Raw genomic sequence first — 55,802 nt, forward strand, 5'->3', positions numbered from 1 at the left:
CGTGCCTTCGGCACGCCCTCAGCAGACATCCTCCTGATCAGCGCCCAGTCCTCCAATGTGATCACACTCCGATCGTCGTGAGTGTTCACTTTTCGAGCGTCGTAACTGACCAGTTTTCAAGCGTCGTCGACAGGTGGGCGCAACGCGTGGTGATCACTCTGCTGGCCTGAACCCTGCTGCGTCGCGCGTACCTGCCCCTGTGGTCACGCGACATCGCGTTATCTTGGCCGAACTGGCGAAACACGACCGGATAAGGCGATCTCGAGCAAAGGCAACGCGGGACATTGCGATGCCCGATACGCAGTGCCAGACGATCATTGACGAGACCCAAATCGCGATATATCGTGTCTTGCACAAACACGATACATCGCGAAACTTGAAGGAGTCGAAGATGTCAGAGAAATGGGAGATCACCGGTCCGCGTGTGCTGGACATCGGGGATGACGGTGAGCGGGTCCGCAAGTTCGCGGTCGGGCTCGTAGGGGGCCACATCGACGTCGTCACACACGATGACTCCCCCACTGCACGAGTCGAGGTCCACGAGGTGGTCGGGCGGCCATTGAAGGTCACCTGGAACGGCAGCAAGCTGAAGATCAGCCAGGTCAAGGACGACGGTGACAGCCTCTGGGACACGATCAAGCAGGTCACCGGCAACCGGCGCGATGCCGCACGAATCTCTGTGTCCATTCCCGAGGACGCCACAGCGAGTGTGTCCACCGTCAGTGCCACCTCGGTCATCAGCGGCACCCGCGCGACGACCCGCGCCAACACGGTGAGCGGTGACATGACGGTCGACGACATCGAGGGAACGATCGACCTCAACGCCGTGTCCGGCTCGATCGAGGCGCACGCTCTGAGCGGCACCCTGCGGGCGAATGCGGTGAGCGGCGAGATCACCGTCCACCGCAGTCGGCTCGACCCGATCAAGCTCAACACCGTCAGCGGCGATGTCACCCTTGACCTGCTCGGGGGACGATCGGTGATCTCGTCCAGCTCGGTGTCCGGTGACGTCACGCTTCGCATACCCCAGGGTGGCGGCTATTCCGTGCAGGTGCACAGCATCAGCGGACACGCCATCGTCGACGGAATGGAGCTCGGCGGCAAGCCGGGCGCGCGTGGCGGTCAGGTCGAGGACGGCGACGGCGCGCTCAAGGTGACGGCAAACTCCGTGTCGGGAGACGTCGTCATCCTGCGCGCCGTGGCCCCCGACCTGCAGAAGGCGGAGTCATGACACCCGGGACGTCCATCGGCCCACTGAGCATGTGGCTCGTCGCGGTTCAGCTGAAGGCGCTGTCGCCCACCACCACACCAACGGGCCGACCGGTGCCGAAACCCGCTCTCGCGCAGAGGAAGCACGCATGAGTCCCGTGTTCGCGCACGGTCAGCTGCGCCTCTACCTCCTCGCATTGCTGGCGGACGGCCCGCGCCACGGCTACGAGGTGATGCGGGACCTGGAGGAGCGGTTCCACGGGCTGTACACGCCAAGTGCCGGCACCATCTACCCACGACTGGCGAAGCTCGAGGAGGAAGGTCTGGTCGAGCGCAGTATGCAGGGGCGCAAGGGCACGTACGCACTCACCGAGCAGGGCCGGGAGGAAGTCGCCTCTCGCAGGGCCGACCTCGGCGACCTGGAGCAGGATCTCGACCAGTCGGTGCACGACCTTGCCGCGGAGGTGCGCTCCAGAGTGCACGGCCAGTCCTCGGACCTGCGCAACGAGCTCAAGGCCGCCGCCAAGGCGGCCCGCCGCACGGCGGTCCCGATCGGGGCGGACACTGGCCCCATCTCCGGGGGTCGCACCGATGCACTCGTCGAGGAGGCGTTGCAGCAGCTTCGTCGTGCCGCACGCCGAGTCACCCGGGCCAGATCCACCACTGAGCAGACCCGGCAGGAGGCACTGGCGGTGATCACCGAGGCGGTCCGGCGGATGCAGGAGCTCGCCGATCGCTGACCGATCCTGCGGCCCTGCTTCAGTCGCCCATGGTCAGCACCAGCTTGCCGAAGACGTCACCGCCCACCATCTTGGCGAAGGCGTCCTTGGCCTCGGCAAGCGGGCGCACGGAGTCGATCATCGGCTCGATGCGCTGCTCGGTCATGAAGGCCAGCAGCTGACCGAGCTCCTGGCGGGTGCCCATCGTCGAGCCCTGAATGCGCATCTGCTGGAAGAAGATCCGCGTCAGCTCCGCCTTCTCCGGAGCATCACCGGAGGTCGCGCCGACAATCACGACAGTCCCACCGGGGCGCAGCGACTTGATCGAGTGCGACCAGGTAGCGGCGCCGACGGTCTCCAGGACCGCGTCCACCCGTGCGGGCAACCGCTCCCCCGACGCGAACGCCTGATCGGCGCCCAGCTCCACCGCCCGCCGACCCTTGGTCTCATCGCGACTGGTCACCCACATGCGCAACCCTGCTGCCGAACCGAGCTGCACTGCGGCAGTCGCCACGCCACCGCCCGCCCCCTGCACGAGCACCGTGTCACCGGGTCGCACCCGCGCCTGAACGAACAGCATCCGGTAGGCCGTGAGCCAGGCGGTCGACACGCAGGCCGCATGCGAGGCGGTCATCCCCGATGGCTTGGGCACCAGATTGGCCGAAGGCACCCACACCTCCTCCGCGAGCGTGCCCGGGTAGCGCTCGGACAGCAGGCTGCGCTTGGGGTCCAGCGTCTCGTCGCCGGCCCAGCCCGGGCTGGGGATCACCGTGTGCAGGACGACCTGGTCGCCGTCATCGGTCGTCCCGACCCCATCGCAACCGAGCACCATCGGCACGCGGTCCTGCGGCAGGCCTACGCCGCGCAGCGAGAACACGTCATGGTGGTTGAGGCTGCCGGCCACCATGGTGACCTTCACCCAACCGGGCGGGGCCGGTGGCAGGTCGAACGCCCCGACCTCAAGGGCGCTCAGGGGGTCGTCGGGGCTGATGCGGGCGGCGTAGGCGGCGATCATCCCCGCAGTCTAGGTCGCGGCCCTTACCTCAAGAGTTAGCATCGGCTAACATTTGAGGTAGGAGGTGCTGATGGCTTCGACGCGGGTGGCCGAACCTCGGCGTCGCCTGCGCCCCGAGAATCGACTGATCGGCCTGCTCGGGCCGGCCTTTGTCGCCGCGATCGCCTACGTCGACCCGGGGAACGTTGCGGCCAACCTGTCCGCCGGAGCGCAGTTCGGCTACCTGCTGGTGTGGGTGCTGGTCGTGGCCAACGTCATGGCCGTCATCGTGCAGTATCTGTCGGCCAAGCTCGGTCTGGTCACGGGACGAAGCCTCGCCGAGCTGATCGGGGAGCGCACCTCCCGCACCGGCCGGCTGCTCTTCTGGGCCCAGGCGGAGGTGATCGCCGCCGCGACCGACCTGGCCGAGGTGATCGGCGGTGCGATCGCGCTCAACATTCTCTTCAACCTTCCACTGGTGACCGGCGGTCTCATCGTCAGCGTCGTCTCGATGGCCATCCTTTCCGTGCAGTCGCGCGGTGGGCAGCGCCGGTTCGAGCTGCTCGTGATCGGTCTGCTGGCTATCATCACCATCGGTTTCGTGTCCGGACTGGCGACCAGCGGAGTGTCATGGTCGGGCACCTTCAGCGGTCTTGCGCCGCGATTCGACGGATCGCGCTCCGTGCTGCTGGCGGCCAGCATGCTGGGTGCCACGGTGATGCCGCACGCGATCTACCTGCATTCGAATCTGGCCCGCGACAGGCACGGCAGCGCCCACGACGATGGCCGGTTGCGCAAGCTGCTGCGCGCCAACCGACTGGACGTCATGCTCGCACTGGCCATAGCCGGCTCGGTCAACATCGCCATGCTGCTGCTGGCCGCGTCGAGCCTGCCGGGCGTAGCCGACACCGACACGATCGCCGGCGCCCACCATGCCATTGAGCACGCGCTCGGACCGGCGATCGGCACGATCTTCGCCATCGGCCTGCTCGCCTCCGGCCTGGCCTCCACCTCAGTGGGTTGCTACGCGGGCGCGGCCGTCATGGAGGGCCTGCTGCACGTGCGGGTCCCGCTGCTCGCCCGCCGCGTGGTCACCGTGATTCCGGCCCTGATCGTGCTGGGCCTGCCGGTCGACCCGACGTGGGCGTTGGTGCTGAGCCAAGTGGTGCTGTCGGTCGGCATTCCCTTTGCACTCGTCCCGCTCGCCCGGTTCACCGGAAACCGGCAGATCATGGGCCGGTTCGTCAACGCCCCGGCGCTGCGAGCCGGCGCCGTTCTCGTGGCTGCGGCCATCATCGTGCTGAACGTCCTGCTGATCTACCTCACCATCGCCGGGTGAGCCGATGAAGGAATGCCCATGAGCAAACCCGCGAAAAGTGACCTGAGCAGCACTGCCGAGGACTACGTCAAAGCGATCTGGTCCGCGCGTGAGTGGGGCGGCGAACCCACGTCGATCACGGCGCTCGCGGAGCGCTTCGGCACGACGCGAGCGACCGTCTCCGAAACGATCAAGCGGCTGACCGCACGAGGCCTCGTCACTCATGAGCCCTACAAGGAGATTGCGCTCACGCCAACCGGCGAGCTCGAAGCACTGCTCATGGTGCGACGGCATCGACTGCTGGAGACCTTCCTGGTCACCACCCTCGGATACGGCTGGGATGAGGTGCACGATGAGGCCGAGTCGTTGGAGCACGCCGCGTCCACCCGCATGATCGACCGAATCGACGACGTGCTCGGCCACCCGGACCACGACCCGCACGGAGACCCGATTCCTTCACGTGACGGTGTGATTCGGCATCCAGCGAGCGCCGTGTCGCTTGCCGAAGCCGCGCCGGGCGACTATTGCATCGTGCGCATCTCCGACTCCGACTCCGATCGGCTCGTCTATTTCGACGAGCAGGGGCTGCTGCCCAGAAGCCCCATCAACGTGCAGTCTCAGGACGATCGCGCCGGCACCACGACCGTCGTCACCGCACACGGAAACCTGGTCGCTCTTGCCGGAGACGCCACCCGCGCCATCATGCTCGTCCCGACGCCGCACTGACCAACCGCCGGCTGCCTCGATCACGACTCATCGTGAGATGGCCAAAATGGATGAGTCCAGTAGCCCACCACGATGGGCCCGACGACGATAGCGTTTTCCCGTTCCCTGGCCACAAGCCCAAATGCACCTGTCCCCTGGGAGGTCCGCTGTGTCACAGCACCCAAGTCCCGACGAAGCGCCACCCGCCAGAACCGGCCTTCTCTGGCTGACCGGCATTTTGCTCGTTATCCCGATGCTCGCGCTGATTCCCGTCGGTTGGTACTCCAAGCAGGATCCCAAGCTCGGGGCGTTCCCGTTCTTCGTCTGGTACCAGATGCTTTGGGTATTCCTCACGGCCGGCTTTACCTGGGCCGCCTACCTCGTCGTCCAAAAAGCCCGACCGCACCGTCCGATGGAACCCGTCGGACGGCACGCCACCAAGGAGGGTGACGCGTGAACACCCTGATTCACCAGACGGCGAACCCGTCACACCCCAACTCCGGCGTCAACGGCGTCGCCCTGACCGTGCTCATCGTGTTGTTCCTGCTGGTCACCGTCATGGGGTTCCTCGCCACCCGTTGGCGCAAGGGCGGATCCCTGGACACTCTCGACGAGTGGGGACTGGGCGGCCGGTCCTTCGGGACCTGGATCACCTGGTTCCTGCTAGGAGGCGACCTCTACACGGCATACACCTTCGTGGCGGTCCCGGCTGCGATGTTCTCACTCGGTGCCGTATCCGGTTTCTTCGCAGTGCCATACACGATCGTGGCCTACCCGATCATCTTCTTCTTCATGTCACGGCTATGGTCGGTCAGCCACCGGCACGGGTATGTCACGGGCGCAGACTTCGTGCGTGGACGCTACGGCTCCCGTGGCCTGTCGCTCGCGATCGCCGTCACCGGCATCCTCGCCACCCTGCCCTACATCGCCCTGCAACTGGTCGGCATTCAGGCGGTCCTCGAAGTGGCCGGAGTGGGTGGCAGCGGCAACTGGTTCGTCAAGGACCTCCCGCTGATCCTGGCGTTCGCCGTACTCGCGGCCTACACCTACACCAGCGGTCTGCGCGCGCCGGCCATCATCGCGTTCGTGAAGGATGGGCTGATCTACCTGGTCATCATCGTCGCGATCATCTACCTGCCGACCAAGGTCGGCGGCTGGGGTCACATCTTCGACGCGGTCGACGCCAAGAGCGCGGCCGCCGCCAAGACTCCGACCGGCCCGCAGTTCCCGGTCAACGTGCCCAAGCCGGCGCAGTGGACCTACATCACGCTGGCGTTCGGCTCGGCAATGGCGCTGTTCATGTATCCGCACTCGATCACCGCGGTGCTTTCCTCCAAGAGCCGCAAGACCATTCGCCGCAACGCGGCGATCCTGCCGGCCTACTCCTTCGTGCTCGCCCTGCTTGCGCTGCTGGGCTGGATCGCCATCGCGGCGGGCACCAAGCCGTTGGGCTTCGGCAACAAGCCCAACGCCCAGCTCGTGGTGCCGCAGCTCTTCGAGGACCAGTTCCCCAGTTGGTTCGCTGGAATTGCGTTCGCAGCCATCGCTATCGGCGCACTCGTGCCGGCGGCCATCATGTCGATCGCAGCATCCAACACCTTCACTCGCAACATCTACAAGGAGTGGATCAAGCCGAACGCCACCGTCGCAGAGGAGGCGAAGGTCTCCAAGCTCGTGTCGCTGGTCGTGAAGATCTTTGCGGTGGTGTTCGTGCTGTCGCTGGACAAGCAGAACGCCATCAACATGCAGCTGCTCGGTGGAATCTGGATCCTGCAGACCTTCCCGGCCATCGTCGTCGGGCTATATACCCGCTGGCTGCACCGATGGGCGCTGCTGATCGGGTGGGCGATCGCCATGATCTACGGGACGTGGAAGGCCTACGGCATCGCCAGCCCGAATACGTCGCACTTCGGCGGATCCGCCGCAATCATCCCCGGCATCGACAAGATGGGCTACATCGCGGTCACCGCACTGGTCCTCAACGTCATCGTGGCCGTCGTCCTGACCTTCGTCTTCCGCGCCTTCAAGACGCCCTACGGCAAGGATGAGACCGTCACGGTCGACTACTTCGCCGACCAGGACGACCCCAAGGTCGCTGCCTACAACCCCGACCCGCTGGCTGAGGCAACCACTGGGGCGCCCGGCCGTCACCAGGCCGGTCCCGGCTGACGCGCCCTCAGTCGGGGCGCCCCGAGATGCCCTCGACAACGCCGACCAGCGCCTCCAGCACCTCGGGGTCGTACTCGTAGCCGAGACCCAGGTACAGCCGTTCGATGGCCTCACTCCGTCGGGCCGAGTCCCCGCGGGTGAGGTCGTCGTAGGCGTTGCACACCTTGATGATCCGGCTGGCGAGCGGCACCTGGTCGCCGTGCTCGCGCACCAGCCGGAACTGCGTCGCCTGAGCCTCCATCACGGCCGCGACGTCATCGAGAGCCTTCGTGCGCCGCACGATATCGGCTCCCTCACTCGCGATGCTGTCCTGGTCCCTGGGCGCGGCCTCAACCGTCGCGCCGCCGGGAATCGGCTCTGATAGATAGACCTGGCCGATGTCATGCAGCAACGCGGCATCCTCCAGGACCACCAGGTCTCGCTCAGGCAGCCGCAGACTGCGGCCCACCCGCACGCTGAGCATGGCGACCCGGTGCGAGTGGCCCGGCGGGGTGTATCCAGCGACCTCGGTCAGTCGGGACAGCGCCGCGATGGTCTGCCGGCGGGTCAACCGCACGCTCGCCTCCTGCAGGATGGTGAACCGGAGCAGCACGAGGGGACACACCATCAGCACGATCGAGAGCAGGCCCAGCGGAGCGAGCCCCAGCGCGATGGCGATGCCGGTGGACACCACGGCGAGGGACACCGGACCCGCCGCTACCCCACCCTCGATGAGCGCCTGCTTGAACGACCGTTCCCTTGTGGTCACTGCGGTCGCCAGCACCAGCTCCACAGCGGCCGCGACCAGGCCGATCGCAAACATCACCAGCGTCATCCGCCAGCGGCTGCTGGACCACTCTGGGTACCGCTCGAGCGCCGTCGAACCGTGGAAGATCGGCACTGTGCGATAGAGGACCGCGGCCACGGCCACACTCACCAGTCGCGCCGCGACAAGGGCCGACGGCTGGGACCGGCGGGTCCACGCCGTCAGCAGCAGGGTGCCGACGATGAGCCCGGCCGCGCTGGCGACGATGACGCCTTCGGACCGGTAGCTGAGGCTGCCGACTCCAGCCATCTGCGACCCGAACGCCATGCCGATCGCGATGGCCTGCGCCACCGGGGAGATCAGCTCGCCGGAGGGTAGGCGCACCTGCAGCAGCGAACCGGCAGCCATCGTGATGAGGAAGACGAGCATGGCGCCACCGGCATGATCCAGGACGGAATGGGCGTGCGGCGCTGCGGTGATGACCCCGACGACGATGACGGCGAGCCCCAGCCCGAGGACGGCCCTCGGCATCGTCACGGTCGCCCGGTCGACGGTGCCCGGAATCGGCCGGATGCTCACGCTGTGGCCTCCACAGAGCTCATGCTCGCGCCGCCGAACCGAATGCCATCTGGTCGGAGATCTCCGGCAGATCGTGGTCGAGGCCCGCCACGATCGGGGCATCGGCAGTGCCGAGAAGGTCCTGCGTGACCCGTTGCACCCGCTGCTGCCCCGCCACGAGGGCATCGACACACGCCGGGTCGAACTGGCCTCCGGCCCGTGCCCGAATGGCGGTCAACGTCGCCTGTTGCGACATCGTGTCGCGGTCGAGCCGCGGCGTGATCAGCGCGCAGTAGGCGTCGGCCACCGCAATGATTCGAGCGAGCAACGGGATCTCGTCGCCGGCCAGGCCGCTCGGGAAGCCGTGGCCGTCCCATCGCTCATGGTGATGCCGGATCGCGGCCACGGACTCGGCGAGGAAGTCGATCTCGCGCAGCATCTCCACACCACGGTCGGGATGCTGCCGGATCCGCTGCCGTTCGGCGGTCGACAGGTGGTGCTGACCGGCAGCGGACCGGGGGCGCGGGCCGACCAGGCCGATGTCGTGCAGCAGTGCCGCAAACTGCAGGGCCTCCGCGCGCCGCGGCGACAGGCGCAGCTCGTCACCGATGACTCCGGCCGCGGCCGCCACCCGTGCGCTGTGCCCGTGCATGATCGGGTCGCGCGCCTCGACCGCCGCGATCAGGCTCTCGATGGTGCGCTGGTGCACCTCGCGCTCGGCATTCCGCTGGGCCAACGACGACTGCGCGAGCAGCAGCGGGGCGACCATCACCAGCACGCTGACCACCCCGAGTCTCGCCGGGCCCCAGAGCACGGCGAAGAGAAAGCCGACCAGCCCGTACCAGAGATAGGACAGCCAGACCAGCGAGATCATGCTGCGCAGCGACTGCCCGAGCGATGCTCCGGTGGTGATCGAGAGCATGCCGCCGACGCAGAGCACGTTGAGCAGGAAGATCGCCACTGTGCTCACCACCAGCGGCAGCAGGCAGTGCAGGAACAGTCCGAGCTCGTCCAGCTGGTGATGGGCGAGCACCCTCCCGCCGCATCCCACATAGACCAGGCCACCGGCCAGGCCGAGCAGCCCCGTCATCACGGTGTTGAACGCCCGCGCCACCGGCGCACGCCGCACCGGCACCAGGCCGTGCGCAGCGGCCCCGACGATGGCGGCTCCCAGCGGTCCGGCCAGCGCCACGCTTGCGGCGAGCATCACCGAGGTGAGGGACACGTTGGTCGACCCATGACGCACAACCAGCCGGTTCCACTCGCCCAGCACGGCCAGCACGGCGAGGGGGCCTACGATCTGCCAGCTGGGAAGCCGGGGATCTTGCAGCAGCAGGGCGGCCAGCAGTGCGCCGAGCGCGACGGCGAGGGTTACGACATACGCCCAGGCGCCATCGAAAAACCTCGTGGGGTGACCGAATCGGTCACCCCACGAGGTGTGTCGACGTTGGAGCTCGTCAGGCAACTACTACGCCGAAGGGTCCCAGCTCAGGACATCGGGGGACATACCGCCGGACTGGCCGGCGAACAGGAGGGCGAATAGGGCGGCCACGACGTGGTCCTCTCAGACGGGGGAAGCGGGTCAGGCGGTCACACGGAGACCACCTGGCGCTAGTGTGCCACGATTGTCACCACCACGCCAAGGGACAGCCGAAAATGCCGGCCCGACCTTGACCAATTTTTTACTTCTCCGCCCTGTGAGAGAATGGCGCAGTTCGCCTCGGACCACGAGGACCACGCAGCCCGCAGAGGGAGTCACTATGAGCAAGCGCGCCCGCAAGCGCCGCTCGCGCAAGGGCAAGGCCGCCAACCACGGCAAGAAGCCCAACGCTTGAGCAGTCGCACGACCACGACACAGCCCCTCGGCCCGCGTATGCACGCGAATCGAGGGGCTGTCTTCTTGCTGGTGGTGGGCCTCCGGCTCAACCCTCGCCGAACTCGACGCGGGTGACCGTGACGGTCGTGATCTGCGTCAGGATTTGCGTGCGCAGCATGGCCGGTGCCTGCTCGCACGCGCACGAGCGCCGGATCAGCGTCTTCAGCAGCGCATCCCGCTCGTACTCGTCCAGACAGGGTGGACAGTCCTGCAGATGGGCCTTCAGCGCGGCGCACTCCTGCGCGCTCAGCTCGCCGTCGATGTACTCGTACAAGTGGGCGACATAGTCGTCGCAGCCAGAGTGCTCAGCGTTCGTCACGAGGTCGCCTCCTCACGAATGAATCCGCGCTCGAGGGCATAGTCGGTCAAGAGCTCTCGCAGCTGCCGACGTCCACGGTGCAGCCGGGACATCACGGTGCCGATCGGAGTCTCCATGATCTCGGCGATCTCCTTGTAGGAGAATCCCTCCACATCGGCGAGGTAGACCGCCATGCGGAAGTCCTCAGGGACCTCCTGCAGCGCGCGTTTCACGTCGGTGTCGGGCAGGTGGTCCAGCGCCTGGCTCTCGGCCGAACGCAGACCCTTGGAGGTGTGCGACTCGGCCCGCGCGAGCTGGTAGTCCTCGATGTCCGAACTGTCGGACTGCAGCGGCTGCCGCTGCTTCTTGCGGTAGGAGTTGATGTAGGTGTTGGTCAGGATCCGGTAGAGCCAGGCCTTCAGGTTGGTGCCCGGCTTGTACTGGTGAAATGCGGCGAACGCCTTCGCAAACGTCTCCTGCACCAGGTCTTCGGCGTCCGAAGGGTTGCGCGTGGTGCGCAGCGCCGCGCTGTACAGCTGGTCCAGGTAGGGCATCGCGTCACGCTCGAACCGGGCGGCGCGGGCGGCGCCACTCTCCGAGGCGACGTCCACGCGGCCGTCGTCGAGGGTCTTCGGTGCGGACTCATTGCCGGCATCCGTCACAGGGTCATCGCTCGTCATCACCGATGAGCCTAGCCCTCCTGCGGTGTGAGGCCGCTCCGAACCCGTGGGCATGACGACCCCAGAGGCTGCCGGGACCTGGCCGGTCGGTGCACAAGATGCCAGGAACAAAGAGTCTCCTTCACGAGAAGTAGCAGTCACCTGAGGCAACGTCGCGGGCGCCGCCGGCATTCCCCCGCCCGCCCGTCGGTGCCCGAGATGGGCTGTACGTTCCCAAAGAACGTGTCACTTCCAACTTTCGGGTCACTCGCGTGTCACAGATCGGTTTGCCCACGCGACACCACTACTCGTCGGCTGACGCGTGCGATCGGGTCGCGGAACCAAGCTCACCCGGAGACTGACCGCGCCATCTTCGCCGCGACCTCGGCGACCGCCGCGCGCAACTCCGGACCGCCCTCGACGGTCATCTCGAAGGGCATGCCGGCCAGCCACTCGCCGGCGTACATCATCGGGTTGCTGGTGCTGCCGATGACGAGGCAGCGGTCGTCTCCAAGCGGTTCCAGCCGACCCATCGTGGGCCGGAGGTACGGCGCCACCTCGACCATCGGCGCGTGCAGGATCACCCGCGTGTCGTGCTCCCAGCCGGACGCGAGGTTCTCCTCGAGCATGACCACGGGGTTGAGCCCGTCGGGGGTCGAAAAGGTCCGGGTGCCCTGGCCGACGGCGGTCACCCGGTCGATGCGGTAGGTGCGCACCGCGTCCGCGTGGTGGGCGAAGCAGAGGAGGTACCACCGCCCGTAGCGCACGACCACGGACCACGGGTCCACGTCGAATGAGTGGCTGTGGCCGGCGGCGCTGCGATACTCGATGCGGACCTGGCGCTGCTGGCCCACCGCCTCGACCAGCGCACTGGTGATCTCCGGGTCGGGGCGGGCCCACCGGTCGGGGACGGCGCGGGCGTGCTCGCGCATCGTCGCCGCCTGGCGCCCGACCTGGACCGGGAGGGCGCGGATGATCTTGCCGAGCCCGGACCCGACGGGGTCCTCGTTGTCCGCCGCGGCGTGCCTGCCGTCAAGGACCGCCATCACCAGGCCGACCGCCTCGGCGGCGGTGAACACGAGGGGCGGCAGCCGCACCCCGCGTCCGAGCCGGTAGCCGCCGTAGGGACCCCGCACCGACTCGACCGGGATGCCTGCCTCGCGCAGGATCGCGACGTAGCGTCGCGCGGCGCGGTCGGTGACCCCGAGCCGCTCTGCGAGCTGGTCGGCGGTGCAGCCAGGTCGATTCTGCAGGACTTCCAGGGTCCGCAGGGCCCGTGCGGTCGGGCTCATCTCGTTCATCCGGCCATGCTGACACCGGTCGGCCAGATCAGGAAGTAGAACGTCCTGAACTGCATCTAGGTTGGTGCCATGAACGCATCCACCGCTTCACTGCCCAGGGGCGCGCACCTCGAGCACACGGACCTGCGGGCCATCTCCTTCCACCACGTCCGCTTCGTCGGGCTGGAGCTGGTCGACGTCGAGATGACCGGAGAGATCGAGGGCGTGACGATCAACGGCGTCGACATCGGCCCCCTGGTCGAGGCCGAGCTCGACCGCCGCATGCCCGCCCGCACGAAGATGCACCCCACCACGGTCGAGGCATTCCAGGAGGCCTGGGTGACCCTGGAGCGACTCTGGTCCGAGACCGAGGACCGCGCCCGAGCGCTCCCACCCGAACTCCTGCACGAACGGGTCCGCGACGAGTGGTCGTTCATCGAGACGCTGCGCCACCTCGGGTTCGCCAGTGCAGCCTGGGTGGGCCGGATGGTGCTCGGCGACGCCGTGCCGTGGCATCCGTTCGACCTCCCCTGGGACGAGGCGCCCGGCTGGGACGGCGTCCCGTGGGACCGCGAGGCACGTCCGTCGCTGGAGGAGGTCCTCGCCGTACGCCACCAGCGCCAGGCCATGGTCGGCGACGTGATCACCGCCCTGACCCCTGACCAGCTCGAGGAGACCGTCACCCAGACCGAGCCCGGTTGGCCGCAGCTCGAGGACTTCCCCGTGGCACAGTGCCTGTCCATCGTCGTCAACGAGGAATGGCACCACCGGCTCTACGCCGAACGAGACCTGGACGCACTCACCGCTTCGACGAAGACGAGGGACTGAGATGGACATCGTGCTCATCGCCGGGATGTGGCTTGACGCGACGGCGTGGAAGGACGTGCTGCCCGCTCTGGCGGAGCTCGGTCACCGCCCCGTCGCCCTGACGTTGCCCGGCCAGGGGGACGGCGACACCACCGCGACGTACGCCGACCAGGTCGCCGCCGTCACGGCGGCCGTGGACGCCGCTGCCGGCCCGGCCCTCGTGGTCGGTCACTCGGCCGCGTGCGCCCTCGCCTGGGTCGCCGCCGACGCGCGGCCCACGAAGGTGGCGCGCGTGGCGTTGATCGGCGGCATGCCGAACGCCGACGGCGAGACCTACTTCGGCGCGTTCGAGCCGGTCGACGGCGTCGTGCCGTTCCCGGGCTGGGGGACGTTCGAGGGCCCCGACTCCGACGACATGCCGACCGAGCTGAAGGCGGCGGTGGCGCACGGTGCGATCGCGGTACCGGCCGCGATCACCCACGGTGTCGTGCAGCTGAGTGACGAGCGTCGCTACGACGTACCGGTGACGATGGTCTGCCCGGAGTTCACGCCCGACCAGGCCAAGGAGTGGGTCAAGACCGGCGAGATCCCCGAGCTCGCGAAGGCAAGACGGGTCGACTACGTCGACATCGACTCCGGCCACTGGCCGATGTACACCAAGCCAGTCGAGCTCGCGCGCATCCTCGCGGACTGCACCCGGACCTGATCCCGTTTACGGAGCTGGCTTACGGCGACGCATGAGGGGATCTCCGGCCGGACGGGGCGGATCATCGTGCACGCCGGCCGATGATCCGCAGAGCTGTTCTTATACGGGATGCCCACGACGGTGACGGCACACCGCAAGACCACCCGGATACGGTGCACGGGAGTCGTGGTTCAGCCGGTCTGGGCGTTTTGGTTCAGCGTCGTCTCGTCCAGATCGCGCCCGCCGTTGCGGTCGCTGAATCGGTCGGCACGCTTTCCACGGCGGGTAAACTCGTGAACGATTCCGAGTTCAGCCCGTCGTGGACCGTGCCCAGACCGGCGAGCGACCGCACGCGGTGTGGTGCCGACGTCACTATGTTGGATCGACGAACGCAAGAAGGGGTGGTGGGGTTTCCATGAAGGTTGGTGATTTTGTCACGGCCAGGGTGATTGGAGTTGGGCCGATGCTCGCGCGGATCGTCGCTAAGGAACAGAGCGGAGTCATTCGTGGCTCAGGTGCAAACGGTCTCTCGGTGAGTCAGATAATCAAGGTACGAGTCACCGAGACCCCTGTAGGCCAGCATTTCGAGGCGAAACGCCTACCGACATGACCCGAGATGGCCAGGCCCCTATGCGGCATCGGTCACCTACGGCAAGGCGCGCAGCAGTGGCACCACATCGGCAGCGAACTGCTCCATGAAGCGGTGCTGGTCATGTCCGGGTGCATGCACGACCAGATGGTTGAAGCCGACGTCGAGGTAGGGCTGCAGCTCGTCGATGACCTGCGACGGGTCGGAGGCGACGATCCACCGGGAGGCGATCTGCTCGATCGGCAGGGCGTCGGCCGCGCGCTCCATCTCCACCGGGTCATGCAGGCTGTGCTTTTGCTCCGCGGTCAGCGACAAGGGCGCCCAGAACCGGGTGTTCTCCATCGCCTGGTCACGATCCCGGTCGTAGGAGATCTTCACCTCGAGCAGCTGGTCGACGGACCCCTCGGCCCGCTTCCCGAGCAACATCCCCTCATGCATGGCGGGGACGAGCTTGTCCTCGTAGAGCTCCCTGCCCTTGCCGGAGGTGGCGATCATGCCATTGCCCATCCGCCCGGCATACTTCGCCATCGTCGGGCCGCCGGCCGCGACATAGACCGGGATCGGGTCCTTCGGACGGTCGTAGATCGTGGCGTCCGACGTGCGGTAGTAGTCGCCCTCGAAGGTCACCCGGTCCTCCTTCCAGAGCCTGCGCATCAGGCGGACCGCTTCCCGAAGGCGGGCGAAGCGCTCCTTGAAGTCGGGCCAGTCCTGCCGGCCGACGGCGATCTCGTTGAGCGCCTCCCCGGTGCCGACGCCCAGCACGATGCGCCCTGGGAACAGGCAGCCGAGGGTGGCGAAGTTCTGCGCCAGCACCGCGGGGTTGTAGCGGAAGGTCGGCGTAAGGACCGACGTCCCGAGCGTGATGCGCTCAGTGCGTGCGCCGGCCGCGGCGAGCCAGGTCAGAGCATGCGGCGCGTGACCACCGTTGTCCCGCCACGGCTGGAAGTGATCCGAGACGAAGGCGCTGTCGAAGCCCGAGCGTTCGGCGAGCACCGCCAGGTCGACGAGCTCGCTGGGGCCGAACTGCTCGGCCGATGCCTTGTACCCGATGGTCAGTGACATAGCCCGAACCTACCTGTCCACTCCGCCCGACAACGTGTTGAGCCACGCGAGCACCTCCGACAGGACATCCTCCGGGTCCTTGGTGAAGCTGTGTGTGCCGCGCGCGGAGAATACATGGGCCTGCGGCCCCAGGGCTTCCCGCACGTCGTCCGGGGTGCCGAACGGGTCGCGCTCCCCCTGCACGACCGCGAGGGGAAGGCCCGCGTCGAGCACCCCCAACGCCTCCGACGCCCGTGACTTCTCCGGCTTGCCCGGCGGATGGAGCGGGAATGACAGCGCCAGCACTGCGTCGGCGCCCACCCGGCCGGCCGTCCGGCAGGCCACCCGCGCGCCGGCCGAGCGGCCGCCGACCACGAGAGGCCCGGGCAGTGCCCACCGACCGTGCATCAGACGCCCGATGATCGGCACCCACGCGCGGTCCAGGGTCTTTGGTGGCGCGGCAACCTTCTTGCCGGCCACTCGCCAGGGCTGCTCGACGCGCACGTAGGTCCAGCCCTCACCGACGACGGCACTCAACGCCGTCAGATCCGGCGCGTCGATGCCCCCACCCGCACCATGACTGACCACCAGGGAGCCGCGCGGATTGCTCGCCCGCGCCACGTGCGCCCGAGCGATTCCTACTGGAGTCTCAATCTCGTTGACTGCCAATCGAGTTCACCCACCTATGATCTCACCGGTCATCGGGTCGAGCACTCCGACGAGGTCTTCGCTCGGCGCAGGCTGCAGCAGCCCCGGGCCGTTGTTGCGGCCTGAGCTGACCGCTCCGCTCACCGGCCACGCCTCGAACCGGCCCGCCCTCGGCGAGGCCATCAGATCGTGCACCGCGTCCGCGCCGGTGATCTGGGGATCCAACCAGTGGCTCCAGGCCTCGGTGTCGAGCACGAGCGGCTGACGATCGTGAATACGGTCGAGCCCGGGCTCCGCGGCGGTCGTGATGATCGCAAAGCTGACCAGCCAGGCATCCGGGTCGTCGTCCGCGAGCGCCCGATCCCGCCAGAATTCATAGATCCCCGCGAAGGCCATCGGCGCCCGGTCGCCGCGACGGATGAAGAACGGCTGTCGGCGGGGCTTGCCCTTGGCAGTGGTGGCCACCGTGCTGACCTGCCACTCATACCATCCGTCGGCGGGCACGAGACACCGTCGGGCAACCGCGGCCCTGGCGTACGCGCCCTTGTCCAAAAGTGTCTCGGCGCGCGCGTTGATCATCCGGGCGCCGATCTTGGTGTCCTTGGCCCAGCTCGGCACCAGGCCCCACGTCAGCAGCCGCAGCTGCCGGGGCGCAGCGGCGTCCTTGCTCCCACCACGGGGCGTCCGGCACAAGACCACCGGCGCCGCCTTGGTTGGTGCCACGTTCCAGTCCGGGGTGCCGGCCGGCGGATCCTGCGGGCTCACGAGCACCGATCGCGTCCGCTCGTCGGTTCGATCCTGCTCGACCTCGAAGTCCGTCGCAAGGTCGTCGGGGCTGAAGCTTGCGGCGTATCGACCACACATGGCTTCAGCATACGAAGGTGCGGCCCATGAAGTCACCGCTCGCCGCTACGGTAGGCGGTGATGGAAAGTTCCCCAGCCGCCGACCCTGCCACCCGTTCCCGCACCGACTGGCCGGCACCAGTCGCGAGCGGACCCGTGGACACGACTGTGACCGTGCCCGGAAGCAAGTCGCTGACCAACCGCTACCTGGTGCTGGCCGCACTTGCGTGCGAGCCGTCCAGGCTCCGTCTCCCCCTGCGCTCACGTGACACGACCCTCATGGCTGCCGCGCTGCGCGCCCTGGGCACCGAGATCGAGGATGAGACCGACGAGAGCGGAAACCCGGAGAGCTGGCTCATCGCGCCACGACCGCTGCACGGCCCAGCGCACATCGACTGCGGTCTGGCCGGCACCGTGATGCGCTTCATCCCACCGGTCGCAGCGCTCGCCGACGGCACCGTCGCCCTCGGCGGCGACACGGCCATGCAACGGCGCCCGATCGCGCCCGTGACGCAGGCCCTGCGCTCCCTCGGAGCCGACGTACAAGGCGACTCGTTGCCGTTCACGGTCAGCGGGCACGGCGCCCTGCCCGGCGGCACCGTGCGTCTCGACGCGTCGGCGTCCTCCCAGTTCGTGTCCGGCCTGCTGCTCGCGGGAGCGCGCTTCGACGACGGGCTCACCGTCATCCACGAGGGCAAGCCGGTCCCTTCCCAGCCGCACATCGCCATGACCGTCGAGGTGCTCCGCGACGCCGGAGTCGTCGTCGACGACGGCGAGGCCAACCGCTGGCATGTCGAGCCGTCCGAGATCAGCGCCCTCGAGGTCGACGTCGAGCCCGACCTGTCCAACGCCGCCCCCTTCCTCGCGGCCGCGCTGGTCACCGGTGGCAGCGTGCACATCCCCGGGTGGCCGCACGCCACGACACAGGCCGGTGACGGCATCCGGGACATCCTCGACATGATGGGCGCCTCGGTGCGGCTCGACCGCGAAGGACTGACCGTGACCTCCGACGGCACCATCGGCGGGATCGACGCGGACCTGCACGACGTCGGTGAGCTGACCCCGGTGGTCGCCGCGCTCGCGGCCCTGGCCGACTCCCCGTCATACCTGCGTGGCATCGCGCACCTGCGGCATCACGAGACGGACCGGCTCGCGGCGCTCACCCAGGAGATCAACCGCCTCGGCGGAGACGCGCAGGAGCTCGACGATGGCCTCGCGATCCGGCCAAAACCACTGACCGGTGGATTTTTCCACACGTATGGCGATCACCGCATGGTGATGGCCGCCGCCGTGCTCGGACTGCGGGTGCGCGGTGTCGTCATCGAGGACATCGCGACCGTCGGCAAGACGCTGCCGACCTTCACCCAGCTGTGGACGCAGATGCTCCGACACGACGGCAGGTGAGCGACCAGTGGGCTCGCGGTTGGACTACGACGAGAGCAGCATCCGTGTGCGACCGAGCCCGCGCAGCCGCCCGCGCACCAAGGACCGCCCCGCCCACAAGGACGCGGTGGTCGGCATGGTCATCGGTGTCGACCGAGGACGCTGGACCTGTCTGCTGGACGACCACACCGTGTCCGGGATGCGAGCCCGCGAGCTGCGGCGCACCAGCATCGTCGTCGGTGACCGGGTCGCCCTGGTAGGAGACACCTCCGGCCGGGACGGCACGCTCGCGCGCATCGTGCGCGTCGAGGATCGTGACACGCTGCTTCGGCGCACCGCCGACGACACCGACCCCGTCGAACGCGTGCTGGTGGCCAACGCCGACCAGCTGGCCATCGTCACAGCGCTCGCCGACCCCGAGCCACGCCCACGGATGATCGACCGCTGCCTGGTCGCGGCCTATGACGCCGGCATGGACCCGCTCCTCGTGCTCACGAAGGCCGACCTCGCCGACCCGGAGCCCTTCCTCACGCAGTACGTCTCGCTCGGTGTCAGACACGTCATAACGTCGACGGACGGCGACGTTGCCGGCGCCCCGATCGAGGGACTCCACCGGGTCCACGAGCTGCTCGCGGACCGGATGACCGTGCTCGTGGGCCACTCGGGTGTCGGCAAGTCGACGCTCGTCAACGCGCTGGTGGCGGGTGCCTCCCGGGCCATCGGTCATGTCAACGCCGTGACCGGCCGGGGACGGCATACATCGAGCTCGGCGATCGCCCTCCCACTGCCATCCGGTGGCTGGGTCGTCGACACCCCCGGCGTGCGGTCGTTCGGGCTGGCGCACGTGGACGCCGACAGCATCATTCATCACTTCCCCGAGCTCGAGGACGGCACCAAGGACTGCCCCCGAGGCTGCTCACACGACGAGGCCGAGTGCGGTCTCGACGCGTGGGTCGAAGGCGGGCACGCCGGACCCTCCGGGCGCTCGCGACTGGAGTCACTGCGCCGGCTGCTGCGTTCGCGCGCCGGCGACACGGACGACCACGACAGCTAGCCGTGCGACTCAGCGCCCTGCCCGACACCCTCGTCCGTGAGCTGCTGTCCTTCACCGAGGTGAAGCCGGCGCCGGGTCGATGGCGATTCGCGCTGCATGCCACGACCTGCGTCACCGTGGCGATCATCGTGCTCGCAGTCGTGCTCGGCCCGCGGCTCGGCATCATCGGACTGACCGGCGCGTTCCTGGGCTTCAGCGCGGCGGCCAAGCCGTGGCGCTCACGGCTGCCGGTGCTCGCGGTGACCGCGGCAGCCTATGTCGCCTTTGTCACGCTGGGTGCCCTCGCGGGAAGCAACCCCATCCTGCTCACCGTAGTGCTCGCCACCGTCGGGCTGGTCGGCGTGCTCGGCTACAACACCTTCGTCGGCGACCGGCCCGGGCCGATGTTCTTCATCATCGGCCCGGCCATCGCGTCCTACCTGGCACCGGCCGGCGTCCCCATCGGCGTGATCGTCGAGGCCGGGGCTCTCGGTGTCGGAGTCTCCGCGCTCACCTCCCAGATCCTGCAGGTGCTGGCGCGCAGCCACCCCGAGACCGATGCGGTCGAAGCGGCGCAGAAGGCCGTCGCCGCCTACGTCGACTCACCGCCCGGGGCCCTGGGCGACGCCGAGATCGGCCGGTTGCGCGACCAGGCGTATGCGGCGATCTTCAGCGCGGCGATGGTCGTCGAGTCCGCGGTCGGTCGACAACCGCACAGCAAGCGGTGGCGGCGGCTGAACCGGCGGCTGCGGCATCTGCACGCACAGGTGATCCGCCGCCTGGTGACCGTCCGAATGCCCGGCAGCCCGATCGCCGTCTCCGCTTTGGAGCAGCGGCGATACCTCGGAAGCCCGTCCGCCGCATATCTGCTGCGGTGGACGATCTCGCAGTCGTCCATGGCGTGGTTCTCCGCGCGCCGGCTCGCCGCGACCATCGTGATCACCTGTGCCGTCGTCTACGGGCTCCACATCGGCCACCCCTACTGGGCCGTGATGACCGCGGCGCTTGTCATGACCATCCACGGCGACCGCCTGACGCTGACCCACCGAGCTCTGCACCGGCTGGCCGGCACCGTTCTCGGCGTCGGCCTGTTCTTCGGCATCCACTCGCTGCATCCGCAGGGCAGCTGGGTGCTGGTGGCAGCCCTCCTCCTGGTCTTCATGATCCAACTGACTGCCGTGCGCAACTACGCCATCGGGGTGCTGTTCGTGACACCGATGGCGCTGTTGATCAGCGTCAGCGGAAATCCCGGCGTGCCCCTGCGCAGCATCGTCGGAGAGCGCCTGCTGGAGACCGCCGTCGGCGCCACCATCTCCTTGATCATCATCTGGTTCACCGGCCGCCGCACGCCGATCCGGCTGGTGCGCCGCCAGTTCCGTCGTGGGCTGCGCGCGTTGGAGCGGGTCCTGATCGCTCTGGCCGACGGAGCCGAGGCATCGCCGCAAGGATTCGAAGCGCGCCGTGACCTCGCCTTCGAGCAGCTGCACTGCGCCAAGATCCTGCAGATCGCCGGCCGGGACCTGCCTCCGGAGACCGGCGAGTGGAAGGAGGTCGAAGGGGCACTCGGTGTGCTGACCTACACCGTTCTGGCGGGCTGCTGGACCACCTCGCCGCTGATGCACCTGGATGCCGGCGAGATGGCCAGGCTGCTGCAACGGATGATCAGCAACCTCCCACCGGTCGGCACGACCATCGTCGATGCAGCCGACGTGTCGCGGGACCTGCGGGAGATCCTCGACCAGGGAGTTCATCCCACCAGAACACATCCCACCGAGACGTGACTTACCGCCTGCCGAACCGCGACATACGGCCTACCGAACCGTGGATAACGGCCACCGAGACGTAAAGACTGGGCTCACTCTCCCGTCGTGGGCGGGCGCTTGCTCGTCGTCTTTCGGGTCGCACGCTTCGCCGCCGACTTCGTGGTCCTCTTGGCGCGCGGCTTCGTGGCCGCAGCATCAGTAGGTTTCGCGGCTCCCAGCGCGAGCACCTCGGCCAGGCCGTCCCGCATGCACTCCATCAGCAGCGGCACATCCTTGACCGCGCGGCCATCACAGTTCAGCCCGAAGCATGCCTGCCCGGCAGTCGTGTTCATCGTGGCCATCACGGCCACGCCGGGCAGCGGCCCGAATCCGTAGACCCGCTCCACCAACGCGCCGGCGAGGTAGGTCGGCCGGGAGACGCCCGGCACATTGGACGCCGAGACGTCTGCCGCGGCACCGGCTCGCAGCACTCGCGCACCAACCTCCGACGGCAGCAGGTTGAGTGCCGGGCCGACGAAGGAGAAGCTGTCCACCGCCGGCTCGACCCGTAGCGCGAGCACGGTGCCGCGGACGGCCGCGATGCGTTCTGCCGGATCGACGATCCCGATCGGGGCTGAGAACATCGTTCCGGCGAACTTGTTGCCGCCCATCGGGTCGTCCTCCTTGCGGACACTCACCGGCATCGCCATCGGCATCGCGTCAAGCTTGACCCCGAAGTTCTCGTGATAGCGCCGCAGCCCGCCGAGTAGCACCGCCACGTAGGCGTCGTTCACCGATCCGGCGGCTGCCTTAGCCGCCGCCCGCAGGTCGACGAAGTCGCACTCAAAGGTGCCGAACCGCCAGTCGGTGCCGGCCCGATCCCGCAGCAGCGGCGAGCCGCCTGCGCTCGGGATCAGCGTCCGTCGCATCGACCCCACGTAGCGCAGCGCCGAGACCACCGACTCGGCCGGCCGAGCAAGTGCCCGTAGCTCGGCAGAGGCCAGCCGAGTGGCATACGCGGGCGCGCTCCGCAGACGGTCGCCGACCTCATCCAGCGCGAGCCCCACCCGATCCGACTGCCCCTGCGCCTCCGGCAGCTCTGGCATCGGGCCCTTGGGAGTGTGCGCACGGGTCGGGCTCTGCAGGAGCGAGAGGATCTGGATGACGCCGCGTCCGTCGGTGAGAGAGTGGTGCAGCTTGAGGATGTAAGCCGCCCTGTCGTCCGCGAGGCCCTCGACCAGGGTCGCCTCCCACAACGGCCGCACCCTGTCGAAGGGTGCCAGCGCGGCAGCCTGGGTCAGCGCCAGCAGCTCGGCGTGACCACCGGGCGCGGGCAGGTGGACACGGCGCAGGTGGTAGTCGAGGTTGAACGTCGGGTCGGGCGCCCAGGCCGGCGGCCCGACCGGTAGCACCGGCTCGACGACACGCTTGCGCATCAGCGGCACCAGTCTGCTGCCCCAGTCAAGCGCCGCACGCAACCGCGCCCAATCGGGCGCCCGGTCGAGCAGCATCAGCATTGTGATGGTCGAGGACTGCCGCGGATGACGCTCGCTACGCCACATCAGCGTCTCGAGCTCGTTCATCCGGTCAGCGGCGCCCCACCGGGAGGCGCTCGCCCAACCCTTCCGGTAGGCATCCTGCGGGTTGTCCGGCATCGGCTCGGTGGGGCTACTCATGCGGGTTCGTCTCCTGGCCAGTCCTCGAGGGTGTCGACGTAGAGCTGTCGAATCGTTGCGATGTGGCCGGCGAGGGTTTCACTGGTCCAACCGTCGGTGGGCACCGGGTCCAGGACGCAGACGTCGATGGTGCCGGGATTGACCATCTTCGACGCCCGCCACATCAGCTCGCCGGCGTTGCGGATGACGATCGGCACGACGGGCACGCCCGCCTGTATCGCCATGTGGAACGCGCCCTTCTTGAACGGGCCGAGCACCGGAGTCGGCATGCGGGTGCCCTCGGGCATGATCACCACCGAGGTTCCGCCGCGGATCCGCTTGACCGTCTTGTCCAGCTCGGCGATGGCCTTGGTGCTGTTGCTGCGGTCGATGTACGCCGGGTTGAGCAGGGCGGTGATGAGCATCATCCGGGGGTCTCGCTTGACCTCCTTTTTGGCGACGCCGGTGAAGTCGTGCCGCAGCAGGGCCCCGAGGATGGGCAGGTCCAGCGAGCTCTGATGGTTGGCGATGAAGACGGCCGGCCGGGCCTTCTCCAGGTTTTCCTTGCCGATGACATTGAGCCGGACCCCCGCGAGGCCCAGGCCGAGGTCACACGCGATCGGCACACCGGTATTGAGACCCCCCTGGCGGTCGCGGGTCAGCACGCCGAGGGTCGCGGCGAGGCTCAGCCCGAACTCCATCCCGGCGATCAGCCCGGCCGTGCCGAGGAGGGAGCGCGGCCCCGGTGTCGACGGCTCACGCAGCGTGACGACCGGCCAGCCGTAGTCCTTAGCGGCGTTCTTGAGCACCGGGTGGGGGTTGAGCGCGTGCGGGCGCCCGACGGAGGCGAGGAAGGCGATGTCCTCCTGGCCGTTGGCATACGCATGGCTGGCCGGCAGGTGTATGCCGTGCTGTCGGGCGAACGTTCGCACCGCCTTGGCCTTCGCCTCGCCCCAGAGCATTCCGGTCGAGGACTTGCCGGTGAGGATGCCGTCCTCGACGTCGAGCTCGGTGCACAGCAGGTGGTCGATGCCGAGGTCGCGAGCCACCGGCTCGATCTGTGCGCGCGTCGCCGACGACGCGACGACCACGGTGTGGCCGGCGGCCACGTGCGCTCGCACGATGTCGCGCGCCTCGGAGCGGATCGTGCCGGCGATCTTTTGCACGAACAGCCGCTCCCCCAGCTCGGCGATCTCGTCCTCGCCGCGACCAGCAAATCCCGCCAGGCCCAGCTCGCCGAACCTGGTGATGTCACCGCCGAAGAGCGTGCCATCCAGCGCGGCGATCAGGGTCCTGGTGAACTCGACCGGAGAGACCTCACCGCGCCTGATCCGCTGCGCGTAGAACGTGCCGGCGGTATATCCCTGCACAATTGTCCCGTCGAGGTCGAAGAACGCCCCGATCTTCGGTCCGCTCGGACCGGAGCGCACGGTCGCGATGACCTCGGCAGCGGTCGTCATACGGTCTCCCCGGTGTGGGCGATGGCGGCGACCTCGTTGACCCGGCGGACCGTCTCGCGCAGCTCGATCGCGAAGTCCTCACGCCCCTTGGCTGCCGCCAGTCCCGGCGCCACCAGGCCACGATGGTCGGCCAGCTTGAGGGCCGGTTTGAACAGCTCCAACGACACCGACTCCTCGCTCGCCACCTTGCGCTGCAAGGCCCACTGGCGGCCTACCCGCAAGCATTCGTCGAGGAAGCGCTGCTCCTCAAAGTCTTCGAACTCGCTGTCCTCCCAGTCGGCGAGTCGGTCGGCGACAACGTTGTAGGCATCGAGGAACGGCCGCAGCACCAGGTGGGAGATCAGCGGATTGCCTGCGGCGAGCCAGGCCCGCGCCTGGTCGGCATCGAAGTCTTCCAGCTGTTCGGCGCCGGCCGGATCGAGTAGCTCCAGCTCCGTCCGCATGGACTCGATGAACTCGGCGCGCGAGGGGAAGAAGAAGTCGAACTTCAGCAGATCCCGCAGGCGCAGCGACTCCACTCCCGCGGTCCGCGCGGCATCGCCGGTCGCCTCGGTGGCCGCGAGCAGAGCCAGTTCACCGATGGCCCGGTCCACCAGGATGTGGATCGCGGTGTTGCGATAGAAGGCCGCGATCAGATGCTGCTGCGCTCCGACCCTCCACACCGTCTCCAGTCCACCGTCATAGCTGACGAGCACCGAGGAGTGCACCAGGTCCTGCATCGTCCGCCGAATGGTCGCCCGATCGGTCAGATTGGCCGCGCCTGCGACCGGCCACTTACGACGGGCGATGTATTGCGCCAGCGGGCGGACCGTGTCGAGAACCTCGTCGAGAGTCAGTGCGCGGTCGACGCCAAGCAGCGCGACGCACACAACCGCGGTGGCCGTGACGGGCGTCGCCTGGTTGATCCGATGGCATGCGTCGAGCGCGAGCCGCTCGACGAGATGCTCGCCGCTTGGATCTTCTCCCCGCAGCTCGGCCAGCCGCTGGCGCACCGGCAGCGGCTCGCCGAAGTCGAGATATGCGTGACCAAGCCGGTCTCCCTGTGATCTGGCGAAGTTCACCAGCCAGCGCAGATCCTCGGGTCGCTTCTTCCCGCCCCGCGCCTCTGAGGTCATCGTGCCTACCTCATGCAGCTGCTCGTAGACGAACGACACGGGGATGATCAGTGCTTCCGGACCGTCCTGCGCAGCCTCGATCGCATCGACGACATACCTCAGGATCCCGTATGCCGGAGGGCGCAACTTGCCGGTGCGGCTGCGGCCACCCTCGATGGACCAGGCGATGTTCTTGTGGTTGCGCGTGAGCTGACCGATGTAGGAGCGCAGTATGAGCCGGTAGATCGGCAGGTCGGCGGTGTCGCGCCGGATGAAGACCATGCCGACCTTGCGGGCCATGGCGCCGAACGGGAAGAAGTCGAGGTTCGCCCCGCCCATGACGTATGCCGGGTCGATACCGCTGGAGTGCAACGTCACCGACAGCTCGACGTCGAGGTAGGAGCGGTGTGAGAAGAGGAAGAACAAGGAGTGTTTGCGATCGAGGGCGCGAATCCTCCTGGCAGCCTCCTCGTCATACAGGAAGTCATGGGCACGGGTCATCCAGCTCGCGAAGCCCCGCCAGGCCTCGCCGGCGCGATCAGTCTGCGCTGCGGCCATCGACCGCAGGTATCCCGCAGCCAGTGCTTGCGCCTCGCCCGCCTCCATACCCACCTCGTCGGCGAGCCGTCGCACCTGCTGAGCGAGCCCTGCATCGGCCAGCAGCTCTCGCACTTCTCGGCTGTCCGACGGCAGCGCCTCGGTGGTCTCGCCGATCACGCCCGCCCGCTGCAGCACCTTGCGCATGCGCGTCCGGTCCAGCACCACCGACGCGGTGCTGTGATCAAGTCCATGCCTCATTTTGGGTCCTCTGCCTCGGATGGACGCCATGCTAACCCGTGGCGGTGCAGCCATACTGTGATCTGGCCGCTTGCGCTGGTACGCAGCCTGCGAGCTACCGGTCGAGGACCAGCGGCACGGCTTCGACCGTGCCGGCCGGGGCGGGCATCTCAGCCCAGGATGTATGACGAGTCCGCTGGGTACCTCACCCGGCCTGCCGGCTCTCGAACAACCCGGGATGGCCGGCCGAGCGCCGCATCCGAGGGATACGGGCGGTCGGCGCCCGGTTGGTCGGGTCCGCCGGCCGAGGTCTCCAGGGTGGTTGCCAGGTGGCCGCTCGCCGGGCCGGTGACCGCCGCCCGTGACGGCGTGGCCAGGCCGGCTTGCCGCTGAACCCCTGCCAGGTCGTCCCGGATCTCTTCGAACGGGCTACTACTCATCATTGAGCCTCCACTTCCCTGACACGCTGAAAACCACGATCGCCAGGGTCTGGGGCCACCACGTGAGGTCAGATGTTACCGCCCCGTCGGCCCAACCGAAAGGCTTGGCGCCCACCGAGGTGGAAGGCGCCTTACGCGCTGTGGAAGTACGGGATCATCAGATACAGCCCGTAGACCACGAAGACCCCCGCAAGCGCGAGCGCGGCATACCCGACCGCCCGCAGCCCGGTGGCTCGCTGGCCCGACGCGGCAGCCTCATCCGCCTGCGACATCGCGGTTGCCGCCATCACGAACACGGCCACGACGATGAGCGTTGCGCCGATCGTCGCCACGGTGACCTGTGCGAGTGCGACCCAGTCAATTGTCACGATGCTGCTCCCCTCGTCCTCAGGCGACCGGCGCCGGCTGGGCGGTGACGGTGGCCACCGGTGTCAGTGTGACGTCGGCACTGTCGTTCACGTTGGCTGCCGAGATCGCGTTGCGGCGACTCATCAGCCAGATCCAGGCGGATGCGAGCACCAGTGCGGCAAGGACCAGCATCTCGCCGAGCGTGCCCTGCTGGGCGACGAACGCCGCCGCCGCGCCGACCGATGCGGCGGCCGGCAGGGTCACGATCCACGCGACCGCCATACGCCGTGCCGTGCCCCAGCGCACGATGGCGGCCCGGCGGCCGATCCCGGTGCCCATGATCGAACCGGAGCACACGTGCGTGGTCGACAGGGCGAAGCCCATGTGCGACGACGCGAGGATTGCGGCGGTGGAGGCGGTTTCCGCGGCGAATCCCTGCGGAGGCGTCACGTCGACCACGCCCTTGCCCATCGTGCGCATGATCCGCCAGCCGCCGGAGTAGGTCCCCAGCCCGATGGCGAGGCCGGCGATCACGATGACCCACACCTGCGGGCCGGACCCGGAGGCCTGGTAGCCGGCGGAGATGAGCACCAGCGTGATGACGCCCATCGTCTTTTGCCCATCGGAGGTGCCGTGGGCGAGCGCGACCAGGGAGGAAGTCACCGTCTGACCGTGCTTGAAAAGCCTGCCGTTCGATCCATCCTCCGGCTTCTTGACCAGACGGTAAATCAGAAATGTTGCGGCGCATGCCGCGAAACCGGCGACGACGGGCGCCACCACGGCCGGGATGATCACCTTCGACATGATGGTCGAGAAATGTATGCCGTGCATGCCGGCACCCACCAGCACCGCACCGATCAGGCCGCCGAACAGGGCGTGCGACGAGCTCGAGGGCAGACCGAGCAGCCACGTCGCAAGGTTCCACAGGATCGCGCCGCACAGTCCCGCGAACACCATCCAGGGCGTGATCAGCGAATCCTCGACGATCCCGCCCGAGATCGTCTTGGCGACCTCGGTCGACAAGAACGCGCCCACAATGTTCAAGACCGCGGCGATGAGGACGGCGACCCGGGGCCGCAGCGCCCCGGTGGCAACCGAGGTCGCCATGGCATTGGCCGAGTCGTGGAATCCGTTGGTGAAGTCGAACGCCAACGCGGTGATCACGACCACGATGACCAGGAAGAGTGTCGTCGACATCTTCGCCTTCCATGAGGAACTCGTATGTGCGGGGTCCTGTACGGCGTATGTGCGGGGTCCTGTACGGCTTCGACGCTAACGACGGTCGGTGAACTCCAGGTGAACCTGCGGAGTCCGCACGGTGTGCGTGACGCGTCAGTCTCGGACAGATACGGTCACCTGGTGACGAGCTACCACGATGACCTTCGCCTCGCCCATGTCCTCGCGGACGCGGTCGAGCCCCTCACGACCAGTCGGTTCCGCGCCCAGGACCTGGTCGTCGAGCAGAAGGCCGACCTCACTCCGGTGACCGATGCGGATATCGCGGTCGAGGAGACCCTGCGGTCACAACTCAAGCGCACCCGCCCACGAGATGCCGTACAGGGCGAGGAGCAGGGCCTGGTGGGTCACGGTCCACGACGCTGGGTCGTGGACCCGATCGATGGCACCAAGAACTTCGTGCGTGGAGTCCCCGTGTGGGCCACGCTCATCGCGCTCGTCGACGGCGACGAGCCCGTTGTGGGCATGGTCTCAGCGCCTGCACTGGGTCGTCGCTGGTGGGCGGGCAAGGGCACCGGCGCCTGGACCGGCCGATCGTTGACCGGTGCGCGCCGCATACAGGTCTCCAAGGTGCGCCGCATCGCGGACGCGTCGATGTCCTACGCCAACGTGCGCGACTGGGGATCGATCGGCCGCCGCGAGGAGATGCTCGCCCTGATGGACGACTGCTGGCGCAGCCGAGCATACGGCGACTTCTGGTCGCACATGCTCGTGGCCGAGGGCGCAGTCGACTTCGCACCCGAGCCCGAGCTGGCCGAGTACGACATGGCCGCTCTCGCTCCCATCGTCGTCGAAGCCGGCGGGCAGTTCACCGGCCTGGACGGCAGACCATGGTGCTGGAGCGGCAACGCGCTGAGCAGCAACGGGCTGCTGCACGACGAGGTGCTGGGGCGACTCGGCAACGCCGACGAGACCAGCTGACGACACTTCGAAATCGAACTTGTCGTCAGTGGCAGACTGCAGGTAGCACCAGACACCCTGCCGGCCCGCCGACAGATCGCATTCAAGGAGACCCGCATGACGACCATCACCGACCGTGACGCACTGCCACAGCAGCGCAATCTTCGCACCGAGCTTCCCGGTCCGAAGTCCCGGGAACTCGCGACGCGACGAGCCGGTGCAGTAGCCGCGGGCGTCAGCTCCGTCATGCCGATCTACGTCGCGCGTGCGCAGGGCGGCGTGGTCGAGGACGTGGACGGCAACGTGCTCATCGATCTCGGTTCGGGCATCGCCGTGACCACCGTGGGCAACTCTGCGCCTCGAGTCGTCGCAGGTGTGCAGCAGCAGGTCGCCGACTTCACCCACACCTGCTTCATGGTGAGCCCGTATGAGAGCTACGTCGCGGTGTGCGAGAAACTCGCCGAGGTCACACCTGGCGACCACGAGAAGCGTTCTGCGCTTTTCAACTCCGGCGCCGAAGCGGTCGAGAACGCGGTCAAGATCGCGCGCTACGCCACGGGCCGACAGGCGGTGGTCGTCGTGGACCACGCCTACCACGGGCGCACCAACCTGACGATGGCGCTGACGGCGAAGGCGATGCCCTACAAGCTGGGCTTCGGCCCGTTCGCCTCCGAGATCTACCGGGTGCCGACCTCCTACCCGTTCCGGGACCCGGAGGGTATGACGGGCGAGCAGGCCGCTCAGCGCGCCATCACCTCCGCGGAGAAGGCGGTGGGCGCGGACCAGATCGCCGCGGTGCTGATCGAGCCGATCCAGGGTGAGGGCGGTTTCATCGTGCCGGCTCCGGGTTTCCTTGCCGCACTGTCCAAGTGGTGCACCGAGAACGGCATCGTATTCATCGCCGACGAGGTGCAGAGCGGGTTCTCCCGCACCGGCAAGTGGTTCGCGACACAGTATGAGGACGTAGTCCCCGACCTCGTGACGACGGCGAAGGGCATTGCCGGCGGCCTCCCTCTGGCGGGCGTCACGGGTCGTGCAGAGCTGATGGACTCCGTGCACCCCGGCGGGCTGGGCGGCACCTACGGCGGCAACCCGGTGGCGTGCGCCGCGGCACTCGGCGCGATCGAGACGATGATGGCCGAGGATCTGCCGGGTCGTGCTCTGCAGATCGAGCAGATCATCGTGCCGACTCTCAAGGAGGCACAGGCCGACACCCCGGCTATCGGCGAGGTCCGTGGTCGCGGCGCCATGATCGCGATCGAGCTCGTCAAGCGCGGCACCAAGGAGCCCGATGCGGCACTGGCAGGGGCCGTCGCGAAGAAGTGTCATGAGCAGGGCGTGATCGTGCTGACCTGCGGCACCTACGGCAACGTGCTCCGACTGCTGCCGCCGCTGTCCATCGGCGACGACCTGCTCCGCGAAGGCCTACAGGTGCTCACGCAGGCCCTCGCCTCAACCGCCGGTTGAACCGTCTGCCTCCCCCGCCGCTGGTCGAGCCGGACCGGCATCGGTGACCTATTTCGTGTCGGTGACGACGGCGATCTGACGGATGAAGGTGCCTTCCACGGCGGAGCGGATGAGGAAGTCGGCGACGTTTGCACGAGAGGTTGAGGGGAAGAGCGGCAGTCTTTTGACGTCGCCGAGCTCGACCGCGGTGTAGCGGGTGCTGTCTGCGTTGTTCAACGCCCCGGGGTATTCAAGGGTCCACTTCAGATCGCTGGCCCGCAAGAGCACTTCCGACGCGGCCTTGTCCGCGTAGGTCTTGCGAAGCAAGGTGCGAAAGAGGGGGGGATACGAGGAATGAGGCCTTCGCGAGGGAGTCGCCGACTCCGAACGCAGACAAGACGACGAAACGGTCAACGCCTGACGTCTGCGCCGAGGCAATGACTGCCCGGACGGTGTCGGTGACCAGCGTTGGGGTCTTGCGGGCGCTCTTGACTCCGAGGGTGCTGATGATCGCGTCGTGGCCTCGCGCTGCCGACGCGATCACGGCGGAGTCCGTGACGTCGCCTCTGACGATCTGAGCGCGCGAGTCGACGATTGCGTCCGCCCTCCGAACGAGGGCGGTGACCTGGTGTCCCTCATCGAGTGCCTTTTTGACGAAGAGGACACCGGTGCGACCGGTTGCACCAAGGACAAGAAACTTCATCTTGTTTCGCTTTCTATCGAGTCAGGATTGGGCTTGCTGGTGTCGCCGCGGTGGGGCACGGCGCCCGGTCCGTGGTACGGCCGGACGAGGTGAGGAGGGGGGACACTTTGAGCAGATTAGTCAATCTTAATGACTATTGTCAAAATGCGGTCTACGCGCCCACCTTCCCGCGACCCGGGCGAAGCGGAATCGAAGGCGGACGACTCGGCGCAGCCGCGCTTACCGCGCGTAGGGGTCAGTGATCTCGCGGAGTTGATCCAGAATCTGGTGCAACAACGTGAAGTTGCGCGTCCCCAGGTAGGCCTTCCACTCCGCGAGGATCCCGTCGAGTGTCGCCTTGGCCACCTCGACTGCGCGCTGGCCACGTTCCTCGAACACGATCAACCGCGCGCGGCCATCTGTAGGGTCGGGGATCCGGCGGACATAGCCCAGACGTTCCAGTTGATCGACCAGTACACCGGCGCTCTGCTTGCTCATTTGCGCCTGGTCAGCGAGGTCCGTGAGGCGCGAGCCGTCCGGGGCGATGCGTTGGAACACCCGGCATTGGACAAGCGTCCAGTCGTCAAACCCGGCATCTTGGATGGCCCGGAAGATCCGGTCCTCGGTGTACCGGTACGGGATGAACAACGACACCCCTAGATCAACCGGCTGCTCGTCGTCCATGCCTCACCCAGCTCCATTCGTCCCACCTGGTCTCACAGATCTCACACCCTACGTCAGTGCTGTCGCGCCAGATTTCCATCTACCCGCCGACTTCGCCACCGTTGCCACCGGTGTGATCACATGACTATAGTAGTCAATACTTCTTACTACAAGGAGTCGGAGCGAGAACATCGGTCGCACCCTCACCAGTTCCCGACGCTGCCACGCCGTCGAGCCGACCTCCTGGTCGCCCCGACGCAGCCGGACCCTGAAAGCTGTTCATCCGACTTAAGGAAACGACATGTACAACGCCGCCCTCTTCCTGCATCTTCTAGGTGTAGCGCTACTCGTCGGTTCGGTGACCGTCACCTTGCTGACGCTGCTGCGCGTGCATACCGCTGGGACCGTACGCGAGCTGCGGTCACTGATCGCGGGGACGAAGTGGGTCGAGGTCGTCATCATTCCGGCGATGCTGCTGGTTGTCGCGCCCGGTCTATACATGGTCTCCCAGCACGGCGACGACGGAAGCATTCCGTGGAGTGCCGGCTGGGTAGTAACGTCCCTGGTCATCACTCTGCTGCTGGCGATCCTTGGGCCCACGGTGGAAGCAAGCGACGACAGGCGCCTTCGGGCTGCAATCGCGAGTGCCTCTGGCGAGCGGCCGCACGCCGATCTACGCGAAGTCCAGCTCGCTTCCAGGCCGGTTTACGTGGTCTTCTTCGGGACCTCCCAGGTCGTCGCGCTGCTGTTCTTGATGACGAACAGGCCGGGTCTTGCCGTCGCGATCGCCGTGTGCGCCGTCGCAGCCGCCGCGTCGACCATCGCGGCATCCATGAGGATCCGATCAGTCCGTCGAGCAGAACACGCTCCCCTGGTCAACCTCGAAGCCTGACGAATTCGACGGCGCTGAACTGCGAAACGGACCGCTGCTGCGCCGAGGGGTGCAGCATGGCCAGCCTCGTCGACCGACTGCAGAGAATTAACCAGCGGAAACAGGCTGCTGCGCTGCGGGTCGGCGGTCGAATCCGCGAAAGCTCTTACGCGCCAAGGGCATCAATGTGACAACGAAGTAGCAGAGGCCGACGACGATCATCGCTGTCGGTAGACCTCCGGCGGTGATCAGCAGACCCCCGACCAGACCACCGAACGGGATCAGCGACCAGGCCATAGCGCTTTGCAATGTCGACACTCTCCCGATGAGCGGCTTCGGAATCCGTTCGAACTCAACCGCACTCAGGATCGGGTTGATGAAGCCGCTGCCGAAGCCGCCGACGCCGACGACGGCGAGCACGATCCACAGCGGGCACCCGAGGGCAAACACGGCAAACCGTGGCAGCCCGACAGTGATGAATGCCGCTGTGTAGACCAGCATCCGGGGCAGCTGCGCACCCTTCCAGGTAGCCACGACCGAACCGAGCACCGACATCCCGGACAGTGCCGCGAAGACCAGACCCACGGAGCCGACCCCGGCACCACTGTGATGCGCCCAGACCGGCACGAGCACCGCCGCCCACGCCTGATCGAGCAGGTTGGTGATGGCTACCATGACGGCGATCCCCATGAGCACTGCGTCGTTGCGCTGGAAGGTCCAGCCCTCACGCAGCTCCTGGACGTATGCCGGGAGTCCGGTCGGCGATACCTCCTCCCCCTCCGGCGAAGTGGCCGTCTCGTCGGCAGCCGTGCACGTCTCGCTCGCCGATCCGCTTCCAGCGACCGGGATCAGCCGGCCGATCAGCAACGCCGCGATCCCAAAGCTGACGGCGTCGACAACCAGGGCGTTCGCCGGACCGGCGAGAGCGACAAGGCCGCCCGCCGCAGCCGCGCCCATCGTCCCGGCGAGCCGCTCGATTGTGCCGGCCACTCCGGTCACTCGCTCCAGTGGATAGCCTGCGAGGTCCGCGACATGCGGGATCAGGGTGTCCTTGGCCCCATCCGACGGTCCGCGGAGCGCACCCATGACCATCACCAGGCCGAGCAGGACCGGCAGGTGCAGCATGCCCAAGAGGTGCAGGATCGGCACCAGGCCGACGATGAGCACACTCAGCGAGTCCAGGGCGACGGCAATGTGTTTCGGCCCGACTCGATCGATGATCGGGCCGCCCATCGCCTTCATCAGCACATAGGGCAACATCTCGGCCATGCCGACCACGCCGGTCATGGTTGCACTGCCCGTTGTGGTCAGCACCAGCCACGGAATCGCGATCATCGACAGTCTGGTGCCGCAGAGTGAGCACGTCTCTGCGACAGCGAGAGCCACGAACGGCCGGCGAGTGCTCATGGTGAGGTATCGCTCATCTGGGGGTGGCGCTCATCTCGGGGTCCCCGCAAAGTATCGGAGCGAGCCTGCGAGCGGAGAACTTTGTGGGGGTAGCGCTCATCTCGGGGTCCCCGCAAAGTATCGGAGCGAGCCTGCGAGCGGAGAACTTTGTGGGGGTGGCGCTCATCTCGGGGTCCCCGCAAAGTATCGGAGCGAGCTTGCGAGCGGAGAACTTTGTGGGGGTGGCGCTCATCTCGGGGTCCCCGCAAAGTATCGGAGCGAGCCTGCGAGCGGAGAACTTTGTGGGGTGGCGCTCATGTCTCGTCGGGACGCGCGATTTTGCCGGGGCGCGGAAACCCGTGGAGCTGGACGGTATAGAGGACCGCCCTATCCGGAGGGTTCTCAGACCACGCCGGTGCGGCACGATGCAGCTCATCGAGGATCGCGTGAATGCGCTCCAATGCCTCGTTGACCTGCGCGGGAGTCAACCAGATGTTCCAGTCACTGTCGTCGATGACGTCCGCCCATTCGCGTGGCAGGTCGGCGCGCTCGTCCAGTGAGGCCTGTAGCTCCGCAACGTAGGAGAGCGCAACAGTCCGATTGAACGCTCCAACGGCTGCGCGCGCGGCGGGGTCGTCCACCGCTGCCGGCTCGACCCGTGTCGTCTCGTGCGTAGCTCGCCACCATCGATCGCGCGCGTTGCCGCGAGTCTCGTCGTCGCTGATGAGGCCATGCTGCGCCAGCTGGCGCAGGTGATAGCTCGTGGCGCCCGAGTTCAGTCCCAGTCGTTGCGCCAACTGCGTGGCCGTAGCCGGTCCGTCTCGCCGCAGAATCCCAAGGATGCGCAGGCGCATTGGGTGCGCGAGCACCTTGAGCTGATTGGTGTCCGGGAAGATCTCGGTGACCGTGCGAGCAGGGCCGTGCGATGCGGGATCGACCGGCTGGGATGAAGGCATGACGACACGCTACAACTGCGAACGGTTCTTTGCAAAGGATTATTTGCAGTTCTCCTCACTGCAACTCGCCTGCACGGAGCGAAGCGAGGCGGGGAGATCACCGCAACCGGAGTGATCTGGGACCTGACCCCCGACCGAATGCCGACCCAGCCGCTGCACCCGGACGACCCCCTGACCCACGGCCCCGGCGCACCACCAGACCACGCCCAAACCGCCTAACCCCCGACAGACTCAGCACACAGCGGCCACACGACGCTCGTGGCGTGGCTGCCCGTGCGCGTCACCAGGTTTCGACCCTCCTCGCGCTACGCGCTCGTCAGCCCAATCACCGGTGTGTTGCGGGCTCGCCCAGCTCAACCCGCGGTCGGGGGAACGGGTGGCCGACGTTGAGGGGATCGCGGCTCTACTCGACGACTTCGACTTCTCCTCGGCCCAGGGCCTTGACGGCGTCGGCGCCGGCTTCGGCATCACCCACCAGCACGATCGATCGCGGCTGGTCGCTCCAGAGCGACCAGGCCCGCGCGAGGTCGTCGGTGGTCAGCTGCGACAACTGCGCCAGGTAGTCCGTGACGAAGGTGCTGTCCAGCCCGTCGAGCCGCAGCGCGCCCGCCTCCCCCGCGACGACGTCAGCCGTGGCATACCGCACGGGCGCAGTCTTGCCGATGAAGTCGGCGGCCGAGTGCAACTCGTCCTCGGTGAACCCCTTGCCGGCCTCGGCCAGGATGCCCAGGATAAGATCCACCGACTCCGCCGTCGAGTCGCCACGGACAGCGCCGGACACGGTGAAAACACCGTCATGCGAGCGCGATCGGAAGCCGGCGCGCATACCGTAGGTGAAACCCTTGTCCTCCCGCAGGACCGAGTCGAGCCGCGACGTGGGTGAGCCTCCGATCAGGAACCCGAGGACGGGGTAGGGCGCCCACCCGCCGTCGACTCGTCGGTCCGGCCCCAACGACCCGAGATGGATCTGTGTCTGCACGGCCCCGGGGCGGTGGACGAAAAGAATCCGGTCCGGGTCGGTGCGTACCTCGTCGCGGCTCGGGCTCGCATCCGCGGCGCCCCGGGCCGGTGCGGGCTGCGCCCATCGTCCGATGGTGCGCTCGAGCGAGGTCAGTGCCTGCGCCCGATCCATGTCACCGGCCACGACGACCGTTGCGTTGCTTGGCCGCACGCTGGCCGCATGGAACTGCCTGCAGTCCGCGCTGGTGATGCCCGCGACGGTGGACGCCCGGCCCGCGGTGGGCCTGCTGCCACGGGAGCTGTCCGTATAGAAGCTGCGGGCCCACTCGAGGGCCGCGCGCCCGCCAGGGTCGGCCAGCTCCTGCTCGATCTCAGCAAGCCGCTGGTGGACATGCCGGCCCACCTCACCGGCGTCGAACGCCGGCTCGGAGAGGAATTCGGTTGTCAGCTGCCAGCCACGCTCGGCATGGTCCGCGGTCGCGTCCAGGTCCACGAGCATGCCGGATCCAAGCATCCCCGCGCTGAGGGCAATACCATTGACCTCCAGCGCTTCGGCCATCTCGTCGGCCGAGCGCGACTGTGTCCCCTCGTCCATCGTGCGAGTGACAATGGTGGCGACACCCTCGCGTGATCGAGGCTCGCTCCACAGCGGTGCGCTGATCGCCAGCCGGGTCGACACGACATGCTGTCCGGGCAGGTGGAAGAAGACGACCTGCACACCGTTGGACAGGACGTGCTCACTGTGCGGCGGATACTCCCACCGTGCGGGAGCACCGACCTGTGGTCGGGCAACTGCAGTCATTTCAGTCCTCCTGCTTGCGGTAGGTGACCACGGCCCGCGAGCGCGGTTGCAGCCAGGTCGCGGCCGCTTCCTGGACCTGGGCGGCGCTCACCTGACGAATCTGGTCGAGGAACGTATTGAGGTATTCGGGCTGATCGTGCAGCAGGTAGTACTGACTGATCGCGTCGGCGCGCTCATCCTGCGCGGCCAGCGACTGCAGCCACCACCGCTCCGTGTCGGCGACAACGGCTTCCAGCTCCACCGGAGTGGGACCCTGCGCGCCCAGCAGCTCGAGCTCCTCGCATACGGCCGACTCGACGTCGTCCGCAGCGACGCCGGACGGCACATCGATGGCGATCGTGCCCATCGAGGTGCCCGCGACCCTGCCCTGGGAACCCTGCGAGACATGGGTGGCGATCTGCTCGCGTCGCACCAGCCGGCGATAAAGCCGCGAGGTCGCCAGACCCGCCAGCACACCCAACGCGAGCTCACCGGCCAGGTAGGCCGTGGTGGCGCCCGACGGGAGCCGGAAACCGAGATAGAGACGGTCCTGCGGAACGTCCTCCACGCGGTCCAGCCGGACCGGCTCGGTCAGCGGGCCGAGTGGCTCAACGACCGGCTGCGGCGGAACGGGCCGTGCCGGAAGCGGTCCGAAATACCGCTCCGCTGCCGCAAACCCGTCCTCCACAGTGACATCACCAACGAGCGTCAGGACGGTGTTGGCCGGTCCATAGTGGACTCGGTAGAAGTCGTGGACGTAGTCGAGTGACGCCGCGTCGAGGTCGTCCATCGAGCCGATCGTCGAGTGATGATAGGGATGCCCCTTCGGGAAGACGGTGGCGTTGAGGTCAGTGAGCCCATTGCCATAGGGCCGGTTGTCGTATCGCTGGCGCTTCTCCTCCTTCACGACGTCCCGCTGGTTGTCGAGGTTCTCCTGGGTGAGCGCGTCCAGCAGGTAGCCGTGCCGATCGGCCTCCATCCACAGCGCCAGCTCGTAGGCCGGGGTCGGCACGGTCTCGAAGTAGTTGGTGCGGTCGACCCACGTCGTCGCGTTGAGCTGACCGCCCTGGGCCATCAGCGCGGAGAAGTGCTCGCCCTCGGCCACGTTGCGTGAGCCCTGGAACATCAGGTGCTCGAACAGGTGTGCGAAGCCCGTGCGACCCTCTGGCTCGTGTCGAGACCCGACATCCACCCATAGGTTGACGGTGACCGCCGGCACGCTGTGGTCGGGTGAGACCGCAACGCGCAGACCGTTGGCCAGGCGCCGGGTCGCGATCGGATACTCGAGTGGCATGCGGCCACCATAAGCGCGCAGCCGCGACATCGCCGCACAGAGGGCTCCCACCAGCCGAGCGAGGCAGTCACGCGCAGCCGGCATCCACAACGGACCCCCAGGCCATTCCCAGGAATCTGGTAGGCCGCAAACCTTGTCGGGACGTCCGATCGGGTGGATTGTGGGTGTGCGCAACCGCGCATCCCGTGAATACAGGAGGCAACCGCAATGTCGGTATCAGTGAATCTCGCCAAGATGTTGGACAAGGCCTACGAGGACAAGTCACTGGAGGAGATCCTGGACGCACCGGTGGATGCCCTGGCCGGGCTCACCGAGAAGCACACCGCCCAACTCAAGGAGGCGCTAGGCATCAAGTCCATCCGCGACCTGGGGTCCAACAAGTACTTCGCCGCTGCAGGGGTCCTGGTGGCCTTGGAGAAGCACTCCGGCTGATCCCCGCGGCGGGGGGCTGGGGGTGCGACGGCCAGTGCGGCATGGCGTTAGTCTGGAGCAACTTGTGACCCATCCGCAGGCCGGAGATTCGATGAGCAACCCCTACGGCAATCAGCAGCCCTACGGCCGGCCCCCCGCACCGCAGGGACTACCGGTGCCCGCGGCACCGATCGTGTGGGACGACCAGGGCAGCCCGAGCTCGGCGCCCTGGTCGGGCCCGGCCGCCTTCGCACCAGCCCCTGCACCGGCACCGGCAGCCCAGCCCCCGGTATCCGAGCCTGCGGCACCCGCCGCTCCCGTTCAGCCACCCGCAGCGGCCCCGGCAGAGGCAAAGGCGCCGGCCGAGTCGGAAGCAGGGGCGGCAGAGGCTCCCACCGCGATGTCGCACGCAGTCGACGGCGCCGGCACCGAGCAGCCGGCCGCCGACGACGCCCTGACGATCGGCCGCGGGCGGGGCAACTCGATCCTGCTGGACGACATGCTGGTATCGCGCCAACACGTCCGGATCACCGCCGACGACGAGGGGCTCGTGCTGGAGGACCTCGGCAGCCGCAACGGCACGTTCGTCAACGGCCGTCGCGTCGAGCGCACCCATCTGCACGAGGGCGACCACATCGGGGTCGGCGCGTCCACCTTCGAGGTACGCGACGGCTGGTTGGTCACCATCTGAGCATCCGGTGAAGCGCGGATGGACCGGCATGGCACCGATCCGAGCCGCGGCACGTCAGAGCCACGCGCATCCGCGTGACGTGGCCCCCTCGCGATAGTCTGCCCGCGAGTTGCCGCGTCACCCGGCGACACCGACCAGGCAGTCAAGGGGGAGCACCGTCAATGAGCACACCGACCGGCGGTCGCGGGTCGATGAGCCAGATCACCCTGCGGCATGGCGATCGCACCTGGCCGCTTGAGCCACAGAACATCGTGGTCGCCGGTCGCAGCCAGGACTGTGAGATCGTGGTCACCGACACGCAGGCGTCCCGCCACCACGCCCAGTTCCGCCGTCGCGGTTCCACCGTGGTGGTCGAGGACCTCGGCAGCTCCAACGGCACCTGGGTCGACGGGGCCCGAATCACGACGCCGGCCACGCTCGCCGACGGCGCCGCGGTGCACATCGGCGACCGAGGCGGCACGCCCGTCACGGTCAGCATCACCCGGCCGACACCCGCTGTGCGTATGCCGCGTACCGGCACCCCGTCGATGCCGCTGCCCCAGCGACCTGCCGCCTCCGCCAGGAGGCCACTCCCCCGCAAGGGCGCCGCCCCCGCAGTGCCACCCGCACCCAGCAACACCGGCGTCGTCTTCGACCGGTGGACTCTGCCCAGCGGTCCGATGCCGACGCGCACTCCGGCGCCCAGCGCCCGCGCCACGGTCACGGGCTCCGCGCCGCAGGTGATGCCGGTGCCGCTCCAGGCGCCGTCCGGTGGCAACGCGGGCGGGCCGTTCACCATCGGCCGGGGGCTGGAGAACAAGATCGTCGTGGACGACCTGCTGGTGTCCCGCCATCACGTGCGCCTGGTCCCACGAAGCCCCGGGTTCGAGGTGCACGACCTGGGCAGTCGCAACGGCACCTACGTCAATGGTCATCGCATCGACGTCGCGCACATCGGTGCGGGAGACCTGCTCGCCGTCGGTCACTCCCGGTTCACCGTCCGGCATGGGCAATTGGTCGCCAGCATCGACGAGGGCGACGTCAACTTCGTGGCCAACCACCTGTCATTCGCGCTCCCGGACGGAAAGACGCTCCTCGACGACGTCTCCTTTGCCCTCGAAGGTTCCAGCCTCCTGGCCGTGATCGGTCCGTCGGGCGCCGGCAAGTCCACCATGCTCAAGGCCCTCACCGGGTCGCAGCCGGCGACCGAGGGGGAGGTCTACTACGACGGGCGAGACCTCTACGACAACTTCCAGGACCTGCGGCACCGCATCGGTGTCGTCCCCCAGGAAGACGTCGTGCACCGCCAGCTCACCGTGCGTCAGGCCCTGCGGTTCGCCGCCGAGCTTCGCTTCCCCGACGACCTGGACGCGAACCTGCGCAACCAGCGCGTCGACGAGGTGATGGCGGAGCTGGAGCTCACGGGCCACGCGCAGACCCGGGTCGACCGGCTCTCCGGCGGCCAGCGCAAGCGCACCTCGGTCGCGCTCGAACTGCTGACCCGCCCGTCGCTGCTGTTCCTCGACGAGCCGACCTCCGGCCTTGACCCCGGCCTGGACAAGCAGGTGATGCAGACCCTTCGCGAGCTGGCCGACGGAGGCCGCACCGTCGTCGTCGTCACCCACAGCATCGCCAACCTGCGCACGTGCGACAAGGTGCTGCTGCTCGCGCCCGGCGGCAAGGTCGCCTACTTCGGACCACCGGACGAGATGCTCGGGTTCTTCGGCGCCACCGACCACGCGGACATCTTCACCTCCGTCTCGCGGGACCCGGACGGCGCTCAGCACCGCTTCCGGATCTCCCCGATGGAGAGCGAGCAGGTCAAAGGTCCGCTCAGCGCACCACGCCCGCAGGCGCCGCCGCTGGAGAAGCCATCGCGACAGCAAAGCATCTTCGCGCAGCTCTCGACCCTGGCGCGGCGGCACCTGCGCGTGATCCTGGCAGACCGGGGCTACGCCATGTTCATGATCCTGCTGCCGGTCGTGCTTGCGATCCTCACCATGGTGGTGCCCGGTGATCACGGCCTACAGATGCAGATCGGCCGGATGCGAACCACCGAGGCCATGCAGCTGTTGGTGGTGCTCATCATCGGGGCGGTCTTCATGGGCACGGCGGCCAGCGTGCGCGAACTCGTCGGTGAACGAGCGATCTATAACCGGGAGGAGGCCGTCGGGCTTTCCCCGCAGGCCTACCTCTGGGGCAAGCTGACGATCTTCGGTGTGCTCACGCTGCTGCAGTCCGTGGTGCTGGTGCTGCTGGTCGAGCTGCGCAAGCCGGCGGCGACCTCCGCGGTGATCTTGGGTTCGCCCACTCTCGAGCTCATCGTCGCCTGCTGGTTGACGGCGTTCGCCGCGGTCGCGCTCGGGTTGCTGATGTCCAGCTTCGTGCGCACCTCCGAGCAGGTGATGCCGCTGCTCGTGGTGTCGATCATGGCCCAGTTGGTGCTCTGCGCCGGTCTGTTTCCGGTGCGTGGGCGCGCGGGCCTCGAGCAGATCGCCTGGCTCGCTCCGGCGCGTTGGGGTTACGCCGACACGGCATCGACCGTCGATCTCGGCACCATACTGCCGTCACAGGGCGGTGACTCGCTGTGGAACCACGCACCGAGCAGCTGGATCCTCTCGGCCGCCATGCTGGTCGTGCTGACCGCCGTGTTCTCGTCGATCACGCTCTGGCGCCTCACCCGCAGCCCCAAGGACTGACGCGCTGACCGCGGCGACCGGACCTGCTCGAGTTGCCCGGCCCACCATCATCACTCTGTGAGCCGGTGGACGGCGTCGGCAAGGTCGCGCACGCCACGGCGCAGGTCCGCGCTGTCCGCCTCGATTCCGTAGTCGAGGTGGAATCCCATCAGCGCCGCATCCAGCAGCGGGACGACTCGACGCGCGCCGGTGCGGGTCGCTCCGCACGCTGTGAGGTAGTCCACCAAGGCGACCGCCCAGATCTCGTTGCTCTGCCGCACCGCCGAACGGTATGGCTCGTCGCCGAGCAGCCCTGACGCCGAAGCCTGCTCGTAGAGGTGCTGACACCGATCGAGCTGACCGTCCGTGTGTACCTCCCAGAGTCGCAGCACGCCCGCCCGCACCGTCTGCGCCGGCGGCAGATCTCTCAACACCTCACTGGACCGCCGGGTGCTCTCATCGATCACGGCGATGACGAGCGCGTCCTTGGATCCGAAGTGGTAGAGCAGCATCCGGTCGCTGGTCCCGAGTGCCGCGGCCATCGGACGCAGACTGAGACCGATCAGGCCGTGCTCGAGCGCGTAGTCGGTCGCTTGCTGCAGCAGCTCGTCTCGTCGGCTCATGGTCCGTTGAGTGTAGCGGGTGCTACACTCAATAAAATGTAGCACTCGCTACATCTGAAGTCCAGGAGATGTCCCAATCATGTTGTTGGCACCCGCGCTACTCGCGGTCGCGATCGTCGTCGAGGTGGGGGCAACTGCCGTCCTGCCGCGTGCGCAGGGGTTCACCGATCTACCGTGGACCTTTGTCGTGCTCGTCGGCTACGGCCTGTCAATCGCACTGTTGGCGGTCGTGGTCAAACACATCCCCGTGGCGGTGACGTATGCGGTGTGGTCCGGCGCCGGGACGGCCCTCGTAGCAATGATCGGTGCGCTCTGGCTCAAGGAACCGCTCAGCGTGGCGCAGGTGGCCTGCCTCGCACTGATCATTCTCGGAGTGGTCGGGCTCAATCTCGCCGGCACACACTGATTCCGCCCGCCGCGGGGGCGTCCAGGACCGCCTCGGTCGTCCTACGCGGCGGGGAGCTGCTGGTGCGTGCTGACGGCGAGACGGTTCCAGACGTTGATGGCGGAGATCGCCATCAACAGCTGAACGATCTCCTTGTCGTCGAAGGACTTCTTCGCACCGGCCCAGACGGCGTCCGAGACTCCTGCGACACTGATCCGCGTCACTTCCTCGGTCAGTGCGAGGGCGGCACGCTCTCGTTCCGAGTACACCGCAGGAGCCTCCGACCAGCCGGCGATCACATCGAGCTTGCGTTGGTTCACCTGCTGGGCACGGGCCTCCTTGTAGTGCATGTCCAGACACCACGCGCAACCATTGATCTGGGAAGCCCGGATCTTCACCAAGGCCAGCAGCGGCTCGCCCAAGCTGCCTGCGTGGATGTACTTCTCCATCGCGATCATGGGCTTGTACGCTTCCTGATCGATGTCCTGGATCGACATGCGCTGCTCATCCGACATGATTAATCTTCTCTCTATCCTTGCCGTTTCGGCAATTTCGGATCACCACACGTGAATTGCCCTGACGTTCCGGCGCTCGGGATCTTCAGGCAATGCCCTCGGCTCGGGTCTCCGGCAGATGCAAGCGCTTGAACGGGGCGCGCGCGCACCCTTGAACAGCCGGCGCCCCAACCGGTACCTCTCCAGGATAAACCTCTCCGATACGTCCTAAACTGGCAGCAGGGAACGACTACTCCCCGAAAGGATCTGACCATGACTGAGCAACGTCCCCCACTCCCCCCGTTCGACGAGCACAGCGCGCTGCAGAAGGTGCAAGGGGCCGAGGATGCCTGGAACACATGCGATCCGGTCAAGGTCGCGTCGGGCTACTCCGAGGACTCGGTGTGGCGCAACCGGGACAGCTTCATCACCGGACGTGAGCAGATCATCACTCTGCTCCGAGACAAGTGGTCGCGTGAGCTCGACTACGCGCTACGCAAGCAGCTGTGGTCGTTCTCCGGCAACCGGATCGCGGTGCGCTACCAGTACGAGAGCCACGATCCGAGCGGTCAGTGGTGGCGTAGCTACGGCAACGAGCTGTGGGAGTACGACGAGTTCGGATTGAACTGCCGCCGAGAGTCCAGCATCAATGACATCAAGATCTCCGAGTCGCAGCGGCGCATCTTCGGCCCACGGTCCGAGTCCGACCGCGGGCAGGACGTCATCGCGCTGCAGTAGCCCGGTCAGTCGGCCAGCGGCTCAGCTGGTGATGTCCTTGCCGGCGAACCGGGCCCACGCAGCCAGCAGGAACACCACGATGTAGGCACCGTCGACCCACGCCCCCTGGATCATCTGGTCCCACCGAGGTGGGTCGTGCATCAGGTCGGCGAAGGCGGGCCACTTGTCGACCAGGAGCCACGGCCGCAGAAACGACAGCTGCGGCACCGCATCGACGATCCACATGGCCGCAACGATCACCATCAGCGCGACCGTCACAGCAATTGGCTGCTCGGTGAGCGTGGACAAGAACAGTCCGATCGCGGCAAGCGCACACATGCCCAGTGCGACGTACACCAGCGCCACGGCCAGACGTCCGATACCTGCACCCAGTCCGATCTGGGTGCCGGACAGCGTGGTCATCTGGCCCGTCCCGAAGATGATCGAGCCGACGACCGCTCCCAGGACGACGACGGTGCCGACTGCGATGAAGGCTCCCACGACCAGGGCGAAGTACTTCACCGCGAGGATCCGCGGTCGGCTGACCGGCACAGTCAGCAGATATCGCAGCGTCCCCACATGCGCCTCGCCGGCGATCGTGTCGCCTGACACCATCGCCATCGCCAACGGCAGGAAGAGAGTCAGCTCGACTGTCAGAGAGGTGAATCCGACGAACAGCCCGTTCTCCGTGATCTGGTCCAAGAACGTCGGGCCGCCACCTCTCGACGGTGGAGACAGCTTGACCGCGACCGCCAGCAGGATCGGCACGAGTGCCAGCACGACAAGACCCGCCTGGTTGCGACGCCTGCCGAACATCAACCGCAGCTCCGACCGGGCGAATCGCCACAGAGCCAACCATCTCCGGGGTCCGCGCAAAGTATCGGAGCGACGAAGGAGCGCAGAACTTTCGGGGTCCCTGCGAAGTGTCGGAGCGAGCTTGCGAGCGGAGAACTTCGAGGGGTGGCTTGGTGGGGTGGATTTACGCGCGGACATCGAAACCCTCCCCGGTCAGCGAGACGTAGAAGTCCTCCAGGCTCGGCGTCTCCACCTGAAACCCGCGCACCCGCACCTGACCCGCCACCAGGCGTGCCACCAGGTCTTCCGGCAGCGCGAGCGTCGCCGCCGAAGGCACTCCGGTCACGACGTCACCGGTCACCTGCACTGCGCCCAGGCCGCCCTCGCGAAGGAGCTGCGCGCATCGACCCGGGTCCGGGGTACGCACCACCACGGTGGCCTGCTGCGTCGACTGCACCTCATGTATCGGTCCTTGCGCGACCAGCCTGCCGGCCCGCATGACGCCGATATGGCTGCAGATCTGCTCGATCTCCGACAGCAGGTGGCTCGAGATGAGGATTGTCATCCCATCATTCACGAGCGCGGATACCAGGTGGCGAACCTCTCGAGTCCCTTGCGGGTCAAGCCCGTTCGTCGGTTCATCCAGGATCAGCAGGTCCCGAGGGGCGAGCAGGGCGGCGGCGATCGCCAGGCGCTGCTTCATCCCGAGCGAGTAGGCGCGGTACCGCTTGCCGGCAGCCGCGCCGAGCCCGACTCGTTCCAGCGCCGACCGGATGCGGGCCGCACTGGTTGCGGCCGAGGCATGCGCATCCGCCGCGTCCAGCCGTTGCAGGTTGGCGGTCCCCGACAGATAGGGGTGGAATGCGGGGCCCTCCACCAGCGATCCGACCCGCGGCAGGGCATCGCGCTGCCGCGCAGGCATCGGGTAGCCGAGGATGTCGTGGTCGCCCGCGGTCGGGTGGACCAGACCGAGCAGCATCCGGATGGTCGTCGTCTTGCCCGAGCCGTTGGGCCCGAGGAAGCCATAGACACTTCCCCGCGGCACCCTCAGTGACAGGTCGTCGACTGCCGCGACCTCACCGAATCGCTTGGTCAGGCTGCGGGTCTCGATCGCCGGCCGCGAACCGCTGCCATCGCTGGCGCCGCCTGGTTCAGCCGCGGCCGAGGGCGGCATACAACTGGTTTGGTGCAACCGCACCGACGGCGATCCGTCCGTCGTTGGTGAGAACTGCGGAGAACAGGGCCGAGGTCAGCAGGTGACCGCTGCCCCAGGCACCGGAGACCCGTGGAAGCAATTGCAGCATGCCGGCGAGCTCGCCGGTCTGTCCGCTGCCCGAAGGGCCCGCGTTGGTGTCGCCGACCGACTTCGGCAGCGTTCCGACCAGCACTGAGGACCAGCCGGCACCCACGGTGCGCCACGCAGACCCGGCAGTCGCCGGTCGCGGCGCCGCCGGGTGGCCCGGAGCGGCCTTCGATCCGGGCATCATCGGGTGGGCCTTCGGCGGGCCGGCGGGCGGCGTGACCTGGGTGACCTTGGAGCCGGGCGGCGGAGTGAACGCGAACCGCGACGCCGCGGGGACGCTGAAGTCGACGCTGGTGAAACCCGCGCTGATTGCGGGCTTGCCGGCACCGCGGGCGAAGACCTGCACGCGCAGTGGCACGTGCTTCGCCGCGTCGATCGCCACTCGCACCGATCCGATCCGGGTGGCGGAGGTCTTGGGGGCGAACGTCAGCTGGTATGCCGATCGGCCGGCGACTCTGACATCGCTGGTCGTGGTCACCCTTGTCGTCGGCGCCAGCATCCCCAGTGCCCAGGTGGCGAGCCCCTGCGGTGTCATCGCCGCAGCTCCACCGGGCAGCGGGTTCGGCGTGGGCTTGAGATGATCGGTGGTCATCCGGTGCGGGTCCGGGGCCAAACGCAGATGCTGGACGGTCTTGCCTGCGCTCTGCCACAGCCACGCGTCGGTGCCATTGGTGATCGCGTCGGTCTCGCTCGCGCTGCCCATGATGGCGATGCGCGAACTGTGCGGCGCGGCATACCAGACCCGCAGCGTGTTTGTGCCGCTGAGCAGCGACAGCGGTGACGCCGCGGTCGAACCACCGGCCAGCTGGCTGGGCAACTGGGGCAGACCCAGATTTGTCGACTCGTCGACGATGCCGGAGAAACCGGCCGGCGAAGCGGCTGCAAGGTCGGTCAACAGCTGCTGGGCGGTGCGTGCCGGCAGCTTGGGCGCAGCCGACGCCGGCAGGTGGGTCGCCACCTGACCGCCAGCGATCAGCGCCACCACCGCAACGCCAGGGACGGACCATCGCAGCAACGGATGACGTGCCGTCATCGTATTCATCACTCCACGATAGGCCCGCCGGCTGTGAAAGTCGCGTGAAATCGTGTGTCAGTGGCGGTGGACACCGATGGCCCGCTGGGCGTCGCGCAGATCCTGCCTCTCGCGCAGCGCCTGCCGCTTGTCGTGCAGCTTCTTGCCCTTGGCGAGCGCGATCTCGACCTTGGCGCGGCCGTCGACGAAATAGAGGGACAGCGGGATGAGGGTGTGACCCGACTCCCCCGACTTGGACAGCAGCTTGTCGATCTCATGCCGGTGCATGAGCAGCTTGCGACGCCGCCGAGCCGCGTGGTTGGTCCAGGTCCCCTGCAGATATTGCGGGATGTGCACGCCCTCGAGCCACAGCTCACCGTCGCGCTCCGTCGCAAATCCGTCGACCAGGGACGCACGCCCCATACGCAGACTCTTGACCTCGGTGCCCATGAGGACCAGGCCCGCCTCGACCGTGGCCTCAATGAGGTAGTCGTGGCGCGCCTTCTTGTTGTTGGCAACGAGCTTCTTGCCTTGTTCCTTGGGCATCCTGCAATTCTACGGTCGCCGTGCAACCCGATTTGTCATGGTGCGGATCAGCCGATCCAGCGCAGCGGGTTGACGTAGCGCCCGTTCTCCAGGGTGGCGAAGTGCAGGTGGCAGCCGGTCGATCGTCCCGTCGTGCCGGAGTAGGCGATCAGCTGCCCTTTCGCGACGTGGCCGCCGTGCACCACGAACCGGCTCAGGTGTTCGTACTCGGTGGCGAGGTTCACGCCGTGCACGTACCCGTGGTCGATCACGACGTGGTTTCCCCCTGGGCCGCCGCCGGTGGCCTCGACCACCAAGCCGGCCGCCGCGGCATACACCGGGGTCCCGCACGGGAAGGGGAAGTCCACCCCTGCGTGCAACATCATGATGTGCAGAATCGGGTGCATCCGCCACCCGAACCCGGAGGTGATGCTGCTGACCGGGCCGGGTGACGCCAGGAAGTGGCTGTCGTTGACCGGCAGAAACCTCGGCGAAGCGGCGCTCGCTGTCAAAGCGGATCGGTGGGCAGCCTTCGCACGCGCCACGGCGCGCGCCTGCAGCACCTTGAGCAGCCTCGCCGACTCGGCCTTCTCGGCCTTGAGGGTCTTGAGCTCTGCGGTCTTTTGGACCGCAAGAGCAGAGGTCTGCTTCCGCTGCGTGGTCTGCAGGTTTGTCAGCCTCGTCTGCGCGGCCTTCGCGTTGTTGCGAGCGGTGGTGGCTGCGGTGACCGCATTGTCTGCCGCGACCTTCAGCATGCCGACGCGGATGCGCGCCGCCGTCAGTCGGCTGTTGGCCGCCTTCTCGGTCGCCTGCTGGCTGCCCAGCTCGTTCAGCACGCCGTTCTGTTGACGCATGACGATGTCTGCCAGCGACATCTCGTCCGTGACGTTCTTGTTGGACGTCAGCAGCTCGAGGGTCAGCTCGAGCTTGCCGAGACCACCGGCCATGTAGCTTGCACGGGCCACTCCACCCACCAGCACACGGGTCTTCGTCTGCGCCGTCGCATTAGCCGTCAGTACGGTCTGGCTCTTGTTCTCGGCGGCCCGGGCGGCAGTCAGCTGCGACGCAACGCCCTTCTGGTAGTTCAGGGACGTCGTGAGCGCGCCCTGCTTCTTGGTCAGCGTGACCCTTGCACCCGCGACGGCCGTGTCGGTCTTGGTCAGCGCACTGGCTGCGTTCGTGAGCGCCACGGTCGTCTCGTCGAGGTCCTGCTGCGTCGCGACGATGCTCTTGTCGACCTTGCTCTTGTGGGCGCCCGGGTCGTCGGCAACAGCAACGGCGGTGCAGGAGAAGAGGGTCGCAGCCACGACCACGGTCGCCGCCACCCGCACCTTCGACGAGAACTGACCTCTCATGTCGAGCCCTCCTGGTCGCCGATCACTGTCATCACACCTTGAGATAGCGCCGCAAGGTGATCCACGATGTCACCAGAGCAAGGACGAACGCGCCCAGCAGCAGCCATGGCGTAATGCTCCACACGTCGTTCACCCCGATCAGACTGATCAGGTCACCGTTGCCACTCTGTCCGTTGAACAACTTCGCGATGCCGTAATGCACGGTAGCCCAAAGGAGCCCGATTGCCAGTGCAGCACCGACGAGTGTCGCCAACAACGTCTCGATGACGAAGGGCAGGTAGATGACCGTCGCGGATGCTCCGACCAGGCGCATGATGCCCACCTGACGTCGCCGACTGAACGCAACCTGACGAATGGTCGTGGTGATCAACAGGATCGCGCAGATCACCATCACCACGGCAAGCCCGACTGCGCCGATGCTGACCACCTTCAGCAGGCTGAAGAACGTGTTGAGCACGTTGTGCTGATCGCTCACCGCCTCGACGCCCTGCGCTCCACTGAACGCATTCACCACGTCGTCATAGCGTTTCGGATCAGACAGCTTCACCCGGTAGGACGACGGCATGGCAGCCGGGCTGACCTGCGCCAGGTACGGGCTGTTCTTGAACTGGGTCGTAAAGCGCTTGTAGGCCTGGTCGGCGCTCTCGTAGTAAATCTCCTGCACCAGCGGACGCATGCTCTCCAGGTCTCGCTTGACCTGACTCTGCTGCGTGGGAGTCACCTTGCCGTCGGCGCAGGACGGCACTCCGGTGGACTGCGCGGTGCACATGAAGATCGAGACCTCGACCTTGTCGTACCAGTAGCCCTTCGCCAACGACACCTCGCGCTGGGCGAGGAGCCCGGACCCGAGGAAGAACAGCGAGATCATCGAGACCAGGATCACCGACACGATCATGGAGGCGTTGCGACGAACGCCGTTGGCAATCTCGCCGAGCATGAACTGAATACGCACGTGTGCTCTCCCGCGATCAGCCGGCGTCCGCCGCGCGGCGGCCCGAACCGTGGTCGAAGTCTTGGTTACGCAGGTATCCACCCTGCTGCTCGTCGCGGACGAGCGCACCGTCCTTGAGCTCAAGAACGCGTTTCTTGAAGTCGTCGACGATGCTCTGGTCGTGTGTCGCGACCAGGACCGTGGTGCCGGTCTTGTTGATCCGGTCGAGCACCGTCACGATGTCGAGGCTGGTCTCCGGGTCGAGGTTGCCGGTGGGCTCGTCGGCCAGCAGGATCGCCGGCTTCTTGACAACGGCTCGAGCAATGGCCACGCGCTGCTGCTCCCCGCCGGAGAGCTCATGCGGAAGCCTGCCCGCCTTGCCCTCCAGCCCGACGAGCTCGAGAGTCTCGGGGACCAGCTGCTTGACGGTGTGCCGCTTGCTGCCGAGCACCTTCAGCACGAACGCGACGTTCTGATAGACGGTCTTGCCCTCGAGCAGCCGGAAGTCCTGGAAGACGACACCAATCTCTCGGCGCAGGGCCGGAACCCTGCGGTCCGGCAGGCCACGCAACTCTCGGCCCGCCACCAGCACCGAGCCCTGGGTCGCCGTGATCTCCCGGGTGGCCAACCGGATCATGGTCGACTTGCCAGAACCGGACGCACCGACAACGAAGACGAACTCGCCGCGGGACACCTCCATCGAGACGTCATCGATCGCGGGCGCGCTACCTGCGCCATACCTCTTGGTGACGTGTTCAAAACGGATCATGCGGTGGCATTCGCCTCAGAGGGTCAGGACGTGCGGACGGACCGCCCATGTCAAGGGCCGTGCCAACGTATGCCGTGTGCCGCACGGGGCGCGGGAGGCACGCCGTGCAGTCACTGATGTCACAGGGACATCAGTGGTTACCTCAGTTGTTCTGACCTCGGCGCCACCGGACGCCGGCCTCGATGAATCCGTCGATGTCGCCGTCGAACACACGCGAGGTGTTGCCGACCTCGTACTCGGTGCGCAGGTCCTTGACCATCTGGTACGGGTGCAGGTAGTAGGAGCGCATCTGGTCACCCCAGCTGGCCTTGATGTCGCCGGCGAGCTCCTTCTTCGCCGCGGCCTCCTCCTCGCGACGCAGCAGCAGCAGTCTGGACTGCATCACGCGCAGCGCAGCCGCGCGGTTTTGGATCTGCGACTTCTCGTTCTGCATCGAGACGACGGTGCCGGTCGGGAGGTGGGTCATGCGCACCGCGGAGTCCGTGGTGTTGACGCTCTGGCCGCCCGGGCCGGAGGAGCGAAAGACGTCGATCTTCAGCTCGTTGTCGGGGATCTCGATGGAGTCGGTCTGCTCGATCAGCGGCACGACCTCGACGGCGGCGAAACTGGTCTGCCGACGCCCCTGGTTGTCGAACGGGCTGATCCGCACCAACCGGTGGGTGCCGGCCTCGACGGACAGGTGGCCGTAGGCATAGGGCACGTCCACCTCGAAGGTGGCGGACTTCAGGCCGGCCTCCTCCGCGTAGGAGGTGTCCATCACCTTGGTCGGGTAGTCATGGCGTTCGGCCCAGCGCAGATACATCCGCATGAGCATCTCGGCGAAGTCGGCCGCGTCGACGCCGCCCGCGCCGGAGCGGATCGTCACGACGGCCGCGCGCTCGTCATACTCACCGGCCATGAGCGTGCGGACCTCGAGCTCGCCGACGGCCTTGGTGACCGCGGTCAGCTCCTTCTCGGCCTCTTCGCGGGTCTCCGCGTCGTCCTCCTCGGTCGCCAGCTCGACGAGGGCCTCGAGGTCGCCGATGCGGGTGTCCATGCCGGTCACGCGCCGCACCTCGGCCTGTAGTCGCGAGAGCTTGCTGGTCACCTCCTGCGCGTGCTCCGGGTCATCCCAGAGGTCGGGGGCCGCGGACTGCTGCTCCAGATCGGCGATCTGGGTGCGCAGGGAGTCCAGGCCCGTCACCTCGCGCACGGAGTTCATGGTCGCGCGCAGGTTCTTGATCTCTACAGGGAAGTCGACAGCCACAATTTCCTACCCTACGCGGTCGCACCTCGTGGCGCCGGGACGGTCACCCGTTGTCCCACTTCTCGTTGTCCTTGTCCCACTGGGCGGTGCGCTGGGCGGCGGTCTCCAGGGCGTTGCGCGCCTGCTCCGGCGTGTCGTAGGGCCCCATCAGCTTGCCATGAAACATGCCGCGGTCGGACTCCACGACTTCCTTCTTCTCGACGTCGTACCAGTAGGCCATGGTCACTCCTTCATCTCGCGGGTCGAGGTCTCAGGGTATGCGGCAACCCCTCCAGGGACGCGAGATCACCAGCATGATCGACGCCGGCGGCACCATCGGACCCCCAGCGAGCCCCCGAGTTGTCCACTTTTGGCCGAGATGTGCAGGTACAGCTGCGCCAATGGGGCGAAAGTGCACATCTGGGCGCCGCTCAGTCGATGTCGGCACGTGCGTGGGACTCGACCGTCACCGAGATGTCCGAGCCGATGAAGGACAGCACGCCGCCCAGCATCGGCGGTCGCACATCGGCGCTCACCCGCACCACAGCGGTCGCACCGTCCGGAGTGCCGGTCGATGGAGCCAGCCCCCACCCGACGACGTGCGCGGGCCGGCTCTGCGACTGCAGGCTCTCCGCGGCAGACTGCTGCACCGAGGCATTCGACAAGGTCACCGTCTCGCCGATCCCACCGCGATAGATGCTGCCCTTGTCGACCGCGTCCGCCGCGTGCACTGCGGCAGCATCCGCCGCGTCGAGCACATGCATCCGAGCGATCTGCACGCTCGTCACATCGATGCCCCCGACGATCAGCAGCCCCAGCAGCGCGAAGAGTCCGGCGGTCAGGATCAGGATGCGACCGTCTTCCTCGCGTCTGCCGGGGGTATGCCGGGTGCGCACGATCCGTGCGCGTCGTTCGGCCGCCGGCCGCGTCACTTCGCACCGAACCGATCGACCGTCGCCACGTGGCGTGCGCTCAGGTGGACACTGCTCGGCACGACGTGGCGCAGGAAGTCGGGGATCAGCGGCAGCTCGACCGACAGGTCAGCGACCGTCTCGACCCGGTCGCCACGAGCCAGGCAGGGTGACTGCCCACAGGTGACGCGCACACCGCCGGCCGGTCCGAAGCCCTGGTCCTCGAACGCCATCCGCGCCGACGCCGCGGCCCGAACCGCTGCCGACCGCTCGTCGGGAGCAGTGACAAAGGTTCGACCGGCCTCACGAGCCGCAGCGGTCACCGCATACGCCCCGGCCTGGAGCCTGGCCAGCGCAATCACCAGGTAGAAAACGGGCATGGTGAGCAGCACGCCGACAACGATGAACTCGAGGACTGCACTGCCGGATTCAGGCATGTTCGACGTGTGCGCTCGACGAAGCAGAGCCGACCGCACCCTGCGCACTGTCACCGTCACTGCGACTCCTCGTAGGCCCGGCCGGACACGTTGAGGGACTGCGACGGCCCGAACGGTCCCAGGATCGGCAGCGGGGCGCGCACGGTGACGCGCACGACCAGCGCGCCGCCCTCGCGCACCTCAGTCGCCGTGACATCGCGCGCATAGCGAGCCGCCAGGCTCTCGCTGATCAACGCGCGAGTGCGCTCCGCCCCCATCGAGGGCGTCGCGTCAGCGCGCGCGCCGTAACGCGCCCCTTCGGTCGCATTCGCGATGAGGGTGTTACGGACAAAGAGCGAGAACCCGACCTGAAACGCAGCCAGGAAGAGCAGCACGACGAGCGCACCGACCATGGCGAACTCCGCCACAGCCGAGCCAGCCTCGCTGCCATCCCGCAGCGCCGTGCGGGCCTGGTATCCCCCGATCAACCGCTCACCGAGTGGATGGCCGTGTCGAACAGACCGGTCAGCGCCGGCCCGGCAAACTTCCACAGCGCCGTGACCAGGCCGGCAGTCATCAGCGTGATGAGCACCCAGCCCGGCACGTCACCTCGCTCCGACTCTCGACGTGCATCGGCCGGGGTCCGCGGTGCACCGATCGCTGCTGCGAGCACTCGGGTCCTGGCCCTGCGAACTGTAGTCATGTGACTACTCCTTCTCCTTGGTTGTGACGGTGGTCTAACGACTCAGATGGACAAGTTCAGCGCGCTGATCCCTGGATAGATCGCAAAGAGGATCGTGACCGGCAGCACGAGGAACACGACGGGAACCATCATCAGAATCTCCCGCTGGCCGCCGAGCTCGATGAGTTGCTGCTTGCTCGCATCGCGTGCGTCCTGTGCCTGCGCGCGCATCACGTCGGCAAGTGGCGTGCCGCGTTCGACTGCGACGACAATTCCATCGACGAACCTGGCCAGACTCGGCAGCCCGGTGCGGTCGGCCAGCCCCTGCAGAGCCTCCGGCAACGACGCACCGGCCCGTGCGTCGCTCAGGCATTTCGCAAGCTCGGCCGACAGCTCTCCGCGCGAAAGGCCGGCCACCCGCTCCAGCGCAGCCGCCGCACCCTCCCCCGCTGTGACGGCAAGGGCGAGCATCTCTGCAACTGCGGGAAACTCGGCGAGGACCTGCCGTTCACGCCCTTCGGCCGCTCGGGTCAGCATCTGATCCCGTGCCACGATCCCGGCCGCTACCGAGCCGACCACGACTCCGATGGCAGTGACGACCGAGGCGTCACCGCCAACGAACTTCAACGACACGTATGCCGTGCCAACCAGGCCGGCGAGCACACCCCACAGCGCCTGCTGCGCTCGAAACCCCTCAACATCGCACGGCTGTCCCGCACGCTCCAGTCGGCGACGCACCGATGCAGCCCCGCCAAGGATGTGGTCCACCACGCATCCGAGTCGATGCATCAGCGGTGCCAGGGCCCTGTTGACATCGAGCCTGTCGGTCCCACCGGCAAGCAGCCGGGACGGTGCCGGCACGTCCTGCACGTACGGCGCCATCCGAGAGATAAGGTCGGGCCGCCTACGAAACGGCAGCCCGAGATACGCCAAGAGGACGCCGCAGGCGGCCACCGCGCCGAGGAGCACACCCATCCATGTCAGGCTGGCGCTCATCGCATCACCCGCACCTCTTCAGGAAGACGCCCGATTCGGCGCATGACCCGGTAGGCCACGAAGGACACCATCGCTCCGATCACCAGCACCGCGATGCCGGCCGGGCGTCGATAAGCCTCCAGCGAGTCTCCGCGGGTCGCCAACATTGCCAGGACGATCCAGGGCGCTCCGAGCGCCAGCCGGGCGGCGTTGACCGTCCAGCTCTGTCGTGCCTCAAGCTCAGCGCGAGTGCGAGCATCGTCACGCAAGAAGGTGGAGAGAGTGCGCAGCAGCTTGCCGAGGTCGGTCCCACCGACCTCGCGCGCGATGCGCAGAGACTCGATCAGGCGGTCAGCCACCGGATCACCAAGTCGGTCCTTCAACGCGTTCAGACATTCGTGGAAGCGCCCGGTGGCGCGGTAGTCGTAGGCGAACTCAGCGAACATCGGCCGCAGCTCCTCCGGTCCGCGAAACGCCAGCTGAGCCAGAGACTCCGGCAACGCCAGGCCGGCGCGAACCGCGGACGAGATGTGGTCGACGACATCCGGCCAGACATCCCGGAGCTGGCGACGACGACGACGCGCCCGCGAGCGCACCAGCACGATCGGCGCATATCCGGCGATGAAGGCGAAGACCACGGCAATGGCCGGAACGGCCGTCGCTGCCATTGTCAGG

General features: G+C 67.4%; 59 protein-coding genes (1 of these 59 running past the window's edge). 20 read left to right on the forward strand and 39 right to left on the reverse strand.

Annotated elements, in window-relative coordinates; translation table 11 throughout:
* Positions 1–391: 391 nt before the first annotated feature.
* Together FGL98_RS14075 and FGL98_RS14080 are read left to right on the forward strand one after the other, a co-directional pair.
* Positions 392–1,231 (forward strand): DUF4097 family beta strand repeat-containing protein, encoded by an 840-nt coding sequence (locus FGL98_RS14075; RefSeq protein WP_186526174.1) that lies wholly within the window; start codon positions 392–394, stop codon positions 1,229–1,231.
* 127 nt (positions 1,232–1,358) lie between these two features.
* Positions 1,359–1,949, forward strand: coding sequence for a PadR family transcriptional regulator (locus FGL98_RS14080; RefSeq protein ID WP_146317511.1), 591 nt, complete (start codon positions 1,359–1,361; stop codon positions 1,947–1,949).
* A gap of 19 nt (positions 1,950–1,968) precedes the next feature.
* Here the strand turns inward: FGL98_RS14080 and FGL98_RS14085 are convergent, their stop codons facing one another.
* The gene (locus FGL98_RS14085; RefSeq protein WP_146317513.1) at positions 1,969–2,943 is read right to left on the reverse strand and encodes a zinc-binding dehydrogenase; all 975 of its coding nucleotides are present in this window, start codon (positions 2,941–2,943) and stop codon (positions 1,969–1,971) included.
* Between the two features lie 70 nt (positions 2,944–3,013).
* Here FGL98_RS14085 and FGL98_RS14090 point away from each other — a divergent pair, with 70 nt between their 5' ends.
* From FGL98_RS14090 to mctP, 4 genes are all read left to right on the forward strand, one after another.
* Entirely contained in the window at positions 3,014–4,261 is a 1,248-nt protein-coding gene (locus FGL98_RS14090) for an Nramp family divalent metal transporter (RefSeq protein WP_146317515.1), read from the forward strand.
* A gap of 18 nt (positions 4,262–4,279) precedes the next feature.
* Positions 4,280–4,966, forward strand: a complete 687-nt coding sequence (locus FGL98_RS14095) for a metal-dependent transcriptional regulator (protein ID WP_186526175.1) — start codon at positions 4,280–4,282, stop codon at positions 4,964–4,966.
* Between the two features lie 148 nt (positions 4,967–5,114).
* Positions 5,115–5,402, forward strand: a complete 288-nt coding sequence (locus FGL98_RS14100; RefSeq protein ID WP_222432181.1) for a DUF3311 domain-containing protein — start codon at positions 5,115–5,117, stop codon at positions 5,400–5,402.
* Complete coding sequence (mctP, locus tag FGL98_RS14105) at positions 5,399–7,114, forward strand: monocarboxylate uptake permease MctP (protein WP_246136550.1); 1,716 nt, start codon at positions 5,399–5,401, stop codon at positions 7,112–7,114. The genes FGL98_RS14100 and mctP overlap by 4 nt, the downstream gene beginning before the upstream one ends.
* Positions 7,115–7,121: 7 nt before the next feature.
* Here the strand turns inward: mctP and FGL98_RS14110 are convergent, their stop codons facing one another.
* Together FGL98_RS14110 and FGL98_RS14115 are read right to left on the reverse strand one after the other, a co-directional pair.
* On the reverse strand, positions 7,122–8,438 hold the full coding sequence (locus tag FGL98_RS14110; protein WP_186526176.1) for an HD-GYP domain-containing protein: 1,317 nt from the start codon (positions 8,436–8,438) through the stop codon (positions 7,122–7,124).
* Between the two features lie 19 nt (positions 8,439–8,457).
* On the reverse strand, positions 8,458–9,882 hold the full coding sequence (locus tag FGL98_RS14115) for an HD-GYP domain-containing protein (protein ID WP_146317523.1): 1,425 nt from the start codon (positions 9,880–9,882) through the stop codon (positions 8,458–8,460).
* A 295-nt stretch (positions 9,883–10,177) separates the two neighbouring features.
* Here FGL98_RS14115 and FGL98_RS27130 point away from each other — a divergent pair, with 295 nt between their 5' ends.
* The gene (locus FGL98_RS27130; protein ID WP_370670776.1) at positions 10,178–10,252 is read left to right on the forward strand and encodes a 50S ribosomal protein bL37; all 75 of its coding nucleotides are present in this window, start codon (positions 10,178–10,180) and stop codon (positions 10,250–10,252) included.
* An 87-nt stretch (positions 10,253–10,339) separates the two neighbouring features.
* On the opposite strand, the gene rsrA is transcribed toward FGL98_RS27130, so the two are convergent.
* From rsrA to FGL98_RS14130, 3 genes are all read right to left on the reverse strand, one after another.
* The gene (gene rsrA / locus FGL98_RS14120; RefSeq protein WP_146317525.1) at positions 10,340–10,612 is read right to left on the reverse strand and encodes a mycothiol system anti-sigma-R factor; all 273 of its coding nucleotides are present in this window, start codon (positions 10,610–10,612) and stop codon (positions 10,340–10,342) included.
* Positions 10,609–11,325 (reverse strand): sigma-70 family RNA polymerase sigma factor, encoded by a 717-nt coding sequence (locus FGL98_RS14125; RefSeq protein ID WP_146317666.1) that lies wholly within the window; start codon positions 11,323–11,325, stop codon positions 10,609–10,611. The genes rsrA and FGL98_RS14125 overlap by 4 nt, the downstream gene beginning before the upstream one ends.
* A 272-nt stretch (positions 11,326–11,597) precedes the next feature.
* On the reverse strand, positions 11,598–12,551 hold the full coding sequence (locus tag FGL98_RS14130) for a helix-turn-helix transcriptional regulator (protein WP_146317528.1): 954 nt from the start codon (positions 12,549–12,551) through the stop codon (positions 11,598–11,600).
* 69 nt (positions 12,552–12,620) lie between these two features.
* Here FGL98_RS14130 and FGL98_RS14135 point away from each other — a divergent pair, with 69 nt between their 5' ends.
* Positions 12,621–13,358, forward strand: a complete 738-nt coding sequence (locus FGL98_RS14135; protein WP_146317530.1) for a DinB family protein — start codon at positions 12,621–12,623, stop codon at positions 13,356–13,358.
* A 1-nt stretch (position 13,359) separates the two neighbouring features.
* Complete coding sequence (locus FGL98_RS14140; RefSeq protein WP_146317532.1) at positions 13,360–14,043, forward strand: alpha/beta fold hydrolase; 684 nt, start codon at positions 13,360–13,362, stop codon at positions 14,041–14,043.
* A 625-nt stretch (positions 14,044–14,668) separates the two neighbouring features.
* Here the strand turns inward: FGL98_RS14140 and fgd are convergent.
* The 3 genes from fgd to FGL98_RS14155 are packed head-to-tail and all read right to left on the reverse strand — an operon-like array spanning position 14,669 to position 17,164.
* A complete protein-coding gene (gene fgd / locus FGL98_RS14145; RefSeq protein ID WP_146317534.1) occupies positions 14,669–15,673 on the reverse strand; it encodes a glucose-6-phosphate dehydrogenase (coenzyme-F420) in 1,005 nt (334 codons plus the stop codon).
* 9 nt (positions 15,674–15,682) lie between these two features.
* Positions 15,683–16,321, reverse strand: coding sequence for an alpha/beta hydrolase family protein (locus tag FGL98_RS14150; protein ID WP_146317536.1), 639 nt, complete (start codon positions 16,319–16,321; stop codon positions 15,683–15,685).
* Between the two features lie 6 nt (positions 16,322–16,327).
* A complete protein-coding gene (locus FGL98_RS14155) occupies positions 16,328–17,164 on the reverse strand; it encodes an SOS response-associated peptidase (RefSeq protein WP_146317538.1) in 837 nt (278 codons plus the stop codon).
* A 60-nt stretch (positions 17,165–17,224) separates the two neighbouring features.
* On the opposite strand from FGL98_RS14155, the gene aroA reads away from it, so the two are divergent.
* The 3 genes from aroA to FGL98_RS14170 are packed head-to-tail and all read left to right on the forward strand — an operon-like array spanning position 17,225 to position 21,340.
* A complete protein-coding gene (aroA, locus tag FGL98_RS14160) occupies positions 17,225–18,547 on the forward strand; it encodes a 3-phosphoshikimate 1-carboxyvinyltransferase (protein WP_146317540.1) in 1,323 nt (440 codons plus the stop codon).
* A 7-nt stretch (positions 18,548–18,554) separates the two neighbouring features.
* On the forward strand, positions 18,555–19,580 hold the full coding sequence (gene rsgA / locus FGL98_RS14165) for a ribosome small subunit-dependent GTPase A (protein ID WP_146317542.1): 1,026 nt from the start codon (positions 18,555–18,557) through the stop codon (positions 19,578–19,580).
* Between the two features lie 2 nt (positions 19,581–19,582).
* Positions 19,583–21,340 (forward strand): FUSC family protein, encoded by a 1,758-nt coding sequence (locus tag FGL98_RS14170; RefSeq protein WP_146317544.1) that lies wholly within the window; start codon positions 19,583–19,585, stop codon positions 21,338–21,340.
* 74 nt (positions 21,341–21,414) lie between these two features.
* On the opposite strand, the gene FGL98_RS14175 is transcribed toward FGL98_RS14170, so the two are convergent.
* The 6 genes from FGL98_RS14175 to FGL98_RS14200 all read right to left on the reverse strand — a co-directional run bounded on the left by FGL98_RS14175 (position 21,415) and on the right by FGL98_RS14200 (position 28,272).
* A complete protein-coding gene (locus FGL98_RS14175) occupies positions 21,415–22,977 on the reverse strand; it encodes a wax ester/triacylglycerol synthase domain-containing protein (RefSeq protein ID WP_146317546.1) in 1,563 nt (520 codons plus the stop codon).
* Positions 22,974–24,416: an HAD-IB family hydrolase gene (locus FGL98_RS14180; RefSeq protein ID WP_146317548.1), complete on the reverse strand. Its 1,443-nt coding sequence runs from the start codon at positions 24,414–24,416 to the stop codon at positions 22,974–22,976. The genes FGL98_RS14175 and FGL98_RS14180 overlap by 4 nt, the downstream gene beginning before the upstream one ends.
* On the reverse strand, positions 24,413–26,308 hold the full coding sequence (locus FGL98_RS14185) for a lysophospholipid acyltransferase (RefSeq protein ID WP_222432182.1): 1,896 nt from the start codon (positions 26,306–26,308) through the stop codon (positions 24,413–24,415). The genes FGL98_RS14180 and FGL98_RS14185 overlap by 4 nt, the downstream gene beginning before the upstream one ends.
* 149 nt (positions 26,309–26,457) lie before the next feature.
* A complete protein-coding gene (locus FGL98_RS14190; protein WP_146317550.1) occupies positions 26,458–26,727 on the reverse strand; it encodes a hypothetical protein in 270 nt (89 codons plus the stop codon).
* 131 nt (positions 26,728–26,858) lie between these two features.
* Positions 26,859–27,095, reverse strand: coding sequence for a hypothetical protein (locus FGL98_RS14195; RefSeq protein WP_146317552.1), 237 nt, complete (start codon positions 27,093–27,095; stop codon positions 26,859–26,861).
* A 19-nt stretch (positions 27,096–27,114) separates the two neighbouring features.
* Positions 27,115–28,272, reverse strand: coding sequence for an inorganic phosphate transporter (locus FGL98_RS14200; RefSeq protein ID WP_146317554.1), 1,158 nt, complete (start codon positions 28,270–28,272; stop codon positions 27,115–27,117).
* A gap of 162 nt (positions 28,273–28,434) precedes the next feature.
* Here FGL98_RS14200 and FGL98_RS14205 point away from each other — a divergent pair, with 162 nt between their 5' ends.
* Both FGL98_RS14205 and gabT read left to right on the forward strand, forming a co-directional pair.
* Positions 28,435–29,232: an inositol monophosphatase family protein gene (locus FGL98_RS14205; protein WP_146317555.1), complete on the forward strand. Its 798-nt coding sequence runs from the start codon at positions 28,435–28,437 to the stop codon at positions 29,230–29,232.
* A 96-nt stretch (positions 29,233–29,328) separates the two neighbouring features.
* Positions 29,329–30,678 carry a 4-aminobutyrate--2-oxoglutarate transaminase gene (gabT, locus tag FGL98_RS14210; RefSeq protein ID WP_146317556.1) on the forward strand — a complete coding sequence of 450 codons (1,350 nt, stop codon included), beginning with the start codon at positions 29,329–29,331 and terminating at the stop codon, positions 30,676–30,678.
* Positions 30,679–30,726: 48 nt separating this feature from the next.
* Here gabT and FGL98_RS25815 read toward each other — a convergent pair whose 3' ends face one another.
* From FGL98_RS25815 to FGL98_RS14220, 3 genes are all read right to left on the reverse strand, one after another.
* Complete coding sequence (locus FGL98_RS25815) at positions 30,727–30,945, reverse strand: NAD(P)H-binding protein (protein WP_425460996.1); 219 nt, start codon at positions 30,943–30,945, stop codon at positions 30,727–30,729.
* Positions 30,908–31,360 (reverse strand): NAD(P)-dependent oxidoreductase, encoded by a 453-nt coding sequence (locus FGL98_RS14215; protein WP_222432184.1) that lies wholly within the window; start codon positions 31,358–31,360, stop codon positions 30,908–30,910. The genes FGL98_RS25815 and FGL98_RS14215 overlap by 38 nt, the downstream gene beginning before the upstream one ends.
* Positions 31,361–31,579: 219 nt before the next feature.
* Positions 31,580–32,023, reverse strand: a complete 444-nt coding sequence (locus FGL98_RS14220; RefSeq protein WP_146317557.1) for a MarR family winged helix-turn-helix transcriptional regulator — start codon at positions 32,021–32,023, stop codon at positions 31,580–31,582.
* Positions 32,024–32,303: 280 nt separating this feature from the next.
* On the opposite strand from FGL98_RS14220, the gene FGL98_RS14225 reads away from it, so the two are divergent.
* Positions 32,304–32,894: a DUF2269 family protein gene (locus FGL98_RS14225; protein ID WP_146317559.1), complete on the forward strand. Its 591-nt coding sequence runs from the start codon at positions 32,304–32,306 to the stop codon at positions 32,892–32,894.
* A gap of 87 nt (positions 32,895–32,981) precedes the next feature.
* Here FGL98_RS14225 and FGL98_RS14230 read toward each other — a convergent pair whose 3' ends face one another.
* The 4 genes from FGL98_RS14230 to FGL98_RS14245 form a co-directional block, all read right to left on the reverse strand.
* A complete protein-coding gene (locus tag FGL98_RS14230; RefSeq protein WP_146317561.1) occupies positions 32,982–34,280 on the reverse strand; it encodes an MFS transporter in 1,299 nt (432 codons plus the stop codon).
* A 293-nt stretch (positions 34,281–34,573) separates the two neighbouring features.
* Entirely contained in the window at positions 34,574–35,215 is a 642-nt protein-coding gene (locus FGL98_RS14235) for an ArsR/SmtB family transcription factor (protein WP_146317563.1), read from the reverse strand.
* A gap of 403 nt (positions 35,216–35,618) precedes the next feature.
* Positions 35,619–36,977 (reverse strand): M16 family metallopeptidase, encoded by a 1,359-nt coding sequence (locus FGL98_RS14240; RefSeq protein ID WP_146317564.1) that lies wholly within the window; start codon positions 36,975–36,977, stop codon positions 35,619–35,621.
* 1 nt (position 36,978) lies between these two features.
* On the reverse strand, positions 36,979–38,250 hold the full coding sequence (locus FGL98_RS14245; protein ID WP_146317567.1) for a M16 family metallopeptidase: 1,272 nt from the start codon (positions 38,248–38,250) through the stop codon (positions 36,979–36,981).
* Positions 38,251–38,457: 207 nt separating this feature from the next.
* On the opposite strand from FGL98_RS14245, the gene FGL98_RS14250 reads away from it, so the two are divergent.
* The 3 genes from FGL98_RS14250 to FGL98_RS14260 all read left to right on the forward strand — a co-directional run bounded on the left by FGL98_RS14250 (position 38,458) and on the right by FGL98_RS14260 (position 42,030).
* On the forward strand, positions 38,458–38,682 hold the full coding sequence (locus tag FGL98_RS14250) for a hypothetical protein (RefSeq protein ID WP_146317569.1): 225 nt from the start codon (positions 38,458–38,460) through the stop codon (positions 38,680–38,682).
* Between the two features lie 91 nt (positions 38,683–38,773).
* Entirely contained in the window at positions 38,774–39,352 is a 579-nt protein-coding gene (locus FGL98_RS14255) for an FHA domain-containing protein (RefSeq protein WP_146317570.1), read from the forward strand.
* Between the two features lie 161 nt (positions 39,353–39,513).
* Positions 39,514–42,030 carry an FHA domain-containing protein gene (locus tag FGL98_RS14260; RefSeq protein ID WP_246136551.1) on the forward strand — a complete coding sequence of 839 codons (2,517 nt, stop codon included), beginning with the start codon at positions 39,514–39,516 and terminating at the stop codon, positions 42,028–42,030.
* Between the two features lie 50 nt (positions 42,031–42,080).
* On the opposite strand, the gene FGL98_RS14265 is transcribed toward FGL98_RS14260, so the two are convergent.
* Positions 42,081–42,632, reverse strand: coding sequence for a TetR/AcrR family transcriptional regulator (locus FGL98_RS14265; protein WP_146317572.1), 552 nt, complete (start codon positions 42,630–42,632; stop codon positions 42,081–42,083).
* Positions 42,633–42,711: 79 nt separating this feature from the next.
* Between FGL98_RS14265 and FGL98_RS14270 the strand changes: the two genes are divergently transcribed.
* A complete protein-coding gene (locus FGL98_RS14270) occupies positions 42,712–43,038 on the forward strand; it encodes a DMT family transporter (RefSeq protein ID WP_186526178.1) in 327 nt (108 codons plus the stop codon).
* Between the two features lie 41 nt (positions 43,039–43,079).
* Here the strand turns inward: FGL98_RS14270 and FGL98_RS14275 are convergent, their stop codons facing one another.
* Positions 43,080–43,532, reverse strand: coding sequence for a carboxymuconolactone decarboxylase family protein (locus tag FGL98_RS14275; protein ID WP_146317574.1), 453 nt, complete (start codon positions 43,530–43,532; stop codon positions 43,080–43,082).
* Between the two features lie 252 nt (positions 43,533–43,784).
* Between FGL98_RS14275 and FGL98_RS14280 the strand changes: the two genes are divergently transcribed.
* Positions 43,785–44,249 (forward strand): nuclear transport factor 2 family protein, encoded by a 465-nt coding sequence (locus tag FGL98_RS14280; protein WP_146317576.1) that lies wholly within the window; start codon positions 43,785–43,787, stop codon positions 44,247–44,249.
* Positions 44,250–44,270: 21 nt separating this feature from the next.
* Here FGL98_RS14280 and FGL98_RS14285 read toward each other — a convergent pair whose 3' ends face one another.
* The 15 genes from FGL98_RS14285 to FGL98_RS14355 all read right to left on the reverse strand — a co-directional run.
* Positions 44,271–45,044: an ABC transporter permease gene (locus FGL98_RS14285; protein ID WP_246136552.1), complete on the reverse strand. Its 774-nt coding sequence runs from the start codon at positions 45,042–45,044 to the stop codon at positions 44,271–44,273.
* A 163-nt stretch (positions 45,045–45,207) separates the two neighbouring features.
* Entirely contained in the window at positions 45,208–46,197 is a 990-nt protein-coding gene (locus tag FGL98_RS14290; protein WP_146317580.1) for an ABC transporter ATP-binding protein, read from the reverse strand.
* Positions 46,175–47,368 carry a LolA family protein gene (locus tag FGL98_RS14295; RefSeq protein ID WP_146317582.1) on the reverse strand — a complete coding sequence of 398 codons (1,194 nt, stop codon included), beginning with the start codon at positions 47,366–47,368 and terminating at the stop codon, positions 46,175–46,177. The genes FGL98_RS14290 and FGL98_RS14295 overlap by 23 nt, the downstream gene beginning before the upstream one ends.
* A gap of 48 nt (positions 47,369–47,416) precedes the next feature.
* Positions 47,417–47,884: an SsrA-binding protein SmpB gene (gene smpB, locus FGL98_RS14300; RefSeq protein WP_146317584.1), complete on the reverse strand. Its 468-nt coding sequence runs from the start codon at positions 47,882–47,884 to the stop codon at positions 47,417–47,419.
* A gap of 47 nt (positions 47,885–47,931) precedes the next feature.
* Positions 47,932–49,218, reverse strand: coding sequence for a M23 family metallopeptidase (locus FGL98_RS14305; protein WP_146317586.1), 1,287 nt, complete (start codon positions 49,216–49,218; stop codon positions 47,932–47,934).
* A 31-nt stretch (positions 49,219–49,249) separates the two neighbouring features.
* A complete protein-coding gene (gene ftsX, locus FGL98_RS14310) occupies positions 49,250–50,170 on the reverse strand; it encodes a permease-like cell division protein FtsX (RefSeq protein WP_146317588.1) in 921 nt (306 codons plus the stop codon).
* A gap of 16 nt (positions 50,171–50,186) precedes the next feature.
* Complete coding sequence (gene ftsE, locus FGL98_RS14315; protein ID WP_146317590.1) at positions 50,187–50,918, reverse strand: cell division ATP-binding protein FtsE; 732 nt, start codon at positions 50,916–50,918, stop codon at positions 50,187–50,189.
* Between the two features lie 142 nt (positions 50,919–51,060).
* On the reverse strand, positions 51,061–52,164 hold the full coding sequence (prfB, locus tag FGL98_RS14320; RefSeq protein ID WP_146317592.1) for a peptide chain release factor 2: 1,104 nt from the start codon (positions 52,162–52,164) through the stop codon (positions 51,061–51,063).
* 43 nt (positions 52,165–52,207) lie between these two features.
* Entirely contained in the window at positions 52,208–52,384 is a 177-nt protein-coding gene (locus tag FGL98_RS14325) for a methionine aminopeptidase (protein WP_146317594.1), read from the reverse strand.
* A gap of 190 nt (positions 52,385–52,574) precedes the next feature.
* Entirely contained in the window at positions 52,575–53,075 is a 501-nt protein-coding gene (locus tag FGL98_RS14330; RefSeq protein WP_146317596.1) for a pilus assembly protein TadG-related protein, read from the reverse strand.
* Positions 53,072–53,491, reverse strand: a complete 420-nt coding sequence (locus tag FGL98_RS14335; RefSeq protein WP_146317598.1) for a pilus assembly protein — start codon at positions 53,489–53,491, stop codon at positions 53,072–53,074. The genes FGL98_RS14330 and FGL98_RS14335 overlap by 4 nt, the downstream gene beginning before the upstream one ends.
* A 56-nt stretch (positions 53,492–53,547) precedes the next feature.
* Positions 53,548–53,958, reverse strand: a complete 411-nt coding sequence (locus FGL98_RS14340; RefSeq protein ID WP_281289182.1) for a TadE family protein — start codon at positions 53,956–53,958, stop codon at positions 53,548–53,550.
* Entirely contained in the window at positions 53,955–54,173 is a 219-nt protein-coding gene (locus tag FGL98_RS14345; protein ID WP_186526181.1) for a hypothetical protein, read from the reverse strand. Before FGL98_RS14345 ends, FGL98_RS14340 begins: the two co-directional genes overlap by 4 nt.
* A gap of 42 nt (positions 54,174–54,215) precedes the next feature.
* Positions 54,216–55,148 (reverse strand): type II secretion system F family protein, encoded by a 933-nt coding sequence (locus FGL98_RS14350; RefSeq protein WP_146317600.1) that lies wholly within the window; start codon positions 55,146–55,148, stop codon positions 54,216–54,218.
* Positions 55,145–55,802, reverse strand: the 3' portion of a protein-coding gene (locus FGL98_RS14355; protein WP_146317602.1) for a type II secretion system F family protein. Its footprint extends 206 nt past the window's final position; 658 of the gene's 864 nt are visible here — the last part of the coding sequence; its start codon lies off the right edge, out of view — the gene reads right to left on this strand; the stop codon is at positions 55,145–55,147. Before FGL98_RS14355 ends, FGL98_RS14350 begins: the two co-directional genes overlap by 4 nt.

Origin of the sequence: Leekyejoonella antrihumi (genome assembly GCF_007845645.1) — a bacterium.
Lineage (GTDB): Bacteria > Actinomycetota > Actinomycetes > Actinomycetales > Dermatophilaceae > Leekyejoonella > Leekyejoonella antrihumi.

Bases quoted from the DNA above. Each gene is read 5' to 3' on its own strand.
- FGL98_RS14240 (WP_146317564.1), bottom strand. From the start codon at position 36,977: ATGACTGCAGTTGCCCGACCACAGGTCGGTGCTCCCGCACGGTGGGAG.
- FGL98_RS14230 (WP_146317561.1), bottom strand. From the start codon at position 34,280: ATGAGCACTCGCCGGCCGTTCGTGGCTCTCGCTGTCGCAGAGACGTGC.
- FGL98_RS14265 (WP_146317572.1), bottom strand. From the start codon at position 42,632: ATGAGCCGACGAGACGAGCTGCTGCAGCAAGCGACCGACTACGCGCTC.
- FGL98_RS14280 (WP_146317576.1), top strand. From the start codon at position 43,785: ATGACTGAGCAACGTCCCCCACTCCCCCCGTTCGACGAGCACAGCGCG.
- gabT (WP_146317556.1), top strand. From the start codon at position 29,329: ATGACGACCATCACCGACCGTGACGCACTGCCACAGCAGCGCAATCTT.
- FGL98_RS14190 (WP_146317550.1), bottom strand. From the start codon at position 26,727: ATGAGTAGTAGCCCGTTCGAAGAGATCCGGGACGACCTGGCAGGGGTT.
- ftsE (WP_146317590.1), bottom strand. From the start codon at position 50,918: ATGATCCGTTTTGAACACGTCACCAAGAGGTATGGCGCAGGTAGCGCG.
- smpB (WP_146317584.1), bottom strand. From the start codon at position 47,884: ATGCCCAAGGAACAAGGCAAGAAGCTCGTTGCCAACAACAAGAAGGCG.
- FGL98_RS14215 (WP_222432184.1), bottom strand. From the start codon at position 31,360: ATGAAGTTTCTTGTCCTTGGTGCAACCGGTCGCACCGGTGTCCTCTTC.
- FGL98_RS14325 (WP_146317594.1), bottom strand. From the start codon at position 52,384: ATGGCCTACTGGTACGACGTCGAGAAGAAGGAAGTCGTGGAGTCCGAC.
- FGL98_RS14305 (WP_146317586.1), bottom strand. From the start codon at position 49,218: ATGAGAGGTCAGTTCTCGTCGAAGGTGCGGGTGGCGGCGACCGTGGTC.
- fgd (WP_146317534.1), bottom strand. From the start codon at position 15,673: ATGTCACTGACCATCGGGTACAAGGCATCGGCCGAGCAGTTCGGCCCC.
- FGL98_RS14260 (WP_246136551.1), top strand. From the start codon at position 39,514: ATGAGCACACCGACCGGCGGTCGCGGGTCGATGAGCCAGATCACCCTG.
- FGL98_RS14075 (WP_186526174.1), top strand. From the start codon at position 392: ATGTCAGAGAAATGGGAGATCACCGGTCCGCGTGTGCTGGACATCGGG.
- FGL98_RS14135 (WP_146317530.1), top strand. From the start codon at position 12,621: ATGAACGCATCCACCGCTTCACTGCCCAGGGGCGCGCACCTCGAGCAC.
- FGL98_RS14335 (WP_146317598.1), bottom strand. From the start codon at position 53,491: ATGCCTGAATCCGGCAGTGCAGTCCTCGAGTTCATCGTTGTCGGCGTG.
- FGL98_RS14250 (WP_146317569.1), top strand. From the start codon at position 38,458: ATGTCGGTATCAGTGAATCTCGCCAAGATGTTGGACAAGGCCTACGAG.
- FGL98_RS14235 (WP_146317563.1), bottom strand. From the start codon at position 35,215: ATGCCTTCATCCCAGCCGGTCGATCCCGCATCGCACGGCCCTGCTCGC.
- FGL98_RS14175 (WP_146317546.1), bottom strand. From the start codon at position 22,977: ATGAGTAGCCCCACCGAGCCGATGCCGGACAACCCGCAGGATGCCTAC.
- FGL98_RS14200 (WP_146317554.1), bottom strand. From the start codon at position 28,272: ATGTCGACGACACTCTTCCTGGTCATCGTGGTCGTGATCACCGCGTTG.
- FGL98_RS14350 (WP_146317600.1), bottom strand. From the start codon at position 55,148: ATGAGCGCCAGCCTGACATGGATGGGTGTGCTCCTCGGCGCGGTGGCC.
- FGL98_RS14095 (WP_186526175.1), top strand. From the start codon at position 4,280: ATGAGCAAACCCGCGAAAAGTGACCTGAGCAGCACTGCCGAGGACTAC.
- FGL98_RS14275 (WP_146317574.1), bottom strand. From the start codon at position 43,532: ATGTCGGATGAGCAGCGCATGTCGATCCAGGACATCGATCAGGAAGCG.
- FGL98_RS14125 (WP_146317666.1), bottom strand. From the start codon at position 11,325: ATGCCCACGGGTTCGGAGCGGCCTCACACCGCAGGAGGGCTAGGCTCA.
- FGL98_RS14155 (WP_146317538.1), bottom strand. From the start codon at position 17,164: ATGTGTGGTCGATACGCCGCAAGCTTCAGCCCCGACGACCTTGCGACG.
- FGL98_RS14295 (WP_146317582.1), bottom strand. From the start codon at position 47,368: ATGAATACGATGACGGCACGTCATCCGTTGCTGCGATGGTCCGTCCCT.
- FGL98_RS14255 (WP_146317570.1), top strand. From the start codon at position 38,774: ATGAGCAACCCCTACGGCAATCAGCAGCCCTACGGCCGGCCCCCCGCA.
- FGL98_RS14090 (WP_146317515.1), top strand. From the start codon at position 3,014: ATGGCTTCGACGCGGGTGGCCGAACCTCGGCGTCGCCTGCGCCCCGAG.
- FGL98_RS14140 (WP_146317532.1), top strand. From the start codon at position 13,360: ATGGACATCGTGCTCATCGCCGGGATGTGGCTTGACGCGACGGCGTGG.
- FGL98_RS14285 (WP_246136552.1), bottom strand. From the start codon at position 45,044: ATGTTCGGCAGGCGTCGCAACCAGGCGGGTCTTGTCGTGCTGGCACTC.
- FGL98_RS14225 (WP_146317559.1), top strand. From the start codon at position 32,304: ATGTACAACGCCGCCCTCTTCCTGCATCTTCTAGGTGTAGCGCTACTC.
- FGL98_RS14130 (WP_146317528.1), bottom strand. From the start codon at position 12,551: ATGAACGAGATGAGCCCGACCGCACGGGCCCTGCGGACCCTGGAAGTC.
- FGL98_RS14345 (WP_186526181.1), bottom strand. From the start codon at position 54,173: ATGACTACAGTTCGCAGGGCCAGGACCCGAGTGCTCGCAGCAGCGATC.
- FGL98_RS14080 (WP_146317511.1), top strand. From the start codon at position 1,359: ATGAGTCCCGTGTTCGCGCACGGTCAGCTGCGCCTCTACCTCCTCGCA.
- FGL98_RS14270 (WP_186526178.1), top strand. From the start codon at position 42,712: ATGTTGTTGGCACCCGCGCTACTCGCGGTCGCGATCGTCGTCGAGGTG.
- FGL98_RS14180 (WP_146317548.1), bottom strand. From the start codon at position 24,416: ATGACGACCGCTGCCGAGGTCATCGCGACCGTGCGCTCCGGTCCGAGC.
- FGL98_RS14220 (WP_146317557.1), bottom strand. From the start codon at position 32,023: ATGGACGACGAGCAGCCGGTTGATCTAGGGGTGTCGTTGTTCATCCCG.
- FGL98_RS14245 (WP_146317567.1), bottom strand. From the start codon at position 38,250: ATGCCACTCGAGTATCCGATCGCGACCCGGCGCCTGGCCAACGGTCTG.
- FGL98_RS14185 (WP_222432182.1), bottom strand. From the start codon at position 26,308: ATGAGGCATGGACTTGATCACAGCACCGCGTCGGTGGTGCTGGACCGG.
- aroA (WP_146317540.1), top strand. From the start codon at position 17,225: ATGGAAAGTTCCCCAGCCGCCGACCCTGCCACCCGTTCCCGCACCGAC.
- FGL98_RS14290 (WP_146317580.1), bottom strand. From the start codon at position 46,197: ATGCCGCCCTCGGCCGCGGCTGAACCAGGCGGCGCCAGCGATGGCAGC.
- FGL98_RS14085 (WP_146317513.1), bottom strand. From the start codon at position 2,943: ATGATCGCCGCCTACGCCGCCCGCATCAGCCCCGACGACCCCCTGAGC.